Annotated in this window: 55 protein-coding genes, 2 pseudogenes and 1 riboswitch (2 of these 58 only partly in view); of the genes and pseudogenes, 23 read left to right on the top strand and 34 right to left on the bottom strand. The window is 59.1% G+C overall.

The window, feature by feature from the left end; translation table 11 throughout:
* Positions 1–235, bottom strand: partial view of a hypothetical protein gene (locus M5G26_RS13300; RefSeq protein ID WP_244295032.1) — the 5' portion only. The gene continues 152 nt to the left of window position 1, outside the view; only the first 235 of its 387 coding nucleotides appear in the window; its start codon is at positions 233–235; its stop codon lies beyond the left edge, outside the window.
* 437 nt (positions 236–672) lie between these two features.
* Here M5G26_RS13300 and M5G26_RS13295 point away from each other — a divergent pair, with 437 nt between their 5' ends.
* On the top strand, positions 673–1,035 hold the full coding sequence (locus M5G26_RS13295; protein WP_134177906.1) for a DUF6124 family protein: 363 nt from the start codon (positions 673–675) through the stop codon (positions 1,033–1,035).
* A 98-nt stretch (positions 1,036–1,133) separates the two neighbouring features.
* Here the strand turns inward: M5G26_RS13295 and M5G26_RS13290 are convergent, their stop codons facing one another.
* Entirely contained in the window at positions 1,134–1,601 is a 468-nt protein-coding gene (locus tag M5G26_RS13290) for a hypothetical protein (protein ID WP_134177905.1), read from the bottom strand.
* Positions 1,602–1,961: 360 nt separating this feature from the next.
* Here M5G26_RS13290 and M5G26_RS13285 point away from each other — a divergent pair, with 360 nt between their 5' ends.
* Complete coding sequence (locus M5G26_RS13285; protein WP_122599017.1) at positions 1,962–2,540, top strand: hypothetical protein; 579 nt, start codon at positions 1,962–1,964, stop codon at positions 2,538–2,540.
* 440 nt (positions 2,541–2,980) lie between these two features.
* Positions 2,981–3,382, top strand: a complete 402-nt coding sequence (locus tag M5G26_RS13280) for a hypothetical protein (protein ID WP_273915664.1) — start codon at positions 2,981–2,983, stop codon at positions 3,380–3,382.
* A gap of 186 nt (positions 3,383–3,568) precedes the next feature.
* Here M5G26_RS13280 and M5G26_RS13275 read toward each other — a convergent pair whose 3' ends face one another.
* Positions 3,569–3,838: a hypothetical protein gene (locus M5G26_RS13275; protein ID WP_273915663.1), complete on the bottom strand. Its 270-nt coding sequence runs from the start codon at positions 3,836–3,838 to the stop codon at positions 3,569–3,571.
* A gap of 269 nt (positions 3,839–4,107) precedes the next feature.
* On the opposite strand from M5G26_RS13275, the gene M5G26_RS13270 reads away from it, so the two are divergent.
* The 4 genes and pseudogenes from M5G26_RS13270 to M5G26_RS13255 all read left to right on the top strand — a co-directional run bounded on the left by M5G26_RS13270 (position 4,108) and on the right by M5G26_RS13255 (position 7,327).
* Positions 4,108–5,322, top strand: a complete 1,215-nt coding sequence (locus M5G26_RS13270) for an aldose 1-epimerase family protein (RefSeq protein ID WP_273915662.1) — start codon at positions 4,108–4,110, stop codon at positions 5,320–5,322.
* Positions 5,323–5,404: 82 nt separating this feature from the next.
* Positions 5,405–5,509 (top strand): annotated as a pseudogene (locus M5G26_RS29540) (nucleotidyltransferase family protein); the annotation flags it as partial.
* Positions 5,510–5,709: 200 nt separating this feature from the next.
* Positions 5,710–6,711 carry an acyltransferase family protein gene (locus M5G26_RS13260; RefSeq protein WP_273915661.1) on the top strand — a complete coding sequence of 334 codons (1,002 nt, stop codon included), beginning with the start codon at positions 5,710–5,712 and terminating at the stop codon, positions 6,709–6,711.
* Positions 6,712–6,859: 148 nt separating this feature from the next.
* Positions 6,860–7,327: a thiol-disulfide oxidoreductase DCC family protein gene (locus tag M5G26_RS13255; RefSeq protein WP_273915660.1), complete on the top strand. Its 468-nt coding sequence runs from the start codon at positions 6,860–6,862 to the stop codon at positions 7,325–7,327.
* On the opposite strand, the gene M5G26_RS13250 is transcribed toward M5G26_RS13255, so the two are convergent.
* The 6 genes from M5G26_RS13250 to M5G26_RS13225 form a co-directional block, all read right to left on the bottom strand.
* Positions 7,311–7,802, bottom strand: a complete 492-nt coding sequence (locus M5G26_RS13250; RefSeq protein WP_150692759.1) for a DUF2269 family protein — start codon at positions 7,800–7,802, stop codon at positions 7,311–7,313. The genes M5G26_RS13255 and M5G26_RS13250 overlap by 17 nt on opposite strands.
* Position 7,803: 1 nt before the next feature.
* Positions 7,804–8,931: a saccharopine dehydrogenase family protein gene (locus M5G26_RS13245; protein WP_273915659.1), complete on the bottom strand. Its 1,128-nt coding sequence runs from the start codon at positions 8,929–8,931 to the stop codon at positions 7,804–7,806.
* A 235-nt stretch (positions 8,932–9,166) separates the two neighbouring features.
* The gene (locus M5G26_RS13240; RefSeq protein ID WP_337993670.1) at positions 9,167–9,898 is read right to left on the bottom strand and encodes an autotransporter outer membrane beta-barrel domain-containing protein; all 732 of its coding nucleotides are present in this window, start codon (positions 9,896–9,898) and stop codon (positions 9,167–9,169) included.
* Positions 9,899–10,232: 334 nt separating this feature from the next.
* Entirely contained in the window at positions 10,233–12,710 is a 2,478-nt protein-coding gene (locus tag M5G26_RS13235) for a TonB-dependent siderophore receptor (protein ID WP_273915657.1), read from the bottom strand.
* A gap of 109 nt (positions 12,711–12,819) precedes the next feature.
* Positions 12,820–13,773 (bottom strand): FecR domain-containing protein, encoded by a 954-nt coding sequence (locus M5G26_RS13230; RefSeq protein WP_273915656.1) that lies wholly within the window; start codon positions 13,771–13,773, stop codon positions 12,820–12,822.
* A complete protein-coding gene (locus M5G26_RS13225) occupies positions 13,770–14,291 on the bottom strand; it encodes a sigma-70 family RNA polymerase sigma factor (protein WP_038365696.1) in 522 nt (173 codons plus the stop codon). The genes M5G26_RS13230 and M5G26_RS13225 overlap by 4 nt, the downstream gene beginning before the upstream one ends.
* Before the next feature lie 137 nt (positions 14,292–14,428).
* Positions 14,429–14,634, top strand: a riboswitch (cobalamin riboswitch).
* Positions 14,635–14,726: 92 nt separating this feature from the next.
* On the opposite strand from M5G26_RS13225, the gene M5G26_RS13220 reads away from it, so the two are divergent.
* From M5G26_RS13220 to M5G26_RS13190, 7 genes are all read left to right on the top strand, one after another.
* On the top strand, positions 14,727–16,664 hold the full coding sequence (locus M5G26_RS13220) for a TonB-dependent receptor plug domain-containing protein (protein ID WP_273915655.1): 1,938 nt from the start codon (positions 14,727–14,729) through the stop codon (positions 16,662–16,664).
* Positions 16,664–17,023, top strand: coding sequence for a (2Fe-2S) ferredoxin domain-containing protein (locus tag M5G26_RS13215; RefSeq protein ID WP_273915654.1), 360 nt, complete (start codon positions 16,664–16,666; stop codon positions 17,021–17,023). Before M5G26_RS13220 ends, M5G26_RS13215 begins: the two co-directional genes overlap by 1 nt.
* A complete protein-coding gene (locus M5G26_RS13210; RefSeq protein ID WP_273915653.1) occupies positions 17,020–17,940 on the top strand; it encodes an ABC transporter substrate-binding protein in 921 nt (306 codons plus the stop codon). The genes M5G26_RS13215 and M5G26_RS13210 overlap by 4 nt, the downstream gene beginning before the upstream one ends.
* A gap of 50 nt (positions 17,941–17,990) precedes the next feature.
* Positions 17,991–18,194 carry a PLD nuclease N-terminal domain-containing protein gene (locus M5G26_RS13205; protein ID WP_122598998.1) on the top strand — a complete coding sequence of 68 codons (204 nt, stop codon included), beginning with the start codon at positions 17,991–17,993 and terminating at the stop codon, positions 18,192–18,194.
* A 147-nt stretch (positions 18,195–18,341) separates the two neighbouring features.
* Positions 18,342–19,394, top strand: coding sequence for an NAD(P)/FAD-dependent oxidoreductase (locus M5G26_RS13200; RefSeq protein ID WP_273915652.1), 1,053 nt, complete (start codon positions 18,342–18,344; stop codon positions 19,392–19,394).
* 70 nt (positions 19,395–19,464) lie between these two features.
* Positions 19,465–19,785, top strand: coding sequence for an isochorismate lyase (locus M5G26_RS13195; RefSeq protein WP_134177889.1), 321 nt, complete (start codon positions 19,465–19,467; stop codon positions 19,783–19,785).
* Positions 19,786–19,841: 56 nt separating this feature from the next.
* A complete protein-coding gene (locus M5G26_RS13190) occupies positions 19,842–21,251 on the top strand; it encodes an aminotransferase-like domain-containing protein (RefSeq protein WP_273915651.1) in 1,410 nt (469 codons plus the stop codon).
* Here the strand turns inward: M5G26_RS13190 and panB are convergent.
* Positions 21,239–22,054, bottom strand: a complete 816-nt coding sequence (gene panB, locus M5G26_RS13185; RefSeq protein WP_273915650.1) for a 3-methyl-2-oxobutanoate hydroxymethyltransferase — start codon at positions 22,052–22,054, stop codon at positions 21,239–21,241. The genes M5G26_RS13190 and panB overlap by 13 nt on opposite strands.
* A 310-nt stretch (positions 22,055–22,364) precedes the next feature.
* Between panB and M5G26_RS13180 the strand changes: the two genes are divergently transcribed.
* Complete coding sequence (locus tag M5G26_RS13180; protein ID WP_273915648.1) at positions 22,365–22,874, top strand: GNAT family N-acetyltransferase; 510 nt, start codon at positions 22,365–22,367, stop codon at positions 22,872–22,874.
* 140 nt (positions 22,875–23,014) lie between these two features.
* On the top strand, positions 23,015–24,556 hold the full coding sequence (locus M5G26_RS13175) for a class I SAM-dependent methyltransferase (protein WP_273915646.1): 1,542 nt from the start codon (positions 23,015–23,017) through the stop codon (positions 24,554–24,556).
* 34 nt (positions 24,557–24,590) lie between these two features.
* Here M5G26_RS13175 and M5G26_RS13170 read toward each other — a convergent pair whose 3' ends face one another.
* Entirely contained in the window at positions 24,591–25,073 is a 483-nt protein-coding gene (locus tag M5G26_RS13170) for an anti-virulence regulator CigR family protein (protein ID WP_273915708.1), read from the bottom strand.
* A gap of 134 nt (positions 25,074–25,207) precedes the next feature.
* Between M5G26_RS13170 and M5G26_RS13165 the strand changes: the two genes are divergently transcribed.
* The 3 genes from M5G26_RS13165 (at position 25,208) to M5G26_RS13155 (ending at position 26,969) form a co-directional block, all read left to right on the top strand.
* Positions 25,208–25,669 (top strand): VOC family protein, encoded by a 462-nt coding sequence (locus M5G26_RS13165; protein ID WP_273915645.1) that lies wholly within the window; start codon positions 25,208–25,210, stop codon positions 25,667–25,669.
* Positions 25,670–25,735: 66 nt separating this feature from the next.
* Complete coding sequence (locus M5G26_RS13160; RefSeq protein ID WP_273915644.1) at positions 25,736–26,644, top strand: alpha/beta fold hydrolase; 909 nt, start codon at positions 25,736–25,738, stop codon at positions 26,642–26,644.
* A gap of 169 nt (positions 26,645–26,813) precedes the next feature.
* Positions 26,814–26,969 carry a DUF2986 domain-containing protein gene (locus M5G26_RS13155; protein ID WP_077572520.1) on the top strand — a complete coding sequence of 52 codons (156 nt, stop codon included), beginning with the start codon at positions 26,814–26,816 and terminating at the stop codon, positions 26,967–26,969.
* 12 nt (positions 26,970–26,981) lie between these two features.
* Here the strand turns inward: M5G26_RS13155 and M5G26_RS13150 are convergent.
* The 3 genes and pseudogenes from M5G26_RS13150 to M5G26_RS13135 form a co-directional block, all read right to left on the bottom strand.
* A pseudogene (locus M5G26_RS13150) lies at positions 26,982–27,227 on the bottom strand (Lrp/AsnC ligand binding domain-containing protein); the annotation flags it as partial.
* Positions 27,228–27,538: 311 nt separating this feature from the next.
* Positions 27,539–27,964 (bottom strand): hypothetical protein, encoded by a 426-nt coding sequence (locus tag M5G26_RS13140; RefSeq protein ID WP_273915642.1) that lies wholly within the window; start codon positions 27,962–27,964, stop codon positions 27,539–27,541.
* Between the two features lie 412 nt (positions 27,965–28,376).
* Positions 28,377–29,261, bottom strand: coding sequence for an EamA family transporter (locus M5G26_RS13135; protein WP_273915641.1), 885 nt, complete (start codon positions 29,259–29,261; stop codon positions 28,377–28,379).
* Between the two features lie 108 nt (positions 29,262–29,369).
* Between M5G26_RS13135 and M5G26_RS13130 the strand changes: the two genes are divergently transcribed.
* Positions 29,370–30,137, top strand: coding sequence for an AraC family transcriptional regulator (locus M5G26_RS13130; RefSeq protein WP_273915640.1), 768 nt, complete (start codon positions 29,370–29,372; stop codon positions 30,135–30,137).
* Here the strand turns inward: M5G26_RS13130 and M5G26_RS13125 are convergent.
* The gene (locus tag M5G26_RS13125; RefSeq protein WP_273915639.1) at positions 30,097–30,846 is read right to left on the bottom strand and encodes a class I SAM-dependent methyltransferase; all 750 of its coding nucleotides are present in this window, start codon (positions 30,844–30,846) and stop codon (positions 30,097–30,099) included. The two genes, M5G26_RS13130 and M5G26_RS13125, sit on opposite strands and share 41 nt — an antisense overlap.
* Positions 30,847–31,063: 217 nt before the next feature.
* Between M5G26_RS13125 and M5G26_RS13120 the strand changes: the two genes are divergently transcribed.
* The 3 genes from M5G26_RS13120 (at position 31,064) to M5G26_RS13110 (ending at position 34,550) form a co-directional block, all read left to right on the top strand.
* Positions 31,064–31,339 carry a hypothetical protein gene (locus M5G26_RS13120; protein ID WP_273915637.1) on the top strand — a complete coding sequence of 92 codons (276 nt, stop codon included), beginning with the start codon at positions 31,064–31,066 and terminating at the stop codon, positions 31,337–31,339.
* A gap of 167 nt (positions 31,340–31,506) precedes the next feature.
* Positions 31,507–33,891 carry a DUF3772 domain-containing protein gene (locus M5G26_RS13115; RefSeq protein ID WP_273915636.1) on the top strand — a complete coding sequence of 795 codons (2,385 nt, stop codon included), beginning with the start codon at positions 31,507–31,509 and terminating at the stop codon, positions 33,889–33,891.
* A 197-nt stretch (positions 33,892–34,088) separates the two neighbouring features.
* Positions 34,089–34,550 (top strand): DUF3574 domain-containing protein, encoded by a 462-nt coding sequence (locus M5G26_RS13110; RefSeq protein WP_273915635.1) that lies wholly within the window; start codon positions 34,089–34,091, stop codon positions 34,548–34,550.
* A gap of 227 nt (positions 34,551–34,777) precedes the next feature.
* Here the strand turns inward: M5G26_RS13110 and M5G26_RS13105 are convergent, their stop codons facing one another.
* The 19 genes from M5G26_RS13105 to M5G26_RS13015 all read right to left on the bottom strand — a co-directional run.
* A complete protein-coding gene (locus M5G26_RS13105) occupies positions 34,778–36,178 on the bottom strand; it encodes an APC family permease (RefSeq protein WP_273915634.1) in 1,401 nt (466 codons plus the stop codon).
* Positions 36,168–38,555: a TonB-dependent receptor plug domain-containing protein gene (locus M5G26_RS13100; RefSeq protein ID WP_273915632.1), complete on the bottom strand. Its 2,388-nt coding sequence runs from the start codon at positions 38,553–38,555 to the stop codon at positions 36,168–36,170. The genes M5G26_RS13105 and M5G26_RS13100 overlap by 11 nt, the downstream gene beginning before the upstream one ends.
* A 453-nt stretch (positions 38,556–39,008) precedes the next feature.
* A complete protein-coding gene (locus M5G26_RS13095; protein ID WP_273915631.1) occupies positions 39,009–39,674 on the bottom strand; it encodes a sulfite oxidase-like oxidoreductase in 666 nt (221 codons plus the stop codon).
* Between the two features lie 148 nt (positions 39,675–39,822).
* Positions 39,823–40,878 (bottom strand): substrate-binding domain-containing protein, encoded by a 1,056-nt coding sequence (locus tag M5G26_RS13090; RefSeq protein WP_273915629.1) that lies wholly within the window; start codon positions 40,876–40,878, stop codon positions 39,823–39,825.
* A 23-nt stretch (positions 40,879–40,901) separates the two neighbouring features.
* Positions 40,902–41,927: an ABC transporter permease gene (locus tag M5G26_RS13085; RefSeq protein ID WP_150729088.1), complete on the bottom strand. Its 1,026-nt coding sequence runs from the start codon at positions 41,925–41,927 to the stop codon at positions 40,902–40,904.
* Complete coding sequence (locus M5G26_RS13080; RefSeq protein WP_273915624.1) at positions 41,920–43,476, bottom strand: sugar ABC transporter ATP-binding protein; 1,557 nt, start codon at positions 43,474–43,476, stop codon at positions 41,920–41,922. Before M5G26_RS13080 ends, M5G26_RS13085 begins: the two co-directional genes overlap by 8 nt.
* 8 nt (positions 43,477–43,484) lie before the next feature.
* On the bottom strand, positions 43,485–44,156 hold the full coding sequence (locus tag M5G26_RS13075; RefSeq protein ID WP_122598975.1) for a methionine ABC transporter permease: 672 nt from the start codon (positions 44,154–44,156) through the stop codon (positions 43,485–43,487).
* Positions 44,153–44,953, bottom strand: a complete 801-nt coding sequence (locus M5G26_RS13070; protein WP_273915622.1) for a methionine ABC transporter ATP-binding protein — start codon at positions 44,951–44,953, stop codon at positions 44,153–44,155. The genes M5G26_RS13075 and M5G26_RS13070 overlap by 4 nt, the downstream gene beginning before the upstream one ends.
* On the bottom strand, positions 44,950–45,759 hold the full coding sequence (locus tag M5G26_RS13065) for a MetQ/NlpA family ABC transporter substrate-binding protein (protein WP_077572497.1): 810 nt from the start codon (positions 45,757–45,759) through the stop codon (positions 44,950–44,952). Before M5G26_RS13065 ends, M5G26_RS13070 begins: the two co-directional genes overlap by 4 nt.
* 27 nt (positions 45,760–45,786) lie before the next feature.
* Positions 45,787–46,833 carry an isopenicillin N synthase family dioxygenase gene (locus M5G26_RS13060; RefSeq protein WP_273915620.1) on the bottom strand — a complete coding sequence of 349 codons (1,047 nt, stop codon included), beginning with the start codon at positions 46,831–46,833 and terminating at the stop codon, positions 45,787–45,789.
* 500 nt (positions 46,834–47,333) lie between these two features.
* Positions 47,334–48,251: a catechol 1,2-dioxygenase gene (gene catA, locus M5G26_RS13055; protein ID WP_273915618.1), complete on the bottom strand. Its 918-nt coding sequence runs from the start codon at positions 48,249–48,251 to the stop codon at positions 47,334–47,336.
* 169 nt (positions 48,252–48,420) lie between these two features.
* Entirely contained in the window at positions 48,421–48,711 is a 291-nt protein-coding gene (catC, locus tag M5G26_RS13050; protein WP_273915617.1) for a muconolactone Delta-isomerase, read from the bottom strand.
* 15 nt (positions 48,712–48,726) lie between these two features.
* Positions 48,727–49,848, bottom strand: a complete 1,122-nt coding sequence (locus M5G26_RS13045) for a muconate cycloisomerase family protein (RefSeq protein ID WP_273915616.1) — start codon at positions 49,846–49,848, stop codon at positions 48,727–48,729.
* A 23-nt stretch (positions 49,849–49,871) separates the two neighbouring features.
* Complete coding sequence (locus M5G26_RS13040; RefSeq protein ID WP_273915615.1) at positions 49,872–50,633, bottom strand: 1,6-dihydroxycyclohexa-2,4-diene-1-carboxylate dehydrogenase; 762 nt, start codon at positions 50,631–50,633, stop codon at positions 49,872–49,874.
* Positions 50,634–50,653: 20 nt separating this feature from the next.
* Positions 50,654–51,667, bottom strand: a complete 1,014-nt coding sequence (benC, locus tag M5G26_RS13035) for a benzoate 1,2-dioxygenase electron transfer component BenC (protein WP_150692795.1) — start codon at positions 51,665–51,667, stop codon at positions 50,654–50,656.
* Between the two features lie 20 nt (positions 51,668–51,687).
* Positions 51,688–52,176, bottom strand: coding sequence for a benzoate 1,2-dioxygenase small subunit (gene benB / locus M5G26_RS13030; RefSeq protein WP_273915614.1), 489 nt, complete (start codon positions 52,174–52,176; stop codon positions 51,688–51,690).
* Positions 52,176–53,531 (bottom strand): benzoate 1,2-dioxygenase large subunit, encoded by a 1,356-nt coding sequence (gene benA, locus M5G26_RS13025; protein ID WP_273915613.1) that lies wholly within the window; start codon positions 53,529–53,531, stop codon positions 52,176–52,178. The genes benB and benA overlap by 1 nt, the downstream gene beginning before the upstream one ends.
* Positions 53,532–53,688: 157 nt before the next feature.
* Entirely contained in the window at positions 53,689–54,645 is a 957-nt protein-coding gene (locus M5G26_RS13020) for an AraC family transcriptional regulator (protein WP_273915612.1), read from the bottom strand.
* Between the two features lie 881 nt (positions 54,646–55,526).
* A protein-coding gene (locus M5G26_RS13015) for a bifunctional helix-turn-helix transcriptional regulator/GNAT family N-acetyltransferase (protein ID WP_273915610.1) crosses the window boundary here: on the bottom strand, positions 55,527–56,085 show its 3' portion. Its footprint extends 365 nt past the window's final position; the window shows 559 of its 924 coding nt (coding positions 366–924); its start codon lies beyond the right edge, outside the window; its stop codon occupies positions 55,527–55,529.

The following is a 56,085-nucleotide window of genomic DNA, read 5'->3' as shown; positions in this document are numbered from 1 at the left end:
TACTCAACCCCGTGAGCGCGGCGGCGCCCGCCGGGTGCACGAGGGCATGCCGGGTGTGCAACGGTAGCCCCTGGCGATCCTCGCCAAGCATTTCGATAAGGATCTCGGTCGACATCGGCCGACCCGCGCGCCGCGAAGAGCTGACCCCGCTGGCGAGATTGAACTGAACATTCGGCGCATCGGTGGTGGCCGCCAGCCCTGTGACGTCGATGGACGAGAAACCGCTGGCTTGCATCGGCGTACCGTCCACCGCGCGGAAGCTGACATTCGAATACGAATGTCATTTTGAACGGCGTGTTGATGAGGCGTGTTTAGGAATTTTTCGCGGTTGTTTAAAAGACATGTCGCGTTACCGGCTTGAGGCTACAACGCCTTGCGCCATTGCCTACGACTACGCCAGAATCCGCCGGCTTGTGCGTCTGGGGTTCGGGTTTTATCGTTTCCGGGTCACTGAAAAACAGTGATGGGGTTTGGTAGCCCGCTCTCATATGACGCATAACGTCACCTTGCGCAGATGCTTTTTCAGCATTTGTCTTATGGTGGCCATGCGCAGGGCGCCCTCGGGCGCGCCGGATTTTCCATATGGGCCGGTCTACCAACCTTCGTATGGCCACCACCTTTCGTTTGGTAGCGAAGGTGATGGCTCCTTTAGTCCCATATGGAGTTTCATCTATGTTCAAACCAACGCCGAATCCCCCAGAAACCGATCCAGTCTCACCCTACAAATTCCCAGACTCGCGAACACTCAACGACGCAGCCGAACGCGCCCTCGATTACTACCTCACGCCAGCCCAACGCATCATGGGCAGCGACCAGAAACACGCCCCCATGTTTCTGGCAAACGCCGACTACGACAGCGAGTCCCTGCTAGTTAACGCCAGCGAGTCACTCAGCTCAGCCACCGAAATGCTCTGCAACTTCGCCGCTATCCTTGACCCAGGCCACCGCAAAACTGCGCTGGGGATTGCGCAAGTGGTGATGCTGGGGGAATTGGCGGTGAATCAAGCGCTGGATAATGTTGTGCCGGTGGATTGAGGGGTGATCCCTTTGTGGCGGTCGTCAGGTATCCGTCACAGAGGGATTAATAACAACCTAATGCGCCTGGTAACGGCCAGAAGTAAACGCTTGTTCAGTCAATTCCAGACACCCATCGATAGTGCGCCGCAGTACATAGCGGTGGTACACACAATAACTTGGGCAATCATGAAACCGAAGCCGGCTCCCAGAAACGCAAAGCCCGCGACAATCCATGGCAACCTCGCATTTACACGGAACCTCAACAACCAAGCCGAAACACTTGTACCGACGACCATCCCCGGGACAGAAAATAAATGACCCAACCCAACTAGACCGCCATCACGACCCGAGCTGGACACGATCGCCATGTAGACCAGAAGAGTGACAACCGCTGCAGCTGTTGTTCCCGTTAGAAACAGGGCCCGAGAACGTAGAATCAAGCCTGGAAGCAACATGACCACTGGCACTCCGATGAGATACCAAAAGCCTAAGTAAAGCGTGTTGCCACCAGTGGATGCGTAACCGAGAACGAGAATAATCAAAACCATCGAACAGCTTAGATCATCCCTAAACCCCATTTTCATTCCCTTGCCTCGCTTTCAACGTCGTTATTGCTGAAATAGATTAGCTGACGGCGAGGTCTTCGTTCCGTTGCCGCAAGGGGTCGTAAGCAGCCGCTCCCGAACGTCTGCCGTTGGCCGATAGCGGTTATCAGTGGGCGGTAGCAATCGGCCAAAAGGAGCCCGTCGGATGCGTCCAGAAAATCAGAGACGATTTAGGTTCCAGACCCAAGGCCAGTACAAAACAAGAAACATAAATTATTGATTTAAATAAAAATCAACCCGATGGCAGCCCACAAAATTATTTTTTGCTCCGAACGCTATCGTTATGTACTAGAGTTACGAGTTGTACAATCACTATTTTTTGAAACTAGAGGGTAGCGCATGTCCTACGAAATTCGCATTATTCTCGGAACAATGGTTATTGAAAAGTTGATCGCCCAGGTCGGGGCTGTATCTGCAAATCGAGGGATCGCCAAAATCACAGATACAGTAGGTCTTAGCGATCACGCAACACCTGTTGCAGCCGTATACGCAGTTTTAAATCAGACCGGAGACTACGGTAGTGCGGTACTCCCAAGCGCGTCTTTCATCGCAGCAACCGTTGCGCACGAACACGGAAACTGTGACATGAAGGCAGAGTTGGTGTATCAGACAATTATGAACAAGCCTCAATTGCAAAACATGATCGCAGATACAACAGTTCACCGAGTTTTCATCGCAGGACACGCGTTCTGCATTCTATCTGACCTGGGATTGCCTGCCGGAGCAGGCCCATATGACATTGCGGATTTCGGTGATGACGCGGTGGTATGTGATCTGTGGCAGGAAGACTGTTGGACGCCAAATACATGGCTGCCGCATGGAACCATACCCGGGGTGGAGCGATTGTTCTGGCGCGGCAAAATAAAGACAAACCAAATCACCATTATTCGGAGTTTTGACTTTGCTTGCAGCGTGTGAAAGCTAAATATATCGCAAGTACAATGGAGTGTTATGAGTTTGATTCATTACTGGGCGCGCCCATCATTATTGGCAACAGCTATGGACTTTGGGTCAGCAATAGCATGAAAGATACTTTTTGCGAGGTTCTAACCGCTGTCGCGACCGTGGAAGGCAATATATGAGGAGGCACCAGGTGTTGCCGGCACCTATGGAGTTCCAGGCGTGGGTATCCTTCTCGACGAGTTCTATGTCTATATTGGCGGTTTTTTAGGCGTTCAACGCCACCTCGATGTTTGCCGAGTACGGCTAGACGAAGTCCTGCGGAACGTGTGCACGAATGGCAGTGAATCGCGCGCACGTTGTGCTAAATTCGGTCAATCTAATTCTTTGGAACCGGAACAGCGCACAGGCGCAGTACCGGTATGACGTGAGCAAAGTTGTATCAATGGAGACGCAGATTGCACGAGGTCTTTATCAGCAATGATGCTGAAGTTGAGATTGATGAGCTGCTCGCACTGCTCAAGGCCCACTGTATCGTGGTTCTGAATGCCGTTATGCGGACTCAAGCAAGGGATATCAGAAAGGTAGCCAGTGCAGCAATCAAGGATTTTCGAGGCGAAGGCCCACATGTCCATCTGTTCGAATTCGAAGTTCCTATCGACACCGAACGATGGAGCATGCCGACCTTCACCCACTCCACACGCAATCAGCTAGACATCACGCAGACACACCGCATCGTCGACAGAGCTACCCGAGCGTGGGTAGATCGAGGTATGGCGAATCACTTCCTCTATACCAATTGCGCAGAAGTTCAAAGCAAAAAGAGCAAAAAGGGAACTGATTTATTCCTCAAAAAATAAATCAGTCCCCTTTTCTACTGGGGGAGTTGGCGGTGAATCAAGCGCTGGATAATGTTGTGCCGGTGGATTGAGGGATGATCCCTTTGTGACGGTCGTCAGGTATCCGTCACAGGGGGATTACGAACACCTAATGCGTCTGCTTTAGGCCAATTGCAGTCATCTTGGCTTAGGATTATCTGGAGTGACTTAGGTTTCGATTTCAAACCTGCCCAATAGCGCGGCGCCGTCAGCGACACCTAAAACTTTATCGATCGCAGCGATTTTTTGGGATGCGCCATCGAGCGCAAAGTCAGCATTGTTGTAAACAGCTTCCGCCTCGTTATGAAGTGCATAGGCAATATGCGCCGCCACACGGACATTCGTCGGGGCGTCTACAACGCTACCCAGATAATCAACAAGTAAAATCTTGATTTCTAGCAATGCGAGGGCGAGTAGTCTGTTTTGGTCAGTCTGCATAACGGGATCCTGGATATCGCAACGCGGGGTTCGAAACGAATTTCCCGAGGTTATACAAAACGTTGGATAGGCAAAAGCAAATGCCCGCTCCAGGCTGAAACATTTAAGAGCTGGAGAAGTCAGCAGCGGATTTGCAACAGATGTCTACTCGATTTCCAGGTTATCCAGAATCCTCCTTGGCATACACCCGCATAGCGTCGCCATTTAAGCTTGCTGAAACGTTTCATCAAGTTTATAAAAAGCGCACAACTCCAAGAAAGGCTGCTGCCATGACCCCGCTCAAACTCGTTGTTGCCCTCAGCGCACTTTCCGCTGCCTCCCACGCCATGGCCTGGGATTACGTTCTGCTCGACACCGACAAAGCCGTCCAGAACTGGCAGATCACCAGCCAGCAACTCGGCATAAAAACCGACAAACCCTTCAGCGTTAGCCTGCGCACCTTGCATGGCGGTCGGCAGGAAGGTGTCAGCATTGTCGACATCGATAACGGTACGATGAAACTCTCGGTAGTGCCGACACGGGGAATGAATGTCTTGCAGGCCTCGGTCGGCAATGTGCGCATGGGCTGGGATTCGCCGGTCAAGGAAGTGGTCAACCCGTCCTTCATCGAACTGAATGGCCGGGGTGGTTTGGGCTGGCTGGAAGGTTTCAATGAGTTGGTCACCCGCTGCGGATACGAATGGGTCGGCCACCCCGGCGTCGACAACGGCGAACTGCTGACCCTGCACGGTCGAGCCGCCAACATTCCTGCGAACAAAGTCACCCTGCACATCGATGAAACACCACCGTACGCCATCACCCTGCGCGGCGAACTGAAAGAGCAGGCGTTCAAGAAGGTCGACTTCTCCGTCGCGACGGAACTGGTCACCGAACCCGGCAGCGTCGTGTTCGCCCTCAACGACACCCTGACCAACAACGGCGACTATCCGAAGGAATACCAGGCGCTGTATCACAGTAACTTCAGCACCCCGTTCCTGGAGCAAGGCGCTCGTTTCGCCGCGCCGGTGAAGCAAGTGTCACCGTTCAACGACAAGGCCAAGGGCGATCTGCTCGAATGGCAAACCTACCGCGCCCCGACCAAGGACTACGACGAAACGGTTTACAACGTGGTGCCGTACGCCGATGCCAAGGGCGATACGTTGACCGTGCTGCATAACAAGGCCGGCAGCCTGGGCGTTTCGGTCGGCTTCAATACGCAGACACTGCCGGTGTTTTCCCTGTGGAAGAACACCGATACCCAAGGCCAGGGATATGTCACGGGGCTGGAGCCGGGGACAAGTTTTTCCTACAACCGCCGTTACCAGCGGCCACTGAACCTGGTGCCGACAATCGGGCCGAAGGAACACAAGCAGTTCCGCATCAGCTACAGCTTGTTGGCGGATAAGGCGGCAGTGGACAAGGCCTTGAAGCAGGTGAGCGAAATTCAGGGTGGTCGCGAGACTGAGGTGCGACAGACGCCGTTGGTTGATCTGACCAAGGGGTGACGCCGGCCAGGGCATTGTCTGTTGCTGGGCTACTCGCAACAACAGAGACTGTCGGCTCTTGGCCGAAAGCAGGCAGCAGCCAATGCCCATGCTGGCTCGCGATCTAAACCGGCCTGACTGCTGGATTGCCGCCGGCTTCGTGCGCAGTCTGGTATGGGGTCACCTGCATCAACGCAAACCTTCAGCGCGGCCCGATCTAGCGTGGCGTGAGATCTGGCCTGAGCTGACATTCGTCACGCAACGATAAGGTCCATGGCGACTGGCCTCGTTTCCCAACCTGATCCATCGCCAAAATCCTTTAACCCCGAGCGCAGAGAAAAACCTGTTATCCACCCACGAAGCATCGTAATTTATCCGCCATAACTACAAGGTCGTTTGGGGATACACGTGGGAGCCTACCGTTTGCTGTTGGCCGTGCTGGTCGCTGTTTCGCATATGGGCAAGACGTTCATGGGATTCAACCCGGGTGTGGTGGCCGTGATTTCCTTCCTGCTCATCAGTGGTTTCGTGATGACTTCACTGATCGAACGCAACTACAAGGCGCCCGAGAAAGTCGGCCGGTTCTACCTGGACCGGGCCTTGCGCCTTTACCCGCAATTCCTGTTCTACTTTGTCGTCTCTTGTGTGGTGATCTACTTCCTGTTGCCCGGCACACCACAATGGGCCGAACTGACCGTCAGCAACATCGCCGCGAGCCTGGCCATCGTGCCCCTCGGTTTCTATATGTTTGGCGCGACCGGAACGTGGATTGTGCCACCGGCGTGGTCGCTCGGACTTGAGATGTGTTTCTACCTGGTGATCCCCTTCCTGATCATCTACAGAGTGCGGGGCATTGCCTTCGCCTTGTCCGTTGCGGTGTTCATCCCCGCATGCCTTGGCTTTATCAACACCGACTACTACGGCTATCGATTGCTGCCGGGCGTCCTGTTTATATTCCTGTGTGGCAGCTACCTCTACAAACCCCAAGTGAAGGGTTTAGCGATCGCCGCAGCGACCGCCGTGGCGGCAGCATTGATCTTTGTGGCGATCATGGCGGGCTGGATCGAGCGCCGACCGTCCAACGCCGAAGTCGCCGCTGGCATCGCGCTGGGCATCCCCGCCGTGTACTTGTTGACGAAGCTCAGGTTTCACCGAATTGACGAGTTTCTGGGGAACATCAGCTACGGCGTGTTCCTGAATCACTTCCTGGTGATTTACTTCCTGCACGGTCTCTGGCCGATCACTTCATTCGACTGGCAAAAGGTTGCGATGGTGCTGGTGCTGTCGTTCTTGCTGAGTGGTGTTTCGTATTACTGCGTCGAACGGCCGGCGCTGAAGCTTCGGCATGCACTTCGCGCGGGTGTGAAAGGTCGGGCCAGTGAAGTGCGTGGTGGTGAAACAGCGGTGTGACGGCAACAGGAGACAGATCACGCCTCTAAACGTGGTCTGTCCCTTGTCCACAGACACCCGCCCGGCTCTCGCCGAATACTGGCCATTCGCGGATCGTACTTTCTGAGGCTATGATCGCAGCACTCCAGCCTCTCCCGAATCCAACCCCATGCCAACCCCAAAAACCCGCCCTACCCCCGCCCCGCTACTGAACCCCGGCGAATCCGTGGTTCTGTTCGACGGCGTGTGCAAACTCTGCAACGGCTGGGCGCGGTTCCTCATTCGCCACGACCACCAGCACCGCGTGCGTCTGGCCGCCGTGCAATCCCCCGAGGGGCAGGCACTTCTGGCGTGGGCCGGGTTGCCGATGGATCAGTTCGACACCATGGCCGTCATTCGTGATCGTCACTACTGGGAGCGCTCAGACGCGTTCTTCGAAGTCATCAGCCAACTACCCGCCCGTTGGCAGCCATTGCGCCTGCTGCGCGTATTCCCTCGTGGCCTGCGCGACTGGGCTTACGACCGCATCGCGCTGAACCGCTACCGACTGTTCGGCAAATACGACACCTGCCTGCTGCCGAACCCTGATCATGAACAGCGCTTCCTCAAAGCAACCGCACCTACGTCAGCAAGCTGAACAACTGCAGCGGTGTCATCTTCGTCACCATCATCAGCACGATCACGAACATTCCGGCGAACCCGAGCACGCCCATCCAGAACCATTGGCGGTACACGGCTTGATATTGCTCATCAAGACTCGCGCCCGCCTCGCTCGCGTTCAATGCCATCACGCACAGTCGCTTCTGCAAGAGCAGCACCGGCAACCACAGCGAGCCGACGCAGAAGAAGATGATCAGCGACGTCAGCACCCACTCGGTGCTCATGGTCAGCCCCGACAGGCGCATCAGCAGGTAACCCGTGATGATCTGTACAAAACCCGCCGGCGTGGTAATCCACGTGTCGAAACTAACGACCATGCGCGCGACGTGGGCAATCACTTGCGGGTTGCGCGTGCGGCTGGCGGCGATCAGGTAGAGATAGGAGCCCATGCCGAAACCGAACAGGAAGATCGCAGCGATGATGTGCAGGTACTTCAGGCACAGATAGAGCATGTCAGCGCTGCCCGTCCGAGAAGTTCACGGCCAGGCTCAGGTTGGTCGGGTCGTTGATCGCGGCCATGTACTCGGCGACGCTGATTTCGCCCACGCAAGGTCGGGCGCCGGGTTGCGGCGCGTAGCCTTGGGCCATTTTCGTCGCCAGTGCTACTGCAGCGCAGCTGGGGATTTCCGGGCCTTTGTCATTCAGAGCGGTGAGTTGCGCGGTCATCGACAGTGGTTTGCCGTCAACGCCAAGACCCTGAATGTCGATGTACATCGCACTTTTGCCATCGCCGAAACGCTCGAAGCGCGTGCCGAGGCGATGCAATCTTGCCGCCCACAAGGCATGGTCGCGGACCAGTCCGACTTTCAATGCCTGAGCCAGCAAACCGTTGGCGATGCCGCCGAGTTTAAGCCCGGCGCCTGCCTTGAACTTCAGGGTCTGCGCGCCGTAACGACCGGCGAAGATGTCCATGTCCGGGACATCGACGTTGGCCAGCAGCCGCGTGCCCATCTGCGGCATTTTGCGCAAGGTCAGATCCAGCCAGCCCGACACTTCGTGCACCTTGCCATTCTTGAGTTGCTTGATCGGTTTGCCGGCGTAAGCGAGTACGCCTTCGATGGTCGACAGCCCCGGCATTTTCGCCGATGAGGAAATGCCATGCTCAATCGAGTCGATGCGGGAAAAGCGCTGGCGCTGCTCATCGATGATCGCCGACGACAGCGTCGGCACCGAGCTGCAACCGCTGAGAATCGCCACGCCGGCCTGCTTCGCCCGGGCGTCGAGCACGTCGACGCCGTTGACGAACGTGCGGCAGTCCGCCAGATCGCAGTAGTTCACGCCGGCGTCGATGCAACTCTGCGCAACGGCATAGGATTGCCCCTGAAACGGCCCGCCGGTGTGAACGACCAACTGAATGTTCAGCGCGCGCAAAGCGGCTTCGAACTCCGCGCCCATGGCGTCGCCGCACCAACCTTCGCAGACATTGCCCGATTGGCTGTTGAGCTCATCGAGTTTGCGCTGCAACTTGCGCGGGTCACGGCCCGAAAGCACCAGACCGATGTCCGGCATCAGCGCTAGATGCCGACACACGATGCTGCCGAAATTTCCGTAACCACCGACCACCATCACCCTGAACGGCATGCAATTCTTCCCTAAGTCATCCCATCAAACAGGCGTGCAGGATATAGGGCCGAACGTCGGCAAGCCATCCAAGAGTCTGGCGAAAAGGATGTACACGGGTTTTGTGCATACCACGAAACCTTGTGGGAGCTGGCTTGCCAGCGATGGAGTCAGATCAGCCAACAATGATGGTGGCTGAACCACCGCTATCGCTGGCAAGCCAGCTCCCACAGGGTTCTTTGGTGTATGCACGGGACTAGAAATTGATCTTGAACCCCAACATCGCGTCATACCCGTGGCTGTCGCCATCGAACCCCTGACGATAACCGGCCGAAGCGGTAAACGTGGTGCGCTGGTTAGCCTGGTAATCCACCCCCACATTGACCTCGCCCCACGTGCCCTGAATATCGGATTCGAACGGGATGTACCCCGACTCGGAGGAAAACTCGGTTTTCGGCTGCCCCTTGAATTCATGCCAGATGCTCGGCCGGATCCAGCCGTTGGTGCGCCGTGCGCTTTTGTCGACACCCTCGGTGTCCCAGTCCTTGGCGATGCGCACGCCGGCGCGGCCGATCAGTGAGTCGACGTCCTTGAAGCGAATCTTCGCGCCGACGTCATCACTGCTGTCCAGATCGACAGAGCTGTAGATCGCCTGCAGCTGCGGCTCGATGTACCAATCTTTGTCGACTTCAAACGGGTAGCCGTTTTCCAGCGACGCGGTGTAGCCCCAGCCTCGGGTTTTCAGTTTGGCCAGGTCGTTGGGTTTGGCTTCGATGTCAAAGCGGTTGACCTGCAATACCCCGTCCAGATACCAGCCAGAGGGGCCAAAGTGTGTCCAGTAGGCGCCAACACCGTAAGCGCGCAAAGTGTCTTCGCCGGCGGCGCGCCGGGTGTAGTGGCTGACGCCGGCATCGATAGTCCCGGCGGACAACGACAGCCCGAACAGGTTTGCGAAACGTTGTAAGCACCCGCGGCCAAGGGGCCGCAAGCGGCCTGAGTGTCTGCGAGCATCAGGGTGTTGGCCATGGCGAGCAGTAACGCTTTACGAATGAAATGCGGGGCGTGCCCGCCGTGAGAATGGCCGCTGGGACCTTGCATGAGAACCTCCCTGTTCAGCTATCTCCACCTCTGAGCGGCCACTGCCGGCAACAAACGAATGCGGCCTCGAGATTACAGTTATAGACCTTAGTAGCTATTTCAAAAGAAGGAGGAAAACACTGCAAAGCGGCCGGCACGCGCGTGCAGAGTGACCGGAAGGTGCTGAACCCTCAGGCACCTCTGCACTCAAGACGGACCGGCACTTGCAATCAGTTCAGGCTGAACTAGAAACTCGCCTTGACCGACACCATGAAGTTACGGGGATCGCCGTAGTAACTGCCGAACGTCTCGGTACCGATGGTCGAGTAGTAGCGCTTGTCGAACAGGTTGTTGCCGTTAAGCGCGACCGACCAGGTGTCATCGATGCGGTAACCGATGCGACCGTTCCAGATTGCATAACCCGATTGGCTGATTTTCTCGCCACTGGCGGGTGAGACGCGGAAGTTGTCGCTTTGCGCATTGACTCCGGCGCCGAGGGTAAAGCGCTCAAGCGCGCCGCTCAGCGCGTAATCGCCCCACATACGCAGCACGTGTCGCGGCACATACGTATTGAACGCGGCACCGGTCAGGCTACTGTCGATGTCGTCGAGGGTCTTGGTCTGCGTGTAGGTGTACCCCGCGAGCAGTTGCAGGCGCTCAATGACTTCACCGCTGATCTCGGCTTCAAAACCCTGCGCGCGAACCTTGCCGGCATTGAGGTAGCAATATCCATCGGACGACGGGCAGGACGAGTTGTAGTCGGTTTGCGCCTGGTCTTTCTGAATCGTGCGGAACAGGTTGAACGAGGCGTTGAGACGACCGTCGTACCAGGCGCCCTTGATCCCCAGTTCATAGCTCTGGCCCACCAGTGGCTTGAGCGCCGAACCGTCTCCGGAACGGTAGTTGCCTTGCGGGGTGAAAATGTCCGAATAGCTGGCGTATGCGGTCAGGTTTTCGTTCAAGTCCAGCAGCACACCGGCAAACGGCGTGACCTGACCGGTTTCCGTCGAACTGGAATGCTCCGAAGTGCCGCTGTTGATGAAGTCCGAATCGCTGTCAGAGCTGTACCAGCTGACCCGCCCACCGACGACCAGCGTCAACGGATCCGCGAGTTTCAGGCGCAGCGTCGAGTAGACGCCCTTCTGCTTGGTCAGCGAATTGACCGGGCCGCCACGCGAGGAGTTTTCGATGAAGTAACTGTCGTCCGGCTCAAGAATATGTTTGTCGGGATTGAACACGTTTTGCCGCTGCGGCAAAAACGCCACGGAGTAGAAGTCGTTCTTTTTCGAACGGCTGGCGTTGGCGCCGACGATCAGTTCATGTTGCTGACCGAATGCGTCGAACTTGCCATCGACGTACGCATCCAGGCCGTAATCGACCTGATCGTAGTCATACATGCTGCCCAGCATGCCGGTGGTGTTGACGCCCGGAGTCACCGCACCGGAAGCAAATGCGTATTTGATGTCCTGCGTGTTTTTTGTATAAACGCTGGCAACCTTCAGGCTCCAGTCGTCGTTGATCTGATGCTTGAGATCACTGAACACCGTCGTGCGCTGGCTGCGCCAGGTATTCCACGACGGATCGAGGCAAGTTGAGCGACTGAGTTTCAGATCGCTGCGATCCTTGTAGCGCGGCAGACCGCCCCAGCACGGATTGGCATCGACGTCTTCATAGGCGACACCCAGTCCGAGCGTGGTGTCGGGGCTGACGTCAAAGTCGAGCGCGCCGTAATACACCTGATCCTTGCGGCTGGCGTCGTCGACAAAGTAATGCCGGCTCTGCTCGGCGACCACGGCGCGGCCGCGTATCGTGCCAGCGTCGTTCAACGGGCCACCGGTGTCGACTTGTCCGCGATAGTTGTCCCAACTGCCGCCCGACAGGGTGATCTCGGTTTGCGCTGTGGCCTGTCCGCGCTTGCGCACAAAGTTAACCCCGCCGGCGGTGCCGCCCGAACCTTTCATCATCCCGGCCGCGCCGCGAAGAACCTCGACGCGGTCGTAATAGGCCATGTCGCCGCTGAAGCTGTCGGCCTGAACGTAGAGGTTGCCCATGTCCAGCGGCACGCCGTCGTACTGATATTGACCCGACATGCGAAAGCCACGGGAGTAGAAATATTTACCGCCCATGGTCGAGTCGTAGACGGTGATCCCCGGGGTCTTTTCCATGACCTGATCGATGGTGTTGAGGTTCTGGTCGTCGAGCATCTTGCGCGTCATCACCGTGACCGATTGCGGCGTCTCCCGCAGCGAGTGCTCGCCTTTGCCGATGGTCACCGCGCCGGTGGTGTATGAGCCACTGTTTTCGGTGGTTGCGCCGAGCATCTGGCCGTTGATGTTGGTGGCCCCCAGTTCCAGCGCCGAGCCGACTACCGGTGCCGGTCGCAGCACATAGGTGCCATTGGCCTGCGGTTCGGCTTGCAGGCCGCTGCCGCCGAGAATCCGCGCGAAGCCTTCGCTGGTGCCGAACACCCCTTTGAGCCCGGGGGATTTCAAGTCATCGGTCTGCTGCGCATCGAATGAAATCGCTGCCCCCGCCGCACTGGCGAAATGGCTGAGTACCTCGGTCAGGCTACCGGCAGCAATGTCGAAGGATTTAACCGAACTCTGTTGCGCCGACACTGGCGCGGCCAATGTCGTTGTCGACCAGACCCCGGCCGTCGTTGCCGCCAGTAGTCCGACCTTCACTGCGGTCGCCAGACGACCAGACTTGTACACCCGAGACATGCTTACCCTCCCCCAGAAACGCTGAATAAAAACTCATTGAGGGATGAGCCGAACGGTGTGCGTGAAAAGTGCAAACGCTGTAAAAAATATTTCCGGTTCACGGTGCCCATCACTGGGCAGGCGGCGACACATTGACCCAATAACGGCTGTAGCGCGTGATGCGCAAGGACAATCCACTCTCCAGCGCCGCCAGTGCGAGGTCGGTGTTGTCGATCGGAAATGCGCCGGAAACCTTCAGTTGGGCGATCCGCGCATCGCACCGCAGCACGCCGTGGCGGTAACGCGAAATATCCGCCAGCAGCTCGGCCAGAGGACGGTTGAGCGCGATGATGCTGCCTTGCTGCCAGGCACCGACCGACGCATCGTTGCGGCGAATCGCGCTGACCGAGCGGCTATTGAAATCCAGTGATTGTCCAGCCTCTAAACGCACGGTCGAGCCACCGCCCGCCGAGCTGACTTCGACAGCCTTCTCGATCACCGACACCTCGCCACCACCGTCCTGTGAGCGGACGATAAACCGCGTGCCCAACGCCAGCACTTGTCCATGCCGGGTCAGTACTTTGAACGGACGCTGCAACGGATCAACCGCGGTGCTCACCAGAATCTCGCCCCACAGTAATTCCAGGGTGCGCTGGCGACCGTCGAAGCGCAGATTGACTGAGGTGTCGGTGTTGAGCAGCAGGGAACTGCCATCGGCCAGACGAAACTCGCGTCGCTCGCCCACGCCGGTACGGAAATCGGCCAGCAGGTTTTGCGACGGCTCACTGCGCCAGCCCAGCCAGCCCAGCGAACCGGCCGAGGCCAGCAACACTACGCTGCGCAATACCTGCCGCCGGGATCGTTCGACCCCGCGCAACGCCGGTGCCGCCAAGGTGCCTGGCACGCTGGCCATTTGTTCGCCAACGGCCGCCATATGTTGCCAGGCTTGGTGATGGGCAGGGTCAGCGCGCAACCAGTCGTTCCAGGCTTCGCGATCAGCCTCGGTGGCGATGCCGGAATGCAGACGTGCGTACCAGCGCGCGGCGGCGCTGATCGCTTGTAGTTCGGCGGGCGACAGGCTCATGCCAGTTGCATCTGAATCTGCATCAGACAGCAATGCTCCATGGCTTTGGCCATGTAGTTGTTGACGCTGCGCACGCTGATGTTCAAGCGCTCGGCAATTTGCGGGTAGGTCAGACCATCGAATTGCGACAGGATAAACGTCTGCTTGACCTTCGGCCCCAGCCCTTGCAGAAGACGGTCGATTTCCACCAGCGCCTGTAACAGGATCGCCTGCTCTTCCAGCGAAGGCTGTTGCTCCTGTGGCATGGCCGCCAACGCTTCCAGCCAGGATTGCTCCAGCGAACGACGGCGGAACAGATCGACGAGCAAACCTTTGGCGATCATCGAGAGGTAAGGACGCGGCTCGCGAATATCCAGAGCGCTGCGGGCCTTGATGACCCGGACAAAGGTGTCCTGCGCCAGATCGGCCGCATCGAAAGAATTGCTCAGACGCTTGCGTAACCAGCCTTTCAACCACCCGTGATGGTCGCAATACAGGTCATTGACGGCGCTGCGCAGGGATAAATCGTCGGCGGACATGAGGCTGGAATAATTCGCGAGTGATAATGACTCTTATTGTCTGGCGCGCGACGGGTGCTTGGCAATAGGCAACACGGGCCATTTTCATCCCCATAACCCGGATCCCGAAAAGTTGACGAACGGTCTGTCGAATGTTCAGATGCCGCCCAGTTTCAGGTGTCCCATGCCGCCGTGCATGGGGTGAAACGGGAAACCGGTACGTTCTTTTCGAACAAGTCCGGTGCTGCCCCCGCAACGGTATGCGCGTGATGCTTTCGACAGACCACTGTGGCCACTGGGCCATGGGAAGGTGAAAGCCTCGATACGCGCGAGCCCGGAGACCGGCCTGGAATTTCGTTTGGCAAAATCCTGCGGTGGGCGGGCATGGGCCGGTATTGGCTGTGCGCGATGCCTTCTCCTGCATGCTCTTCTGCGAAGATCCTTTTCGAGAAGACAATGATTCGACCTTTCAACACTTCTGCTCCAACCCTGTTCCTTGGCTGCCTGTTCAGCCCGCTGCTGCTGGCCGACGACGCACCGCTGGAACTCCATCAGCAAATCGTTTCTGCACCGTCAGTGGAATCCACCACCGTCGCCGACATGGCGAAGTTCGGCAGCAAGGTCGAGATCGTCAGCCGCGAACAGATCGAACGTGCTGGCCCCAGCGCCGATGTCAGCCGCGTGATGCAGATGTTCATCCCCGGCCTGTATGTGGCGCCGAAAAACGGCCCGTTCGATTACGGCACTTATTCGCTGCTCGGCGGGCGCAACGACGACACGCTGATCCTGCTCGACGGCGTGCGCCTGAACAATCGCCTGTACGGCGGCCTCTATCTGGACACCCTGCCGGCCAACGCCATCGAACGCATCGAAGTGCTCAAGGGTGGCCAGAGCCTGTTGTTCGGCACCCAGGCCGTGTCTGGCGTGATCAACATCGTCACCCGCAGCCCGCAATCGCGCAAAGCCTCCGGCGAGGTGAATCTGGGCGTCGACAGCTTTGGCGGCACTACCGAGGATGCCCGCGTCGAGAATATCTTCACTAACGGTTTCGGCGATCTTGGTTTGCTGGCGTACGTCAGCCATAACGTCTCCGACGGCTATCAGCCGTACCGCAATCGCGACATGAAAAACGTCAGCGAGAAGAACCGCGCCTACGAAGTCACCACCTTCGGCGGCAAGGCGATTCAGTCGTTGGGCGATGATTCAAGGCTGGAACTGTTCTACCAATATGCCGACGCCAATCTCGACTTCGCCCGCCCGGTCGACAATCACAAGACCACCAACGATCGCGTGCAGCAGATCGCCACAGCGACGTTCGAACAGAACATCAACGAGCGACTGAGCTACTTCATCAAAGGTCATCTCAACGACTGGGACACGCGCTACACGCGGATCAACAATGTCGCCGGTGGCGGCACCAAAGTCATCAACCACAACGACTATTGGGGCTTCACCGACTGGGGTGTGCAGGCCGAAGGCAAGGCCGAGTTGCCCGGCGGCCATGTGCTGGTGTTCGGCAGCGACAACCAATGGTTCAAGGGCCAGGACGATGTACTGATCATCGATAACGACAAGGCCGAAGCCCACGCGATCTATACGCAATTGCGCCCGCAGATCGACGCCCTGCCCGACTGGCATCCGAGCATCGGTGTGCGCCACGAAGCCATGAGCGGCGGCGACGGTGCCACGGTCGGCATGCTCACTTCGCTGTATGACCTCAACGACAACTGGTCGGTGCGCGGACAATACGGCAGCGCCTACAAACTGCCGAACGCCGAGCAATTGTTCGTCAATGAACCGGGCGACGAGATCGGCAATCGCAACCTGAAACCGGAAAAAAGCCGCAACGCTGAACTCGGTGTCGACTACAAAGGCTTCTTGCTCGACCGTGAATTCAGCGCCAGCGTGACCCTGTTCAAACGCAAGATCGACGACCTGATCACCCTCGATGGTATCCAGTGGGTCAACGGTGAAGGCACGATCCAGATGCGCGGTTTCGAGGCCGACGCCAAACTGGCGCTCAACGATCAGTGGAGCCTGCAAGCGGACATGACGCGTAATCTCACCGAATCGCGCACGGGGGCGACCATCAACGACATTCCGAGCTTTTTCGCCCGTTCGCGCGTGGGTTATGAAGCGGAAAATCGCCTGTGGGGTGCCGGCGGCGCGATCCGCTACATCCGCGACATCACCAGTTCGAAACAGGTGGAATACGGCCATTATTCGGTGGTCGATGCCGACGCTTATCGCTACCTCGACAATGCCCACCAACACCGCGTGAGCCTGCTGGTGGAAAACCTCTTCGACCGCGATTACGTCACCAGCCGCTCGAGCAACGTCGACAACCTCGGCCGGCCGTTCACCTCCGAAGTGCGCTACACGTACCGCTTCTGATGAATGACATCACAACCATCGACGGCGTCGACACGCACCTGGACTGGTCGCATGTACCCGAGCATGCGCACCATGTGTTCCTCTGCACCGGCCCACGCTGCACTCAGCGTGGCGCCTTGCAGCTATGGAAAACCCTGCGCCGGCATTTGCTCGCGCACGATCGCATCGAGACCCCGGGCGGCGTCTTGCTGACCCGTTCGCACTGTCAGTTCCCGTGCAATCTGGGGCCGATCATCACGGTGTATCCGGAGCGCTGCTGGTATGGCGTACGCAGCAAGGAGGATGTGCAGCGACTGGTCGAGGGGCATCTGGTGGGCGGTGAAGTGGTCGCGGATTTACTGATCAAGGCGCGGACATGAGATCGATCCTGTATGCGCTTGGCGCCCTGCTCTGTGCAACGCCCGTGCTCGCCGACAGTTACCGCAACTGCGGCGAGCATTGGCACGCCGCTCAGCCATCACGCATCGTCGCGCTCAATCAGCATGCGGCTGATCTGGTCCTGGCGCTGGGCGCCGGGTCAGCGCTGGTCGGCGTGGCGTATCTGGATGACACCCATGCCGGGCAGCGGCCATCCGAGTATTTCGGCGTGCCGGTGATCGCCCGCCAGTACCCGGCCAGTGAAGTGCTTTACGCGCAGCAACCGGACCTGGTGATCGGCGGGTTTGCCACAGCGTTCGGCGACGGTGTGACCTCACGCTCGGGGCTTGCGCGCAATGGCGTGGGTTCGTATCTGCTGGAGTCGGCCTGCAACGGGCACTCGCTGGATTACTTCGCGCATGTGCGCAATGACTTGCTGACGCTCGGCAAACTGCTGCACAAACAGGCAAAGGCGCGGCAATTGAGTGAGGCCATGGACGCCGATCTCGCCAGCGCCCGAGCGTTGGCCGGTTCGGGTAAACCGCTGTCAGTGTTCTATCTCGACAGCGAAGTAAAAGGCCTCGACAGCGAAGGTCAACGCGGGTTTGTCACCCCGCTACTGGCCGCCGCCGGTGCGCGCAATGTGTTCGCCGACATCAATCTTTATCGGGTGACCGTCAACAGCGAAACCCTGCTGGCCAGCGACCCTGACGTAATCCTGCTGGCTGACGCCGAATGGTCCCCCGCCAGTCGCAAACGCTATCTGTTGACCCACGACCCGGTGCTGTCGCAACTGCGCGCCGTGCGCGAGAACCGAATGATCGAAATCCCCTTCACCCATCTGCTGCCGACCTTCAACAGCGGTCAAGTGGCACTGCAACTGGCCCGCCAACTCAATGCCCTGAACAAAAATAAATGAACCCGCCGCACCCCACGTCACCTAACGCACAGACCATCAGGAGGTAGCCAATGCAAATCGAAACCGTGTGGATCGTACTGGCGGCAGTTCTTCTGCTTATTGAACTCTGGGCCATCAATCGGGTGCGCAAGAGCGAGGGGAAATCGAGCAATAAAGGCGTGTGGATCGTGTTGATTGTGTTTGTGCCGTTGTTTGGTTTGATTGCCTGGGCGTTGGCGGGGCCCAAGCATGTCAGCCGGCATTCGGCGTCGTAACCTGACCCTTGATCCAAATGCCCGCCGGAGATATGCCCGCTTAACCCGTTGCGAGCGCACGAGCCCGGCTTTGGCCGGGCTTTTTTCTGGTTGCTCGCAGCGTCCCCCTGTTGCAGGATCGGCACCTCGACAACAGGGAATGTTGCAATGAAAAAGACGCGAATTGTGGTGGTGGGGGCAGGCATCGTTGGCGCCTCCCTTGCGTATCACCTGTCCGGCAAAGGTGCGCAGGTCACGTTGATCGAGGCCGGCGAGATCGCGAGTGGCGTGACGGCAAGCTCTTTCGCCTGGATCAATACCACGCACGCCGGCGCTGATCCGATTGCGCAGTTGCGTGATGCGGCCATCGCGGAGTACCGCAGACTCCAGACCGAACTCCCGGACTTGCAGATTTGCTGGACCGGCGCTCTGTCGTACAACGAATCGGCTGAACAGCCTGCTTCGGCGACGCTGCTATCAGCTGCCGAAGTGCTTGCCCGCGAGCCCAACCTGAAAAATCCCCCTCCCCGCGCGTTGTATCGCGCGGAAGAAGGCGCGCTAGACGCCGTGCAGGCTACCCACGCGTTGATTGCCGGCGCCCAGGCGCTGGGGGCGCAGTTGCTCACGCAAACCCGAGTGACCGGTTTCAAAACCTGCAACGCAGATGTTACCTGCGTTGAAACCACAGCCGGCACGTTTGATACCGACCTGGTGGTGCTTGCCGCGGGGACTGGCACCCGGCAGTTGACGCAGATGCTCAACGTCGCCCTGCCCATCGACGCCTCGCCTGCCATTTTCATCCGCTACAGGACCCAACCGGGCCTGGTCAAAGGCATCATCTCCAGCCCCTCAATGGAAATTCGGCAAAGTGCCGACGGCACGTTGCTGGCCGCTGAAGATTATCTGGGAGAGGCGTCGGGCAGCTCGCCGACAGACATCGCCGGGCAAACCGCCGAAGCCATACGCAAAGAACTTCACGGGGTAGTTTCCATTGCGCCGCAAACAGTCGCCGTCGGGCTGAGACCCATGCCCGTTGATGGCCTCCCCATTGTCGGTTTCCTGCCCGGTGTCGGCGGGGTTTATGTTTGCGCGATGCACCCAGGTGTGACGCTCGCGGCAATCGTCGGGCGCCTCGCCAGTGAAGAGCTGCTGGATCGCCAGTCATCTGCGGCCCTTGCACCCTGCCGCCCAGAGCGTTTTTTCAGAACTCCGGCAAAGTGACAAACAACGCTGCGCTTACCCGCTGAAACCCGCCGTACTATCAACAACAACTCGAGAGGCACAGACGCACATGGATGTCATCAACACGTTACAACCCGCCGACTGTGCGGGCATGCAAGATATTCGAAGTGAAATCGACCGACTCGATCAAGCGGTGATCAAACTGCTGGGCAAGCGCTTTCAGTACGTACTCGCTGCCTCGAAGTTCAAGACCTCGGCGACCTCAGTGCGGGCACCTGAGCGTTTTCAGGCGATGTTGGCGACGCGTCGCCACTGGGCCGAAAACGAAGGCTTGAATGCAGATGCCATTGAGAAAATGTACAGCGACCTGGTCAATCACTTCATTGCTGAAGAGATGAAGCACTGGGCGGCGGCGCAAACGGACACTTGAAGGCTTTGGCACAATCTTCCGTTTGCTCCGTAGGCTGACAATCAAGGAGAACTGCATTGACGCCCCCGAAGGACACCGCATTCGCCTATCAAGCGGTCTACCACTACCTCGTCGGCCTGATCGAGGCCGCCAGTGGCACGACTGAGCAGAAACTGCCGTCCCTGCGACAACTGGCCCTGCGCCTCGGTGTTTCAATATCGACAACCAAATACGCCTACGCCTTGCTCGAAGACGAGGGCCGGATTCACGCCAAAGCCAGGTTCGGCTATTTCACCCGATCAATGCCGGCGGCACCTGTAACGGCCAGCTCCGGCAACCTTCTGGACAGCGTCTTCGCCAATGCCCGTCAGCCAGCGATGTTGGCGTTGAGCAGCGATGCCCCGGCCATGCTGCTGTCGCTGCAGCGGCCGTTGTTGCTGATGGAGCGCGAACTGACCCGCCAATATCCGCACACCCACACGCCGCTCTATCAACCGCTCGGCGAGCCTGAATTGCGCGCGGCCCTGGCGGAGCGTTATACCCGTTCCGCGCACAGCCACTGGCAGGCCGAGCAGGTGTATATCGGTGCGGACCTGCGCAGCGTGCTGGAATTGTCACTCAGTGCCTTGAATCTCGGTGGCAGCGTGGCACTGGTGGAGTCGCCTTGCTCATGGGTAATTCTGTGCCAGTTGCAGGCGGCCAATATCCGCGTCATCGAAATGCCCCTCGGCGATGACGGCCGCTTCAGCCTGCCCGCGCTGAACGAATTGCTCACACGCGAACCGGTGCGCCTGGCGGTGCTCTCTTCCACGGTGAATGTTCCCCAAGGCCAGTTGATGCCGGTGCAGGATAAACAGCAGATCTGTGACTGGCTGGCCGAGCGCGATATCTGGTTGTTTGAAAACGATACGTGGGGCGAGTTGAGTTTCTCCGATTCACCCGCGCGCTATAGCGATTTTGCCGACCCGGACAAGCTGCTGGTGTTCTCGACATTCGACAAACTGATTGGCGGCGAAGCGCCGTACGGCTATGTGCTGTGCCGTCAGCCTGCATCGCAACTTCATCGATTATTCATGCAGCGTGGATTTCGCCTCTCACCGGTTAGGCAGAAAGCAATTGCCAGACTCTACAGTTCCAGGCGCATCGACCAACACCTGACCACCCTGCGAGCACTGTTGCGCAAGCGCATGCAACAGCTGCAAACCCTGCTGGAAGAACACGGCAACGGCCAGTGGCAGGTGGTCGTCCCGCAAGGTGGTGCGAGCTTCTGGCTCAAGGCTGTGCGGCCGATCGACATGCAACGGGTGTTCGAGCGCCTGCTGGCCGAACGAATCGTCATCGCCCCCGGCGAAATCTTCAGCCAGCAAGGCGCCTGGAAGCAGTACCTGCGCCTGAGTTACACCCTCGATTGGGACAAGGACATCGGCCACGCGGTGCAACGACTGGCGCAGGCGATCACCGAAGAAAACCGCGTCTACAGTCCATAACAATGCCGTGCTTCAGGAAACCGCCCATGGCGCACATCCTCGGCAAACTGCGCGCACGCTTCGCTGATCACCGCGCCGACATCGGCGTAGCGTTTGACGAAACGCGGCAGATGCTCACCGCTCAGGCCGAGCACATCTTCGGTGACCAGTACCTGGCCGTCGCAGGCCGGTGAGGCGCCAATGCCGATGGTGGGCATTTTCGAGTCCAGCGTGATCTGCCGTGCCACGCCTTCGGCCACACCTTCGAGCAACAGGCTGAAGGCGCCCGCATCGAGATTGGCCCGGGCATCTTCGGCAATCACTGCGCCGGTTTCAGTGGTCAGGCCCTGGGCCTTGAAACCGCCCATGATGTTGACGAATTGCGGCATCAGCCCCACGTGGGCCATCACCGGAATACCTCGTGCCACGAGAAACTCGACAGTAGACGCCAAAGCCTTGTTGGCCTCCAGCTTCACCGCGTCGCAACCGGTACGCGCCAATACCTGAGCGCAATTACGAAAGGCCTGCTCGTGGGATTCCTGATAACTGCCGAACGGCATATCGGCCACCACACAAGCCAGACGCGTGCTATCGACCACCGCCCGCGTGTGACCGATGATTTCTTCGAGCTGCATGCTCAGCGTTGAGGAGCGGCCATAACCGACCATGGCCGTGGAATCGCCGACCAGAATGAAGTCAACGATTGGGTCGATCAGTTTGGCGATACTGCTGGAGTACGCCGTCAGCGAGACGATTTTCTGTTGGCCTTTCATGGCAACCAACTGCGGCACGGTCAGGCGTTTGGTGCGGGTATGCAGGCTCATGGGCAACTCCTTGAGGCAGCCGTCCGCAAACGACAAATGTTGTCGAAATCAACGCAAAAATCTTCCATACAGTGCTCAATTCCAAAGGTTTCGAGCGGTCGATTATTCGCCTGACGTAAAAACATTCAATGCACAGATTTGCGTGAAAAAGCGACCCAGGGGCCCCCGCGTCAGTCTGCCCGGTTGAAATGCCGATAGGCATCGGGATGCTTTATTTCGTCGTTTAACGCAGGATGTGTTGCTCGTGCAGCGCCCGCCACGCCTTTCATCCAGCACGCCGAATTCCTCACGTCCTAAAGGAAAGCTATTCATGGAAGAAGTCATTACTTACCGAACCGCGACCGCCGAAGATGCTCTGGCGATGTGCGAGCTGGGTCAATTGCTCAATTCGGTCCACCACGCCGCCCGCCCCGATATCTACGCCGCCGCGACAGATGATTTTGCCCGCGACTTGCCGCACTGGTCCGGTGTTTTCGAAAAGTCCGGTCAGATCGTCTTCCTCGCCAGCGCCGGCGAACGGCCCGTCGCGTTCATTACCGCCAACCTGTCCGCCAGTTCCGGCCCGTTGATGCAGCCGCAGAATGTGGTGCGTATCGGTTCGGTGTGTGTCGCCGAGCCGTTCTGGGGCAAAGGTATCGGTCGTACGCTGATTCAACGCGTCAAGGACTGGGCCATCGCGCACGATGCGCAGGATTTACGCCTGACGGTATGGCCCTTCAACGAGCGCGCGGTGCGCATGTATGCCGAGTTCGGGTTCGAGACCCGTGCCTTTGAGATGGGTGTGCGTTTGTCAGGAGCGGCCAACTCCGATCATGAATAACCCCGGCAAAATATCAGCATGAACCCTATCGAATGGTCCCATCCTGCCGACAACATCCTGTGTGGACAGCGAGAGGTTTCAACGACGCAAGTCCGTCCCGTATAAAGCTACTTTCAATGACGATTCAAGAGGCTGCACCCATGAGCAATGCCTGGAACGAAGGTTATTTCACCGACGAAGGCTACACCTACAGCTATAGCCGGGAAATCAATCCGGTTTTCCAGCGTTACTGCCTGTTGTTGCGCGGCTTTGCCGGCCTGGACAATCCTGACGGTTATCACTGTGAACTCGGCTTTGGTCAGGGTGTATCGATCAATATCCACGCCACGGCCAACCCCGGCGGTTTTGTCGGTACGGACTTTCACCCCGGTCAGGCGGCCCATGCCATTGAGCTGGCGGAACTCAGCAACAACGGCGCAAGACTTTATGACGACAGCTTCGAGCAACTGCTGGCGCGCGAGGATTTGCCGCAGTTCGACAGCATCAGCCTGCACGGCATCTGGACCTGGGTCAGCCGCGACAACCAGAAACTGATCGTCGAATTCGCCCGGCGCCACCTCAAACCGGGTGGGCATCTGTACGTCAGCTATAACGCTTTCCCGGGCTGGTCGCCTTCAGCGCCGTTGCGCCAATTGTTCAGCCTGCACGACCGCTTCGCCAATCACTCTACGCGGCCGGATCAGCGCATCGATGCCGCGTTGCAGTTTTCCGAAGCGCTGCTGGCGGCCAACCCCAAGTACGCCTTGGCCGCGCCGAGCCTCGGCGCCCGACTGCAGACCATCAAAGGCCAGGACCGCCAATACGTCGCCCACGAATATTTCAATCGCGACTGGAACTGCATGTATTTCGCCGACATGGTTGATGCGCTGGCCCCGGCCAAACTCGATTACGTCACCACAGCGGTGCCGCTGGATTCGGTCGATGCACTCAACCTGAGCGGCGAAGGCCTGGCCTTTCTCGACGGTATCGAGCATCCGGTGATGCGCGAGCAGGCACGCGACTACTTCGTCAACCAGGCTTTCCGCCGCGATCTGTACGTGCGCGGTGCCAACCGACTGAGCGCCACCGAGCGCCGCTCGCGCATGCTCAATACGCGATTTGTCCTGATGCAACCGGCAGAAACCGTGGCGTCCAGCGTTACCGGCCCGGCTGGCGAAGCGTCACTGCAAGCGGAAATTTACGGTCCAGTCCTCAATGCCCTCGCGGGCCAGACGTATGAAGCCAGAACGATGCAGCAGTTGCTCGATGCGGTGTCGCCTATGGCCTATGACGATCTCGAACAGGCCATCGCCATCCTGATCGGCATGGGCGCGGTAGCCCCTTGCCAGAGCGAGGCCGCCGAGGCGCGGGTGTACGAGCGCTGCGCCGCGTTCAACTTGCAACTGTGCAAGCGCGCGCTGTTCAACGCCGACATTCAGGTGTTGAGCAGTCCGGTCACCGGGGGTGGCGTCACGGTCAGCCGCTTCCAGCAACTGTTCCTGATTGCCATCCGCCAAGGCAAACAGCACCCCGCAGAGTGGGCACAACTGGTGTGGAGTGTCATCGCCGAACAAAACGAAGTGTTGCTCAAGGACGGCAAACCGCTGACCACCGCCGAAGCCAACATTGCCGCGCTGACCGAACAGGCCCAGGCATTCGCCGAGCAATCGCTGATCGTGCTGAGTGCTTTGAAAATCGTTTGATCGCAGTGGGTGGTGCGCAGAGGGGCAGGAAATCTTAATCAAACGCCCCGTTGAGCACCTCATAAATCAGGCCGGTTGCCAGCGCCACGAGTATCAGGTCCGTGCCCACCTGCTGCCATTCATAGCCATCGTAATGCGGCAGATGACCGACCAAGCGTCCATCGAGCTTTTTGGCGATACCGGGCGGCAATGGCTTGCCGCGTGCAAGGTTCTTTTGAATCCCCGGTGGCAGCGAAGGACCCGGGCTCCAGTAGTCGCGGTAGCCGCCGACAATCCCGAGCACATTGCCGCGATCGATGCTTGGACCATGACTCCAGTCACCACCGGAGTTGTTGCCCTTGTTGCCGCCATTGCCTTTCTGGTTACCGTGCCCCTGCATGTTCTGCGGGTTGCCCTTGCCATTGCCCTGCCCCTGACCTTTTCCGTTACCGTTACCGGGATCGGCCAGTGCCATCGCCGAACTGAAAACCAGCGCCAGGGAAGAAACCGTTGCAATCAACGTACGTGACTTGATCATGCGGCGAGCCTTCATGGGGGGTTGCTCCTGTGTCAACTTGACGTTACACATCAGCTTAGTTTATTTCGCTTGAGCGCTCGTTGACTTCAGCGGAGCTGCGCGTGACTGACAACCCGCCTGACAGGAGCTGTATCATGGATTTGAAATTCAGCCACATCGACGTACTGGTAAAAGACCTCGAAGAAGCCTGCGCCTACTACGCGGACATCCTTAAGGCGCGGATCTCGACCACGCAGATCTGGGATCGTGGTGGCCTGCATGTGCGCTACGCGGTCGCGTTGATCGGCGAGGAACGCTTCATGCTGGTCCAGCCGCTGGTGGGGAATCTGAAGGAGCTGCTGGATTCAGTGGGTGAAGGCATGATTTACCGCCATTGCTACACGACCCCGGATATCGAGTTGGCCTACGACGAACTGGTCGCCAGCGGCGTTCAGCCGGAAGACGAAAACGGCCAGCCACTGACCCGCGAGAACCTGCAATCACCCTCCGGAACACGCATCATCTGGCTGCCGAAACGCTTCGGGCATTTCTCGATCGAGATTCTTGAGGAGAAGACGCTGGGGGCGTTTATCGAGGCGGCGTTCGCTTCCAAATGAAACTCCTCCGACGCTGATCGATACGTCTACGCTCTCTCCATCGCCACCACGCTTGGAGACTTCGCCATGATCCGTCCGCTACTGGTCGCCCTCGCCCTTCTCGCCCTGAGCTTCCACGCGCAGGCTGACGTGATGCCCTTCCCCACGACCTTCCACACTCAGGACATCAAGGTCGACGGCGCGACGATGCACGTGCGGGTCGGTGGCAAAGGCCCGGCCGTAGTGCTGTTGCATGGTTTTGGTGATACTGGCGATATGTGGGCGCCGCTGGCGGCGGATCTGGCACGTGATCACACCGTGGTGGTGCCGGATCTGCGTGGCATGGGGTTATCGTCGATCTCGGAGGGCGGCTACGACAAGAAGACCCAGGCCGGCGACATTCGGCAGGTGTTGAGCGCGCTGAAGATCGAGCATTCGGTGGTCATCGGGCATGACATCGGCACCATGGTCGCGTTCGCCTATGCCGCGCGCTACCCCGAGCTGACCGAGCGCCTGGTGGTGATGGACGCGCCCGTGCCCGGCATCACCCCGTGGAACGACATCGTTCGTTCGCCGCTGCTCTGGCACTTCGACTTCGGCGGTGCGGACATGGAACGCTTGGTCGCCGGGCGCGAACGCATCTACCTCGATCGCTTCTGGAATGAGTTTGCCGGAGACCCGGCCAAAGTCGATGAAGGCACTCGCCAGCACTACGCCAAGCTATACGCCCGCCCCGGCGCGATGCACGCCGCGTTCGCCCAGTTTCGCAGCATTCGTCAGGACGCCCTCGACAATGCCCCGGTTCTGCAGAAACACTTGAGCATGCCAGTGCTGGCCGTGGGCGGTGAAAAGTCCTTCGGCAACAACGAAGCGATCGTCATGCGCAATGCTGCAGACAACGTGACCGAGGTGGTCATTCCAGCAGCGGGACATTGGTTGATGGAGGAAGCCCCGGTGCCGACCATCAAGGCTGTACGCGACTTTATCGCCATGTGAGGAATTGGCATTGCCTTGGCCCGAGGCTTACGTCAGGATTCGCCCCTTTTCGAGGGCAAAGCGCAAACGTGGAGCTAATGGACCGGACGTCGACCGACGGCGCAGCCATTGATGCATACGTTTACGCCCTTCGCTAACCGATATTCAAACTTGCAGACCGGGTAGAAACATGAATCGCCAAAAGAAACTCAAGCAGTTGTTCAAGGAAAAGGCCAAAAAGGCCAGCGCCAAACTCGCGCCGAAAAAGCCTAAATACATCAGCAAGGCTGATCGGGCGAAACTGGAAGCTGAAGCTGCAGAGCCCGTCGAAACCAGCGAAAGCTGAAATCCCCCTCAGCTACAAAGGCAACGGCCGATCCTGCACCACTCTTTTCATCACCAGCGTCGAGGTCAGCCGCTGCACGCTGGGCAAGGTGGACAGGCTTTCGTCGTACAGGCGCTGGAAGGCTGGCAAATCCTCAGTGATAACGTGCAGCAAGTAATCCGGTTCGCCGAACAGCCTTTGCGCATCGACCACTTGCGCAATGTCCAGCGGCGCCGCTTCGAAGGCCTCGACTGCTCACCGATCACCCTCGCGCAAAGTGACAACGGCTATCGTCCGTACTAACCGTGGCCGGCGCGGTTTACTTGCTGTGGCTGGGCGCCAAAATGCTTGCTCGTCCCTCCCCGCCGCAAGCGGATGCCAGCCAGAGGAACGAGTCATGGGCACGCTGGGCGTTCAAGGGCTGAGGTCCACGTGGTGAACGAGGAAGGCGTGATCGTGCCGGAGGCGATGACGACCGGAGTGTTGCCGGGTGTGCGAGAGCGCGAGCTTTTGAAGCGGATGCTCGCTGAGGTGATTCTGCTAACGGCGTCTAGTGCTGGCCTCAAGACTGCCGACTATGCAACGCGTTGTCAGCGCGCAAATTTTCTGCAATCCAATAGCAACTCATCCAGGAATGGATAGATTTCTGTCAATTCCATCAGAGCCAGCAGTTCTGCGGCAAGCGTTCTGATTGGCATCCACTCGTCATGATCAAATATCAGACGATCATGGCAGCGAAATGCAGCCTCACTAAAGCCTTCGCATCGCTCCGAAATACTTCCCAGCCTCGTTTTTATGTCTTCCGGCAACGCACTGCCACAGATTGAAAGAACCTCTTTAACCGGATTAATCATCCCTGACCAGACCTCACAGGCGGGACAATCCGGGATTGTTCTCTGCTGCGTGTCCGAGACCTGGGCCAGAAATTCAAGGGCCTGAAACACCTCGCAAACCGCGAGAACTCGCGTGTATTCACTTTGGCCATACCATTCCCATACTGTCGCAGAGAACCCCATCATCGAACTCCAAAATCTACTGACTTGTTATCGTCAGTTGGTTTGACTCAATTCTACAAATCACTTTGTGTGAGCGAACGAGTGCAATCGGCTAACAGCAGGAATACTGCAATGAAATGTACGAAACGAGTTTCGCGAGGTTATATAAAAACCCGGATAGACAAAAGCCCGCTTCGACTCGGAAACGATCGCTCTGAGCGGCACATGTCCGAGAATCGCAATCTGCACACAGACCAACGTCAAACGCCTGCATACCCTTTCAAAGCAACAGATACACATTCGGCTCTAGTACCACTTCCGGACAAGACTCAGCCACTGGCTCCCTTATGATCGCCAAAGCTCCGGGAGCACCTGCCCAGTGCAAGTGCTACGGGTTATCCAGGGCGCAGTGGCTGGCATTCACTGCTGAACGTTAATGCCGTACCCGAAGGCGCAAAAGCATTTCGTGCACATGCCCTGATCCCAAGGGGATCGCCAGTAACACCAGCGAGATCGAAAGCCAGTCAAAGAGGCTTGGATACTGGCCGAAGATCGCCATCGAGCTGAAGATCCCGAACACAGGGATCAACAGCGACAACGGTGCCACTCGCGAAATCGGGTATTCGCGCAACAGCAGATTCCAGCCCCAATAGCTGAAGTGCGTCGCGGCATAGACCTGAAACGCCAGCGAAAACACCGTCATCGCATTGAGCTGCGACGGCAGCGCGGTGAACGCTGCCGAGCCATGGAGCAACCACGTCAGCAGCATAAGCGGGATGGGTGGGAACAGGCTGGCCCACACCACAAACGCGAAAATCTCACGCACTTTCGAGACCTTGATCACCACGTTGCCGATGCTCCACGCCAGGGCGCTGCCAATGACCAGTGCCAAACCCGCCACCGATGCGTCTCCGGGGCGACTCAGTACGATGCCCATCAGGCCGGCGGCGGCCAATAAAGTGCCAAGCCATTGCAGCCGTCCCAGACGTTCACCAAAAAAGACCACGCCCCAGGCCAAGGTGAAAAACGCACTGAACTGGATTAGCAACGATGCCGTTCCGGGAGGCACGCCCCAAGCGATACCGAGGTTGATCAACGCCCACATCGCCACGCCGAAAATCAGTCCGTAAGCAGCCAGCCAGTGGAGCGCCACGCGTGGACGTTGGACGAAAAACACCCAGGGCAATGCGGCCAACGTGAAACGCAGTGCGGTCAGCAACAACGGGTCGATAGCGGCCAGTCCGAGTTTGGTCACGGGGAAATTCAATCCCCAGACAGCCGTCACCAGAACGGCGAGTACAAGATGCTTCTTTTGCATGGTCAATCTTTCCCGGCGCCGAGCGGAAGTACTCGGGCGCGAGGAAATATGCCGGCAATCGGGCTGGCCTGCTTTCAGTCGCAGGCCAACTTTCATTAGAATCGGGCCATGCGAGAAATCAGCCGCCATCCTTACCAGAACACCCCGCGCGATGCCGTCGTGACCGCCATTGATTACGCGGACGGCACGCTGTTCCCGCTGCACGATCATCAGCGCGGCCAGTTCGCCTATGCCGCCAGCGGCGTCATTACCGTGTTTACCGACGACGGCAACTGGGTCGTACCGCCGCAACGCGGCATCTGGGTTCCCGCACGACTGCGCCATTCCATGCAAATGCGCGGGCCGGTCACGTTGCACAACACTTACATCCGCCAGCAAGCGGCGCAGCGCCTCGGACTATCGGGGCAATGCCAGGTGCTGGACGTGTCGCCGTTGCTGCGTCATCTGCTGTTGAAAGCCATCGATGTCCCGGCACGCTATTCCACTCAAGGGCATGACGGACATTTGATGGGCTTGCTGCTGCATGAAATCGCCAGCATGCCTGCGCTATCGCTCAATGCGCCGTTGCCGGCAGAGCCTCGATTGGAAATGGCGTGCCGTGCGTTTCTGCAAAAGCCTTCGCTGGACGTCAGTATCGACGACATGGCGCAACGTGCGGGCATGAGTCGACGCACCTTCACCCGACACTTTCGGCTGCACACCGGGATCAGCTATATCGAATGGCGGCAACAAGCTTGCCTGCTTGCGGCGGTTGTCATGCTGGGCAACGGTCAGTCGGTCACACAGGTCGCCATGGACTTGGGATACAGCAGCTCCAGTGCGTTTGCGACGGTGTTCAAGCAAGTGTTGGGGGAAGTGCCGAGTCGCTACTTTTAGCGGCGTCCGTTTTACACGTCAGCCACGCGCCCCAGAACAAACTGCTGAAGAACCGCGTCGCTTCACCAAATCCCGCCTCATGCAACAGCGCCTGAACTGCCGCCTCGGAATGCGGCGGATCGGCGCCTTGCAGAATCTTGCCAAGCTTGGCTTGCACCTCTTGCGCGCTGGCGCCCTGCTGCCGCCAACGCTGCCCCCACGCCTGGAGCAGTAACGGTTGGCTGGCATAGGCGTAATGGTTGCCCGCGACAATCAGCGGCGCGCCCGGTTTGAGACGAGCCTGAATAGATTGCAGGATCTGGCGCTTGGGTTCGTCACCGTTCAGATGGTGGAGCACGCCGATCAATGTTGCCGCGTCGAATGGCGCATCCGCCGGCAAGTCTTCGACATGCCCGATGTGCACCTGCGTTCGGTGCAACAAGTCGTGGGCTCGCAACTGTTCTTTCGCGGTTTCCAGCATCGGCACAGAAGGATCAACCGCGATGAAACGCCACTGCGGTTCCAGCGCCGCCATCGCAATGATTTCCTGCGCCGTACCGCCAGCGCCGACCACCAGTATCCTGGCCGCACGCGAATTGCCGAGGCTGGCCGCCAACATACAGGCCGCCAGATCGTGACAGGCGTCGTAACCGGCCAGGGCGATGCGGCTTTGTCGGGCGTATTCGCTGGCGCGAGAGGTATCAAATTTGGCTGCGGGATTCGGGTTCACGGCGAGGCTCCTTGTCTCTTTGACCTGAAGTTACGCCGTGAACCGGGATAAGAAAAATTCATTAATTTCATATGCTGCATTCCCATGTGGAATACGCCTTGAACGCTCACTCATTAATCGCGTCAATAACAGTCATTAACTCAATGAAGTTCTCTTATAAGGCTCGCGGCGTAAGATCGGCTCCAGACCCAACCACTACACCTCGGAGCACACACTGATGAAACGCCAAGCCCTTTTCAGCATCGCTTTCTCGCTCTTTGCCCTGAACGCTTTTGCCGCTGAACCTGCCACCCAGACTGATCCGCTGTTCAGCGACGCAGTAGCCGCCGCGACGCAGACCGACCCACTGTTCAGCGACGCAGTGGCCGCCGCGACCCAGACCGACCCACTGTTCAGCGACGCAGTGGCCGCCGCCACCGAAACCGATCCGCTGTTCAGCGATGCAATCGCCGAAGGCGGTTCAGACCGTCTTCTCGAACGCCGCGCCGTCTGAATGCAGCGCTTCACCGCAGTCACCGAAGAAAGGCCCGACCTCACCCGTCGGGCTTTTTCCGTCTGGCAGGCTGCATACCTGCCCCGCTCTGCCCGAAAGTTTTCCTCCCCAATCGGCTTGATCACCTAACCTCATAGACTGTGTGATCCACTCGAGCCGCCTCACCCATGCGCAACACATTGAAGTCGTTGTTTTTTGTCGTTTTCATCCTGCTGGTTGGCGGCAGTCCGCCACTGTGGGCAGCCGATTTGCCGGCGCCGGTAACCACCGCTGCCGCGCCGTTGCCGGTGATTTCGCAAAGCGATCTGCAGGCGCTGCAACAACGTCTCGATGGCCTGAAACAACAGATTTCTGCGGCGAACAACTACAACCAGCTCGAAGGGCCGCAGGATCGCGTGCAGGCGTTTATTCTGGATGTCGATCGGTTGTCCACGGCGTTGCTGCCGCAACAGGCACAGTTGGCCGTGCAGTTGGGGGTGTTGGGGGCGGCGCCGGATGCCGAAGTGGCGGCGGAGCAAGCGGATATCATCGCGCAGCGAGCCTCACTGGCCGAGCAGAAGAACAAAGTCGACGGGACACTGAAAAGCCTGGCGGCGTTGAAGCAGAGCGCGGCGGATCTGATTACGCAGATCGCGGGCATCCGCCGCACGTTGCTAGAGAGCGAACTGACGCTGGGCACTGACAGTGTTCTGAGTCCGCGTTTCTGGTCGCCGCTGGTGAGCCCGACCGAGGATGATCGTCAGCGCTTGCGCTTTTTCGTCGCTCAAGTGCGCGACACCTGGGCCACCGTGTGGGCGCCGGGTGAGCGGTTCTACACCAGTGTGTTGGTGTTGCTGGCGCTGATCATCTGGACATTTGGGCGCAGGCTGGCCGAACGGGGTCTGACCTGGGTGTGCATTTACCGCATGCCGGAGGGTCGCCTGCGCCGCAGTGCACTGGCGTTCGCCTCGGCGCTGGCGACCATCGTCACCACCGGCATTGCCTTGCAATTGCTGTTCTATGCCTGCACCCGCCACCAACCCTTGCCGCCGGTGCTGGAAACCTTCTCCGAAGAGTTCGAAAAGGTCGTGTATGCCTGCGTGCTACTCACCGGTTTGAGTCGCGCTTTGCTGTCGACTGAGCATCCCTCGTGGCGCTTGCCGGCGATTGCCGATCAGGTAGCGCTGGCGCTCAAACCTTACCCGCGCATTCTGTCCTGCACGTTACTGGTGCTGGTGACGCTGGTGCAGGTGAGCAATGCCACCGGCATGAGCAGCCAAATCGTAATTGCCGGGCGCGGGGTGATTTCCATCGTTGTGCTGGCAATCGTCACGATCCTGCTGTTGCGCGTCGGAAAAGTGCGCAAGGCGCTGGTCGCGGCCAATGACGCGGCGGCGGCGAACAGCACGTTTGCCGGGGTGATTTACACCCTGGCCAGCGTCTCGATGTTTGTCTCGGCGATTGCCCTGCTCGCCGGCTATGTATCGCTGGCACGGTTCATCAGCTATGAGCTGGTGTGGGCGTACATTGTCCTGTCAGGTTTTTACCTGCTGATCCAGTTGATCAAGGACGTCTGCGAGCACGTGTTTTCACCCCGGCACGCGAGCGGCAAAGCGCTCAAACAGTTACTGGGTATCGGTGACCGGCGGCTCGATCAGATCTCGATTCTGCTGTCCGGTTTCAGTCGTGCCGCGTTGTTGCTGCTGGCCGTCATCGCCCTGTTTGTCGGCGGCATCGGCACCACGCTCGGACAACTGGCGAGCAACATCATGGCGATCCTCGGCGGCGCCGGCTTACGCAAGCTGAACATCGTCCCCGGCCATCTGCTCAATGCCGTGCTGGCGCTGATGATCGGCATCTGGCTGATCCGCGCCCTGCGCCGCTGGCTCGACAATGAGTTTCTGCCCAAGACCGACATGGATCCGGGCATGTGCGCTTCGCTGAGCACGCTGTTTTCCAACATCGGTTATGCGTTCGTGATTCTACTGACGCTGTCGTCACTGGGCGTGCAGTGGACCAACCTGGCGTGGATCGTCAGTGCGCTGTCGGTGGGCATCGGCTTTGGTTTGCAGGAGATCGTCAAGAATTTCGTTTCGGGCCTGATTCTGTTGACTGAACGGCCGGTGAAGGTCGGCGACTTGATCAGCATCAGTGGCGTTGAAGGCGATATCCGTCGCATCAATGTGCGCGCCACGGAAATCCAGCTCAGCGACCGCTCGATCGTCATTGTGCCTAACTCGCAATTGATCTCGCAGAACCTGCGCAACGTGACATTGGGCGGCAGCGCGCAAGGCGTGGCGTCGCTGGAGTTGGTGTTCCCGCTGGACATTGATCCTGAAGAGGTCAAAGACCTGTTGCTCAACACTTACCGGGAGAACGAAACCATCCTCGATAAACCGGCACCGTTCGTGCGCTTCAGCAAGTTGTCGCCGGACGGGATTACTTTGACGGTCACAGGATATGTGGGCAGCCCGAGGATTGTCGGGGTGACCAAAAGTGATTTGCTGTTTGAAATTCTCAAGCGGCTGGGTGCAGCAGAGATTGCGTTGGCGAAACCACCGGCGAGTGAGTAATGAGTCGGTGAGGCTCTGGCATGGAATATTTTCGCTGTCTGAAAAATCGCTTTCGCGAACAGGCTCGCTCCGACATTTTTTGCGTGGTGAAGGGTTATTCCGGAAGCGCCTAAATGCCTGCTTTTTAGGTCTTTATTGGCGGTCAGACAGCAACCTTATACTCGAGCGGTTTACTCAATACTCAATAAGGATGTTCCATGCCTCAACGTCTTTTACTGGCGGCCTTGTTCCTCGCCGTCGCCGGTTGTGCCAGCCCTCCTCCTGCGTCCGTTCACACCCATGATCCCGCCAGTTCGACCCTGCAAGGCGATGCCTCGCGGCCGGCGCAGGCGCAGTGGATTCGCACCGAGTTGTACTTTTCGGTGGGTTCGATTGATGGCAATGACGGTGCGGTGAGCCCGGCGCGCTGGCGTGAGTTTCTTGATCAGGAAGTCACGTCACGCTTTCCTGATGGTTTCAGTGTGTTGGATGCTTATGGGCAGTGGCGGGATAAGGGCGCGAAGGAGCCTGAGCGCCTGAGTACCAAGGTGATTGTGATCTTGCATGAGAACAGTGCGAAGAATGTGGGCAACATTGAAGCGATTCGTTTGGCTTACAAGCGTATTACGGGGGACTTGTCGGTGCTGCGGTTGTCGCAGCCGGCGGAGGTGTCCTTCTAGAAGTAGAAGCCCCTCACCCTAGCCCTCTCCCAGAGGGAGAGGGAACCGATCCGGGGATATTGAAGAATTACGCCGACCTGAACGTGCTTCACTGAATCCGTAATCGATTTCGACCTGTATTTGCCTCACTGAATCCATAATCGATTTCGACCTGTATTTGCCTCACTGAATCCATAATCGACCTCGACCTGTATTTGCTTCACTGAATCCATAATCGACTCGGTCTTTCAGGTCGATGTATCCCCCAAGACACCTCGGTCGGCTCCCTCTCCCTCCGGGAGAGGGCTGGGGTGAGGGTCTGCCTTCAAACAACTCAATCCAGCCAAAAGCACAGCCCCCACCAACAACACCCCAATCCCCAAAAACGCCCCAACCCCCACCACAGTCAAACTGGAATACAGCATGTACAGGCACAACCCGAAAAACAGCAGCGGCAACAGCGGATACAACGGCACCTTCACCGGCCGCGACACTTCAGGAAAACGCCGCCGCAGAATGATCAGCGCCACGCTGCTCAAACTCAGAAACAGCCAATAAACCGGAGTCAGGTACTCAACCATGGTGTTGAAACCGCTCTGAGTGAAACTACCAAACAGCACCAGCAACAACGCCACCGCACCTTCCGCCAGTAACGCGTTGCGCGGTACACCATCGCGGTCGTCCCAGTCGCCGAAACTGCGCAGTTGCGGCACGTCGCGCGCAGCGGCGTAGGTGGTGCGGGCGCCCACCAGCAAGGTCGAGTTGATGGTCGCGATCGCGGCGATGCCAACCATCAGCAAAATCAGCAGAACACCCGGTGCACCGAATGCGCGGTTCAATAGCTCCACGGCCGGGGCATTGCTGGCGGCCAGACCAGCGAATCCCAAGCCCTGAACGAACGCCCAATTCAGCGCCAGATAGATCACCATCAACACGTTCAGCGCACCGAGCATGGCAATGAAAATCCCTCGTCGGCCATCACGCACTTCTGCCGATAACGTCGCCGCGTCGCTCCAGCCACCGAACGCCAGAAAAACAAAAATCATCGCCGTCGAGAAGCCGGCCATGCCAGTGTTTTGCGCAACAGGCGGGACACTCGGCGCAGGTGGTTCGATGCCTTGCCACGCCAAAAAAACGCCCGCGCTGGCTATGCTCAAAAAACCCAACGCCAACAAACCTACCAGCAAGGTCTGGGTGATAAAGCCGATGTGCTTGCCGGTGAGATTGAGCAGCACCAACGCTGTAATGATCGCCCCGGCAAACAGCCCCGAGCCGTATTGCCCCAGCGGCACCACCGCGTTGACGTAATCGGCAAACATGAACGCCGACAAGGCAATCCACCCGGTGTGCATCACCGAAAACCGCGACCAGGCGAACAAGAATCCCATACGCTCGCCATAAGCGGTGCGCAGAAAGTGATAGTCACCACCCGGGTGCGGAAACGCTGTGGCCATCTCGGCAAAACACAGCGCACCGATCATCGACGCGACACCACCAAGCACCCACACCAGGTAGAAATGCTCCGGTCCGACGTTGAGCGCCACGGTCGGCGCGGTTTTCAGGATGTCGGTGGTGATCACCATGCCCAGCGTGATCAGCAACGCCTGAAAAACCGGCAGATGGCGCCCCGGCCCCGCGTCAGAAACCATAGGTGGCGCGGGCGTAGTAGTAAGCGCCGTTGGTGCCGATTGGCGACAGTACGTCGTACGGCAGGTTGCCGCCGTAGTTGATCGCCGAGCCGGAACGTTCCGGGTAGTTGTCGGTGAGGTTGTTACCGCCCACCGCGATGTTGAATTTCGGCGTGAATTTGTAAGCCACCTCGGCGTCCAGTTGCCACACGGCACCGTAGGTTTGCTCCGGTTGCGAGTCGCCGAAATCGAACACGCGAGTGGTCTCGCCCTGGCGCGTCAAGCGTCCGAGCAGGCCCCAGTGTTCGCTGGCCCAGTTGGCGGAAAAGATGAAGCGATCCTTCGGCGCAGCGTCGGTCAGAGTGTTGGTTTCTTCGACGCCAACAAGGGCGTCATTGCCAATGCCCAGCGCCGTCAGTTGCGACGGTGTGCCTTTGGTGCTGGTGACTTTGGTGTGGTTGTAGGTGTACGCGGTGGTCAGGCCCAGTTGCCCTTCGTAGAACGGCTGATGGTAGTTGAGCACCAGTTCGGCGCCGTCGGTGCTGGTGTCGGCGGCGTTGGTGAAGAAGTTGACGTCGTGCACGCCAGCAACGCCGAAGTTGTCATTGATGTAGTTTTCCAGAGCATCGCTGCCAATGCGTTGCGACAGAGTGATGCGATCTTTGACGTCGATGCGGAATACATCCAGCGACGCGTCGAAGCGCTCGTTCAACTGAAAGGTCAGGCCGAGGCTGAAGTTCTTCGAGGTTTCCGGATCGAGCTTCTCGGCACCCAGCGCACGGGCGATCGGGTCGTTGACCGAGAGCACGCGGATATCGGTCAGCGTACCGCCATCGCCGAAGTTGCTGGTGGTGTTCTGGAAGCCGCTCTGGGCCAGCGACGGCGCACGGAAGTTGTTCGACACCGCGCCACGCACGGCCCATTGTTCGGTGAGCTTGTAGCGACCGCTGAGTTTGCCGGTGAGTTTGCTGCCGGCGTCGTCGTAATGCTCCCAGCGCGTGGCGGCGTCGACGAACAAGCGATCAGTGAGATCGCCGGACAACTCGGCATAGGTGCCGAACACGTTGCGATCCAGATCCGACTCCTCGCTCGGGCGCAGGCCATTGGCGCCGTCCGCCCCGGAGCCGATATACGAGGCCTCGTCACCGGCATAGGTCAGGTAGTTTTCGTAGCGGTATTCACCGCCCACCGCCAGTACGAACGAGCGCTCGCCGAAACGCAGTTCACGGCTGAAATCGAGGTTGCTGGTGGTCTGGCGCAGCTCGTAATCGCCGGTGTCGAACTTCGTCGGCGAGTCTTCGCCGAGGCTGACGTTAAGCGTGCGCCGGGTCGAACCCTCGAAGCGGTTGCGACCGTGGGTGACACTGCTGTCGAAGTCCCACTCGTCACCGATCAGGCCTTTGAACCCGGCGGTGGCGGAGACGTCCTTGTTGTCACCGAGCGATTGCGGCAAGTAGCCGTTGGGGTAGAACTGCGGCTGTTCATACGGATAACGATAGAACTCGGCACCGGTGGTGTGCCGCTGGTTAAAAGTGCCAAAGCTATAAGCCTTGCCGCCGGCCAGTGGCAGTTCGCTATTGAACCAGAGGTTGACGTCGCGCGCGACGCCGTCGCCCATCACATAGTTGCGCTGGCCGGGGGTATCGGCAAAACCATCGAAACCGGCGCGGTTGGTCGGGTTGCGATCCTTGTATTCGGTACCGCCACGAATAAACCCGCCCTCCTCGCCCAGGCGCGTGCCGATCTTCGCGGTGGTGACGCTGTTCTGGCCGTCGGTGGTGGTCTTGTCGATGGCGTCCTGACGGGTGTGATAGGCGCCATAACTGGTCGACACTTCGCCGCCCTCGGGCGCGTCGTCGAGAATGATGTTGATCACCCCGGCAATCGCATCGGAGCCGTACTGCGCACCGGCGCCGTCACGCAGCACTTCGATGCGTTTGATCGCGCTGAGCGGGATCGAGTTGAAATCCACGGGGGCGGTACCGCGCCCGATCTTCGAGGAGTCGTTGACCACCGCTGACGTGTGGCGACGCTTGCCATTGACCAGCACCAGCACCTGATCCGGGCTCATGCCGCGCAGTTGCGCCGCACGCACATGGTCGGCGCCACCGGAGTTGGATTGGCGCGGCAGGCTGAAGGATGGCAACAGCGTCTGCAACGCCGCGCCCAACTCGCCGTCAGCGGCGCCGGCGGATTTGAGGTCTTCGGCGGTGAGTACATCGACCGGCACCGGAGAGTCCAGCACCGTGCGCGAAGTGCCTCGGGTGCCGGTGACCAACACCGTGCCGAGTCGGGATTCGCTGTCGGCGCTGACGGAAGTTTCTTCGGCGTTAGCGGGAAGTTGCCAAATAGCGGACACAACGGCAGCCGCCAATAATGAACGGGAACGGTAATGCATATAACAGCTCCTTGAATCGCAGTTAATACCCGGCCGTTGCCGACAATAAAAGTGCGGCAAGCAATGCGCGGCAATGTCTGCTGTAGTTTTGGATTTCTGGAAGGCAGTGAAGGCTTTTTTACGGTGAGTTGCAGTTTCCCCAGCGTGAGTCGTTCCCCCTTGAAACTCGATGCTAGACGAGCGGCTGCGGGCCGTAAAAGAACCAATAACGCTTAGGTTAGATCGCTCTAAAAAGTTGTTCTTAGTTCAACAGAAGTGTTGCTGAGCCAACACCTGAAGCAACTAACCTACAACTAATCAAGGTGCGGAATACATCACCCTGTGGGAGCGAGCCTGCTCGCGAAAGCGCTGGATCAGTCACCAAAAAGGCAGCTGGCCCGGCCCCTTCGCGAGCAGGCTCGCTCCCACAGGTTGATCGTATTCCAATGTTTCAACAGGCTGCGCCCTGGAGACTTAATCGAACGCTTTCTCCAGCCAGGCATCCTCGGCAATATCCAGTTCATCTCCACTGAATCGCTGCTCGGCAAACGGATCAGCGTGCAGGTGAAAGCCGTTCTGCTCCCAGAACCCCGGTTGTTCCTGATCGACAAATTCAAGCCCGCGCAGCCACTTGGCGCTCTTCCAGAAATACCGCCCCGCCACCACCAGCCGCAGTGGCCAGCCATGTTGCGCGCTCAGAGGCTGGCCGGCGTAATGGGTGGCCAACAGACTGTCGGGGTGTAACAGATCATCGAGTCGCAAGTTGGTCTGGTAATCGGGATCGGCATGAGCCATGACGAACGCCGATGTCGGTTGGATATCGAGCGCCTGCAACAAATCCTGCAGATGCACCCCGCTCCATTCGGTGTCGAATTTCGACCAGCGCGTCACGCAATGGATGTCGCAGCGCAGATGCCGTTGCGGCAGCGCCTGCAGATCGGCGTAACGTAATTCCATTGGCTGTGCGAGTGTGCCGAACAGGCGCAGCGACCAGTTGGCGAGGTCATATTCCGGTACTGCGCCTTCGTGGAGAATTGGAAAACGCTCCGTCAGTACCTGCCCCGGGGGCAGTCGTTTACCGAATGCTGGATCGGCTTTCGGCGAACGGCTTTTGCGTAAGCGGTCAGCTTTGTTGTGCATAGTCACTCCATTTTCAAGGGTGCCCCCAATCTCCTGTAGGCCTTCGCCTGCTCGCGATAGCGGTGGATCAGCCGGCAACAATGTTGGATTCAAATCCGCTATCGCGAGCAGGCGAAGGCCTACAGGGGATCGTTGTCGGTAGGAGGATCTAGTTGGCCACGGGAATCCACGGGGCCCGCGCGACATTCGCGGTATCACCAAAGCTCGGGAGCTTCTGCGCCAGATCCCGAACGTTTTTCACATCCAGATCCAGCAACTGCTGACGGGTGATCAGCGTCGGCGGTACCAGTACCTGATGCCCCGGATTTTCCCCGGCAATCAACATCGCCAGACTGCGCACACTGATCGCCCCGGCCACTTGCGGGTTGACCGCCGCCGTCGCCGCCCAAGCGCTGTCCGGTTCTTTCATGATCTGAATATCGGCGGTGGAAATATCGGCGCTGTAGATCTTCACCTTGCTCGTCAGCCCTGCTTCGTCGACGGCGATTTTCGCGCCTTTGGCGAACTCATCGAACGGCGCAAAAATCACGCTGATGCCCGGGTTGGCGCGAAGTACGGCGCTGGCCTGATCCGCCACCGAGTTGGCGATCGGCGGATTCAGCGTGCCGAACCGCGCCTTCTCGACGATCCCCGGATTGGCCTTCTTCACCTGACTCCAGATTTCGTCGCGGCGCTCCATCGGCGTGAAGCCGCTGATGTAAACGTAGCCGGCATCGAACTGCGTGCCGTTGTCCTTGATGGCCTGATCCAGCGCCAGACGCGCCAGCGCATGGTGATCCTGCTCGACCTGGGTCACTTGCGGGGTGTTCAGATCGACATCGAAAGCGACGACTTTGATGCCTTTGGCAATTGCCCGATCAATCGGCGCTTTCAGGGTTTCGGCCAGGCCGAGCTGAACGATGATGCCGTCGACGCCGAGATCGATCGCCTGATCGATCATCTCGCCCTGGCTCGCCGCCTGCTGGCGGGCATCGAATACGCGCAGGTTGGCACCCAGCGCTTCGGTCTGTTTTTCCACGCCACGCAAGTACGCCTCGGGGAAGTCCCCGGAGAACAAGTAACCCACTAGCGCGATCTGCACCTGACCTTTGTCGAACGGCGCCGGCGCGCCGGGCAAGGCTTTGGCCTGAGCGCTCAGTGCCATCGCCGAAAATAACGCACCGGCGAGGCAATGACGGGCGAACTGAGTGATTGAACCGTGCATACAACTTCCTTGCATAAAGCGGCTCAACGCGCCCGATGCGCGAGGCCGAACGTGAACATCAGGGCCAGCACCAGCACCAGTCCCTTGACGAAATCCTGCGCGTAGTAAGGCGCGTTAAGCATGGTCAGACCATTGAGCAGCGCCGCCACCAGCAGCGCACCGACCAGGGTGCCAAAGGCATTGGGCTTCTTCGCGCCAAGTACGGCAAAACCGATCAGCGCCGCGCCGAGGGCATCCAGCACCAGACCGTTGCCCGAGCTGACGTCGCCACGACCCAAACGCGCCGCCAGCAACAATCCGCCGAGCGATGCGAGCAACGCCGAGAGCACGTAAGCCAACAACTTGAAGCGCTGCACCGGCGCACCGGCCAGTCGCGCCGCTTGCTCGTTGCCACCGATGGCATAGAACAAACGACCAATGCGCGTGCGCTCGAGAAACAGCCACACGGCTAAAGCGACTGCGGCGGTAATCAGCACGGGAATCGGCACCACCTCCCACAACCGCCCACGCCCCAGCGCAAGAAACGCGGCACTGAACGTGCCTTCGGTCTCTTCTCCGCTGGGCAGCGTCATGCCGACCGCAATCGAGCGCCCGCCAGTGGGTATTAGCTGCACGCCGATCACCAGAAACATGCTGCCCAGCGTCGCGAGAATGTCCGGCACCCGCAGTTTGACGATCAGCCAGCCATTGAGCAGGCCGACCAGCGCACCGCCCGCCAGACTGATCAACACCGCCGGCACCGCGCCCCAGCCGAGCACGACCATCACGTAACTGGCGATCATCAGGCTCATCGCCGCCACCGCGCCAATCGACAGATCGAGGCCGCCGACGGCCATGGTCAGCGTTACACCCAGCGCCAGCAGCGCAACAATCGACACCGATTGCAGGATGCTGAACAGATTGCCGACGCGCAGGAATGCCGGCTCGGCCACACTGAAAAACACCACAATCAGCGCCAGCAGCCATAACAGGCCATAACGGATCAACCCGTGCAGCAGACGTTCGGCGCGTGCCGGCTCGGTCGATAACAGTGAACTTGAATCAGGCACTCGCTCTGCTCCTTGGCGTGGCTTGAGGGGAATGTTCGGTCACATCGCTGCCGGCCAGTGCGGCCACCAGATCAGCACGATTGAGGCCGGCGCGCGGGTACTCGGCCACCACGGCGTGATCGCGCACCAGCAGGATGCGGTCGGCGATTTCCAGGGCTTCATCAACGTCGGCGCAAATCACCAGCGTCGCCCGGCCCTTGGCGCTGTCGCGCAGCCGTTGGCCGATGTCGCGGCGGGCACGCACGTCGACGCCTTGAAAAGGCTCGTCGAGAATCAACACCCGCCCTTCGCCGAGCAGCCAGCGGCCGAGCACGACTTTTTGTTGATTGCCGCCCGACAGCGCAGTCATCGGCACATCGATACCGGCAGTCTTGATCCCCAGCGCCGCCACTTGCGCCTCGACCGCCGTGGCCTCGGCGCGGTTGCGGATAAAACCGCCACGGGTGAAGCGCTCAAGAAACGGCAAGGTCAAGGTTCGACGCAGTGAGAAATCCGCCACCAGCGACTGACTGGCGCGATCTTCGGCGGCGAAGAAAACCCCGCTTTGAATGGCCTGTCGCGGTGAGTCCGCACGCCAGTCAGCGCCATCCAGTTGCACCCTGCCAGAGGCCGCTTTACGCAGGCCGAACAACACCTCGGCGATTTCACTTTTACCGGCGCCCAACAGGCCGGTGAGCACCACGACTTCGTTCTCGTGCAGGGTCAGATCGAACGTGGCGGAGCGCGGCAGGATTTGCATCGTGCTGAGTTTCAGCACCTCGCGCCCGGCCACGCGTGGCTGGTAGACATGCTCGGCCAGCGTAAGCCCGAGCATGGCGCTCACCGCTTCCGGTAATTGCCGCGCCGTGAACTCGCCCGCGAACTTGCCATCGCGCAGAACGATGGCGCGATCCGCCACCCGCTGCAGGTCGGAGAGTCGATGGGAGATGTACGCAATCGCCACTCCACGACTGCGCAAGGTGTCGATCAAACCAAACAACCGTTGCACCTCGGCATCGGAAAGCGCTGCCGTCGGCTCATCCAGAATCAGCAGACGCGGCTGCAAGGCCAAGGCGCGTGCGAGCACCACCAATTGCCGTTCGGCCTGACCGAGATGCTCGATCGGCTGCTCCAGCGGCAAGGTCAAACCCAGCCCGGCGGCGATGCTCGCGGCGCGCTCCAGCAGGCGTTGGCGATTGAGCCAGAAGTCCGCGTCCGGCTTGCACAGTTCATCGAGCAGGAGGTTTTCCGCGACGCTTAAACCCGGTGCGATGCCCTCGTTGATTTGCTGGTGCACCGCGACAATGCCAAAGCGCCGCGCCGACAGCGGCGAACTGAAATGCCGTGGCGCGCCCTCCAGCCAGATCTCGCCAGCGTCGGCGGTCTGGCTGCCGGCCAGGATCTTCACCAAGGTTGACTTGCCCGCGCCATTGGCACCGAGCAGCGCCACCACTTCAGCGGGATAGATGTCCAGGCTGACCGCGTCCAGCGCCCGGCTCGCACCAAATATTTTGCTCAACTCACGTACACGAATCAGCGGCTCACGGGCCACAGCGACCGGCACACTCATACAAATCCTTAGCGGCGATGCGCCAGCGAACGAACCAACCGATCGCCCAGGCTTTGCACGCCCTGAACGAGGATCACCAACACCACCACCGTGGCAACCATTACTTCATTGTTGAAACGCTGATAGCCGTAACGGATTGCTAGATCACCAAGCCCACCGCCACCGATCACCCCGGCCATCGAGGAAAACCCGATCAACATCACCAGCGTCAAGGTGATCCCGGCCAGCAACGCCGGCAGCGCTTCGGGCAACAGCACTTTGAAGATCACATGGCCGATGTCACCACCCATGGCGAGGATCGCTTCGATGCGGCCCTTGTCGACTTCATCCAGAGCGTTCTCGACGATGCGCGCGAAGAATGGAAACGCACCGATGGTGATCGGCACCACGGCGGCGGTGCTGCCCAGCGTTGTGCCGACCACCAGCCGCGTCAGCGGGATCAGGGCAATCAGCATCACCACGAAGGGCAGTGAGCGACCAAGGTTGACCACGCTACCCAGAGCAGCATTGAAGCGCGGCATCGGCAGCAGTCCGTCGCGGCGACTGATAAACAGCAACACGCCCAGCGGCAAGCCGATCAGCAGCGTGAACAGTCCTGCGAGCAGAACCATGTACAGGGTTTCACCGGTGGCGTTGAACACCAGTTGCAGGATTTCATCCCAATTGACCGTGCGGTTCATGAGTGCGCCGCCCGTACGCCGTATTGCTTGAGAAAACTCAGACCCGGCGCATCGTGGCCCAGTGGCAAGCCACAGGTCGGCCGCAGCGAAGCGCCCAGTTGCGATTGCGCATCGGCCAGCAGCCGTGGCACCGGCCCGGCCTCGACCAGACGCCCGTTGGCCATGAATGCGGCGTGATCGCAGATCGACTTGACCACCTCCAGTTCGTGGGTGATCAGCACGATGGTCACGCCCAGTTGCCGATTGATGTCGCGCAGCAGTTCGAGGATCGACGCGGTGGTTTCCGGGTCGAGCGCACTGGTGGCCTCGTCCGACAGCAGATAGGCGGGCTCCGCAGCCAGGGCGCGGGCAATGCCGACGCGCTGTTTCTGGCCGCCGGACAGTTGCGAGGGAAAGGCCTGCGCCTTGTCACTCAAACCGACCAGTTCGAGCAGTTCGCGAACCCGCACATGACGCCACGGCTTGCCGACCTTGGCGATCTCCAGCGGCACCGCGATGTTGTCGAACACCGTGCGCGAATGCAGCAGATTGAAGCCTTGAAAGATCATGCCGATGCGCTGGCGCTGCTGGCGCAGTTCGCTGACCGACAGCGTCGTCAGGTCGATGCCATCCAGCAGAATGCGTCCGCTGTCCGGTCGTTCGAGCAGATTGAGGCAGCGCAGCAGCGTCGACTTGCCCGCCCCGCTACGCCCGAGAATCCCGTAGACCGCGCCGTCGGGAATGCTCAGCGAGACCTGATCGAGTGCCGCTTGCGCGGCCGAAGGATAAGTCTTGCTCAACTGCTCGACGGCGATCATGGCTTGCCGCCCGCCACCGGAATTACCGAGCCGGCGAAGTTGTCGGTGATGTATTTGGCGACCTCGGGCGACGTCAGGTCCTTGGCCAGTTGCGCGATACGCGGATCGTGTTCGAGCTTGGGCGTGGTCACCAGAATATTGGCGTAAGGATTGTGCTCGGCTTTCTCCAGGCCCAAGGCATCCTTGGCCGGTACCAGGCCTGCGTCGAGCGCGTAGTTGCCGTTGATTACGGCCAGATCGACGTCGTCCAGCGAGCGCGGAATCTGCGGCGATTCGATCTCGAGAATCTTCAGCTGTTTCGGGTTTTCGGCGATGTCCTTGGGCGTTGCCTGATCCGCCGCCGGGTCGTTGAAGCCGGGTTTGAGCTTGATCAGGCCGTTGTCCTGCAACAGGTACAGCGCGCGGCTCAGGTTAGTGACGTTGTTGGGCACGGCAACGGTGCCTTTGACCGGCACGTCGGCGAAGCTTTTGTGCCGGTGCGAGTAAATACCCAAGGGTTCGATATGCACCGTGGCCGCCACCGCGAGCTTCTCGCCGAGGGCCTTTTCCTGGGATTTCAGGTACGGCAGGTGTTGGAAATAATTGGCGTCGACATCACCGTGTACCAGCAGCTCGTTGGAGTTCACGCCGTTGGGGATCTCGATGACTTTGAGATTGAGTTGCGGATCGATTTTCTGGATGTACGCGAGAATCTGCGCGTGGGGCACAGGGTCGGCGGCGACGCGTAACGGCTCCAACGCCTGCGCACCGAACGACGTCACCAGCGCGCCGAGCACGGCCAGGGTCAAACCTGCTTTCTTGATCATGTGCGGAGTCCTTGAGCGAGTGATGAGTCAGGCGGATTTACGAACGGGCGGTGGCGGCAGTAGCGCATCGGCGTAGAAGCGTTGCGCGACATCGGGATGCGAGCGCAAACGCCCCTTGAGGTAGTTCCAGCCGACATCGCGAAACAGCGGATTGAGCGGATCACTGGCCGGCCCGCGCGCCTCGCGCAACAGTGCGGTGGGCAGCGGATACAACGGCACCACGGCATCCAGTTGTGCGCCAAGGAAGAAGGCGATGGACAGGCGTTCGCTACCCGCCGGAGGTGAAACTACGCGATGCACCGTGGCCCGCAGATAACCGTTGCTGGCCAGTTCGAGCAGTTCGCCGATGTTCACCACCAGGGTGTTCTCACGCGGCAACGCGTCGATCCAGCGGCCCTCTTCGATTTCGACCTGCAGTCCGGCCTGTTGGTCTTGCAGGAGGAAGCTGAGGAACCCGGAATCCTTGTGCGCGCCGACGCCCTGGTGGCTCGACTCGCTGGACTGGCCGGGATAGCGCATCAGTTTGATGTGTTCGTTGGGTTTGTCGCCGTAGAGTTGATCGAACGCGTCGGCGCGCAGCGAGAGTGCCTGAGCGAAGGCGCGCAGCAGGCGCAACGACATCCGCGTCATCGCGTCCTGCCATTCCAGCAGCAAAGGTTTCAGTTCCGGCAGTGCCGCCGGCCATTGGTTGGGACCTTGCAGCCGCGCCCAGAACGGGCTGTCAGCCGTCAATGGCAACGCCTCGCGCTCGGCGCCCAGATCGAACTGTTCACGCAGATCGGGCTGGCCACGGGTGATCTCCGAGGCGGCCCGGTTGTAACCGCGAAAGTGTGGTGAATTGATCATGCCGACGGCGGTTTTCTCACTGTCGGGCAAGGCGAAGAACTGCCGGGCGTGGGCTTGTACTTGCTTGAGCAAGTCACTGTCGATGCCGTGGCCAGTCAGGTAGAAGAACCCGACGTCACGGGCGGCGTGGCGCAGGTTTTCAAGAAATTCGTAACGCTGTTGCGCCGTGCCTTCGAACAGCGACAGGTCCAGCGTCGGCAATGTGGAGATATCGAGGGTATGCGGCATGATTCACTCCCGTGTGAATCAAACCTGAAAAACCTGTGATCGATTCAGCGTGTGCCGTCATGGCAATCGGGGGTCTATCGGTTTGATGCGTTTTGATTCGTCGTTGCGACAAAACTAAACGATCTTAAAAATACTGAGCCAATATCTTTTTCGCATTACCTTAGGCCTGATTTCCCCTCACCCCAGCCCTCTCCCGGAGGGAGAGGGAGCCGACAGAGTTGCCTTGCGTTATGCGTCGACCTGAACGACCGGGTTGGATTCGGTACAAAACGTTCAGGTCGGAGCAACGCTCAAGATCACCTCGGTCAGTCCCCTCACCCCAGCCCTCTCCCGGGGGGAGAGGGAGCCGACCGCGTTGTCTTGCGGTATACGTCGACCTGAAAAAAACAGGGTTGGATTCGGTACAAAATGTTCAGGTCGGTGTAGCACTCAAGATCACCTCGGTCAGTCCCCTCTCCCTCTGGGAGAGGGCTAGGGTGAGGGAACCAGTCGACGCGGTATCAAGCGTCTTGCAACGCACGCGGCCGTTGGCTGCGTTGTTCGGCACTGGCGTCCGGCGCCGGTTGCAACTGGAAGTCGAACTTCAGCTCGGCATAGCGCCCCGACACCGCATCTTCACAGAACACCACCTCCCCGACCAACCCTTCACGGGTCGCATAAGCGAAGTCATCCCACAAATATTGATCACCCGACAGATTGATCTGCGTCGTCAGGTGCCGATGCCCGGGTGCGCTGATGAAGAAATGCACATGGGCCGGGCGCTGACCATGGCGGCCGAGCTGGTTCAGGCATTCCTGGGTAGGCCCTTGCGGGTCGCAGCCATAGCCGGATGGCACGATACTGCGAGCGCGGTAACGGCCTTCGGCGTCGGTAATGATGCGTCGGCGCAAGTTGTACTCGGACTGGCTCGGGTCGAAAAACGAGTACGTGCCCTTGGTGTTGGCGTGCCACAGATCAACCGTGGCACCGGCCAATGGCTGGCCATGCAGATCGAACACCTGACCTTCAAGAAGCATCACGGTGGCGACGCCCTCCTCGCTGCCGTCATCCATGCGGCACTCGCCTTCGCACAACGGCGCGCCGGCCACGTACAGCGGGCCTTCGATGGTGCGTGGCGTGCCGCCGGTCATGCCAATCTGTGCGTCCTTGGCGTCCTGTAGCAGGTCGAGGAAGTGCTCAAGGCCGAGGCCGGCGACCAGCAGTCCGGCTTCGGAACGAGCGCCCAAACGGTTGAGATAATCGACCGCTTTCCAGAACTCACCGTCAGTGACTTCCAGGTCTTCGATGATGTTGGCGCTGTCCTGCAAGATACGCAGGACGATGGTTTTCAGCCGGGAGTTACCGTCGTCGTTGGCAAAACCGGCGGCTTCCTTGAAGAATTTCTGCAGCTCGGCGGTGTGGGCAATTTTCACGGTCATGGTGGTTACCTCATCTTGTTGTTGTGTCGACGCAGTTCTTGGCTCCCCCATTCACCTGTGGGAGCGAGCCTGCTCGCGAATTCGGTGGATCAGTCGCTATTGATGCCGAATGACATATCGCTTTCGCGAGCAGGCTCGCTCCCACAAGGTTTTCGGGGCAGACCGGGATTTAGCGATCGTCGTTGTGGATCGACGACGGATGCCGGCAGAGGCCATCAACCTCGATGTCCATATAGGGAAACAGCGGCAAGCGCATCAGCGTGTCGTGCAGGGCCTCGACGCTCGGCACATCGAACACGCTGTAGTTGGCGTAATGCCCGGCGATGCGCCACAGGTGTCGCCATACGCCGTCGCGTTGCAGCCGTTGCGCCAGTTCCTTTTCGTCGGCCTTGAGCCGGGTGGCCAGTGGCGGGTCCATATCGACGGGCAATTTCACGGTCATTTTTACGTGGAACAGCATGGTGATTCCCCTGATTCAGTGGCGACGAAAACGCGCCAGACGCTCTTCATCCAGCGTCAGGCCAAGGCCCGGGGTTCGCGGGATGTGCAGATGGAAATCGCGGTACTGCGGCGTTTCAGTGACGATGTCTTCGGTCAGCAACAACGGCCCGAACAATTCGGTGTCCCAGGTCAGCTGCTTGAGCGTGAGGAAGGCATGCGCCGAGGCCAGCGTGCCGATGGAGCCTTCGAGCATGGTGCCGCCGTACAGCGCGATGCCGGCGGCTTCGGCGATCTGCGCGGTTCTGAGCACGGCACGCGGGCCGCCGTTCTTGGCGATTTTCAGGGCGAACACACTGGCGGCACCGTCGGCGGCGAGGCTGAAAGCATCCTCGACGCTTTCGATCGACTCGTCGGCCATGATCGGCGCCGGACTGCGCTGATTCAGGCGAATCTGCCCGGAACGGTTGACCCGTGAAATCGGTTGTTCAATCAGGTCGATGCCGTTGTCACCGAGCACCTGGCAGCCGCGAATCGCCTGGGATTCGTCCCAAAACTGGTTAACGTCAACCCGCACACTGGCGCGCTCGCCCAAGGCTTTTTTGATCGCCACGACATGCTTGAGATCTTGCTCCAGCGGATTGGCACCGATCTTCAATTTGAAGATGCGATGGCGACGCGCTTCAAGCATCTGCTCGGCTTCGGCGATATCGCGGGCGGTGTCGCCGCTGGCCAGGGTCCAGGCCACTTCGAGACAGTCCCGCACACGGCCGCCGAGCAGCTCGCTGACCGGCAGACCGAGGCGCTTGCCTTGGGCGTCGAGCAATGCGCTTTCGATGCCGGACTTGGCGAAGGTATTGCCCTTGGCGATCTTGTCGAGCCGCTGCATCGCCGCGTTGATGTTGTTGGCGTCCATGCCCACTAACGCCGGCGCCAAGTGCGCGTCGATATTGGCCTTGATGCTTTCCGGGCTTTCATAACCGTAAGCGAGGCCACCGATGGTGGTCGCTTCACCGATGCCTTCAATACCGTCGCTGCAGCGCAGACGAAGAATCACCAGGATCTGTTTTTGCATCGTGTGCATCGCCAGTTTGTGCGGGCGAATGGTCGGCAGATCGACGATGATCGTCGATACGCTTTCAATCGGAATTCTCTGCATGTCTGTGTCCCTTGAAAACGTGATCAACCGAGGTCGCCGCCACCGACCGGCAAAGTCACGCCGGTGATGTACGAGGCGTCATCGGAGGCCAAAAAGAGGATCGCGCCGACCTGTTCGTCGAGGCTGCCGTAGCGTTTCATCAGGCTGCTGTCGAGGGTTTGCGCGACGATCTCCTGATACCAGGCCTGCTCTTGCGCCGACGGTTCGGCGGCATTGCGCGGAATGCGCCGGGGCGGCGCTTCGGTGCCGCCAGGAGCTGTGGCGTTGACGCGAATGCCGCGCTCGGCGTTCTCGAACGCCAGGCACGCGGTCAGCGCATTGATGCCGCCCTTGGCCGCGCCGTAAGGCACGCGATTGATGCTACGGGTGGCAATCGACGAGACATTGACGATGGCGCCGCGTCCTTGCTTGAGCATGTACGGCAGCGCGGCGTGGCAGCACCACAGGGTCGGGAACAGCGAGCGGCGCACTTCCGCTTCAATCTTTTCGACTTCGTAATGCTCGAACGGCTTGGCCCAGATCGTGCCGCCGACGTTGTTGATCAGGATGTCGAGACGGCCGAAGGTGTTGATCGCCTCGGCCATGACCCGTGCGCAATCGGCGTATTGCTCAAGGTCGGCGGTCAGCGCGAGAACGCCCTCGCCTTGCAGTTCGTGAACCAGTTCAGAGCGATCGACGGCGACGACTTGTGCGCCTTCGTTCAGCAGGCGTTCGCAGACGCGGCGGCCGATACCCTGCGCCGCGCCGGTGACCAGCGCGATTTTGTTGGAGAATCTGTTGTTCATGACAACCTCGAAAAAGGATTTCAGGCAGCCGCAGCGGCAAATTTTTCGTAGTAGAAATTCGCAGGGGTGATGCCCTGTTCACGAATGTATTGGCTGACCGCTTCAACCATCGGTGGCGGGCCACATAGGTAGACGTCGACGTCGCCTTCATTGAGATGGCGCGGCTCGATGTGCTGGGTGACATAGCCCTTGAGTGGATGCGCACTCAGCGGGTTGGCCACACAGGCGCCAAAACTGAAGTTCGGAATGCGGGCGGCGAAGGCCTCTAGACGATCAAGTTCAACCAGATCGAAGTCATTGGTCACGCCGTAGATCAAATGCACGGGATGATCACTGCCCTGCTCGGCGATCTTTTCCAGCATCGCGGTGAACGGAGCCAGGCCCGTGCCGCCCGCCAACAACAGCAGCGGCCGCTTGATCTCGCGCAGGTAGAAACTGCCCAAAGGCCCCGCCAGGTTCACGCTGTCGCCGGCCTTGGCCAACCCGGTGAGGAAGCTGCTCATCAGGCCACCGGGCACGTTGCGAATCAGGAAGCTGACCTCACCGTTTTTCTGCAACGAGCTGAAGGAATAAGCGCGGCTTTGCTCACTGCCGGGCACTTGCAGATTGACGTACTGGCCCGGCAGAAACGCCAGTTTGCTCAGCGCTTCGCCCTTGATCGATAGGGCTATGGTGCTCTCGGACAACTGCCGGACAGCGCTGATCGAAGCCTGGAAACTGGCCTGTTCGGTCTTGCACACCTGCGAGCCTGCCGGCACTCGCACGACGCAATCACTTGCGGCGCGCATCTGGCAGGTCAGCACATAACCTTGCGCGAGTTCATCGGCGCTCAAGGCGTCTTCGATAAAATTGTCGCCCATGTCGTAACGCCCGGCCTCGGCGAAACATTTGCAGGTGCCGCAGGCGCCGTCGCGGCAGTCCAGCGGGATGTTGATGCCTTGGCGATACGCCGCATCGGCCACGGTTTCATGGACGCCAGCCTCAATGAAACGGGTGACGCCGTCTTCAAAATTAAGCGCAATCTGGAAATTCATGGTGCACCTCGTCGTGTCGACTAGATGTGATAAATGTCGATGACCTGACGGACGTAATCGTTTTTCAGCACGACCTTCTTGGCCTTGATCAGCGGCTGTTCGCCACGCAGATCGAGGGTGTAGAAACTGCTACCGAAGTAGCTGTCGGTGACCTGATAGCGAAAGCTCAGGGTGTGCCAGTTGAAGCGCACCAGGCACTGGTCCGCGCTCTGCTCGACGATTTCGATGTTGCTCAGGTTGTGCGAAGTGCGGGTGTCGGGAATGGTCGCGCTGGAGCGCTCGGTCTTGATCCGGAAAATGCGGTCTTCGAGGCCGCCACGGTTGCCGTACCAGATCAGCGAGATTTCGCTTTGCGGGTCTTCGGTGAGGGTGTCGTTGTCGTCCCAGGCCGGCATCCAGAAGGTGGCGTCGGCGGCGTACAGATCCAGCCATTGATCCCACTGACCGTCATCGAGATAGCGCGCTTCGCGGAAGAGAAAATCGCGCACGGTGTCGTAGAGGTTGCTCATCACACGGCCTCCACGGGGATCAACTGTGGGTCGGCGGCAGCGGCCTTGAGCATGGTTTCCTGCCAGTACTTGTGTTGCAGCACAAACAGGCCTTCGTCTTCGGTACGCATGCCGGAGAGCAGTGGTTTGAGGTCGATTTCTTCGGCGGCTGCGTCGGCACCTTCGACCCAGTGGGTCGCGCCTCGGGACATGTCGTTCCAGCCGCGACCCGCGCCATAACCGGTCTGGCACGAACGAAACTCTTCCAGATCATCCGGCGTGGCCATGCCGCTGACGTTGAAGAAGTCTTCGTACTGCCGAATGCGTTTGGCGCGCGCCTCGGCGCTCTCGCCTTTGGGGGCGATGCAGTAAATGGTGATTTCGGTCTTGTCGACCGAGATCGGCCGGGCGATACGGATCTGCGAACTGAACTGATCCATCAAGTAAACGTTGGGGTACAGGCACAGATTGCGCGAGTTTTCGATCATCCAGTCGGCACGGGCCTGACCGAAATCCCGGGCGAGTTCGTCGCGGCGCTCGTAAGCGGGACGGTCCTCGGGGTTGGCCCAGCGGGTCCAGAGCAGCAGATGGCCGTGATCGAACGAGTAGAAACCGCCGCCTTTCTTCGCCCAACTGCCGGCGCTCATGGTCTTGATCGCTTCGCGCGCTTCGCGCTGTTGGCGCTGATTCTGGGTGGCGGCGTAGTTCCAGTGCACCGAGCTGACGTGGTAGCCGTCGGCGCCGTTTTCAGCGGTGAGTTTCCAGTTGCCTTCGTAGATGTAGGAACTGGAACCGCGCAGCACTTCCAAGCCTTCTGGCGACTGATCGACGATCATGTCGATGATCTTCGCTGACTCGCCCAGATGTTCAGCGAGGGATTTCACATCGGCATTCAGGCTGCCGAACAGGAAGCCGCGATAGGACTCGAAACGCGCAACCTTGGTCAGGTCATGCGAGCCTTCGCAGTTGAAACCTTGCGGGTAGCCGGCTTCGCTCGGGTCTTTGACCTTGAGCAGTTTGCCGCTGTTGTTGAAGGTCCAGCCGTGGAATGGGCAGGTGTAACTGGAGCGGTTACCGGACTTGTGCCGACAGAGCATGGCGCCACGATGGCTGCAGGCATTGAGGAACGCGTTGAGCACACCGTCCTTGTTGCGCGCGATGAAGATCGGCTGGCGCCCCATGGTGGTGGTGAGAAAATCGTTGTTGTTGGGGATCTGGCTTTCGTGGGCGAGGTAAATCCAGTTGCCTTCGAAGATGTGCGCCATCTCCAGTTCAAACAGACGCGGATCAGTGAACATCTCCCGCTTGCAGCGGTAGGCGCCCTTCTCCTTGTCTTCTTCAAGCATGGCATTGAGGTAGTCGATTCCCAGGGACATGGCCGGGGCCTCCATTGTTATTGTTCAGTTCAGGCCAGATCAGGTTAGGGAGGCGATGCACGGGGCAATAGCCGAATCCTGCAGATCGCTATCCGTTTTGTGCAGGATGGCGCGGCAGATGATTCGGCGTGTTTCGGAAAGGGCTTAGCGCGGTGTTTCAGTGGCGGCGTTTGAAGGTTTGCGACGGTAATTCGCCGAACTGTTGGCGATAGCTTTCGGAGAAGCGGCCGAGGTGCAGGAAACCGTAGTCCAGGGCCAGTTCGGTGAGGTTACGTACCGGGCAGCTCGGATCGCTGAGGCAGGTGTGGATGCGCGCAAGTTTGCGCTGGCGGATGTATTGCATCGGTGTGACGCCGAGCTGGCGTTCGAACAAAGCGTACAGCGAGCGCGGGCTCATGCTCGCCTGTGCGGCCAGATGTTCGGCCGGCAGATCCTGTTTCAGATTGCGCTCGATGTAATCGAGGATGCGCTCGAAACTGACGCTCGGCGCATTCAGGCACTCACGTTTGACGTTGGTGTTCATCAGCGAGATCAGTTTGCTGCCGATGATCTGCGCGTAATGCTCCTGTACCCGTAACAACGGATCGCTGGCCTCGGCTTCCTGGCAGATCATCGCGAGCAGGTTGGTGAAGCCTTCCAGCTCTTCCAGCCGATAGTGATTGCGCAGGAAACGGATACCGCTGGAGGGGTGCTGCCAGCGCTGCTCGTTGCACACCGATTCGAGCACGCTGACCGGCACCTTGAGGATGAATTTCTCGCAGTCTTCCGAGTACGTCAGATCAACCGGATCATCCGGGTTGATCAACAACAACTCGCCGGGCACCAGATGCTGTTCGTGCTTGTGCCCGCGCCACAGGCAATTGCCTTGCAAGAGCACTTGCAGGTGGTAAACGGTCTCCAGCGCCACGGAGGTCACGCGCACGCTGCCGCCATAGCTGATGCGGGCCAGATCGAGATTGGCGAGTTTGCGATGGTTGAGGCTGGCTTGCGGATGGGTGGTTCTGGACAGGCCGATGAAGTGCTGGCCGACGTGCTGATTGACGTAGTCGGAGACGGCATAAGGGTCAGCGTGACGGAACACGCTGCTGCGATCGCTCAGCAGATGGCTGTCCATGGGGCATTGCTCGTTGTTGTCGTTATTTTGGGATCACGGGGTTTCAGGCATCACGACTCACAGTACGCCGGAGTGTCACGGTGGACAATTGGACGAAGGTTTGGGCGCTCGATAATCGAACACTTTTTGCGGACTACAGAGTGTTTTGAACAACGCCTACACTTGCCGAAGAAATGCCTTACATGCCAGAAAAACTTATTACAGAAAAATCCTACTTATGACAGTTTTAAGAACTAAAAAAAGCCCGTTCCAGTCGAAACTGAAACGGGCTTCTCCCACCTCAACGGCCGTTACTTCAGGTCGTCAAAGTGGTCTCGCAGGAACTCGTAAAAGCGAAAAGCTTTAAACAATCTCCATACAAGGCTCAGCGTACGCAGCAAAAGCTTCATACGTTTTGGCCTCCAGGGCTGGGGGCCAAACCTCCGGCAAACTTACCGGATCATGCTTGCCTTCAGCCTGCACGTTAAAGCAGCTAGTGAGGCGGCCGGTTGAAATCCCTCCGAAACATCATTCCGGCACGGGTGCAAAACCGTGTCAAAGGGCATGAAACCGTTGAGTCACCAGCCTGGCCTCATCGCTGCTTGAACAAGTGAGCGCCCGCATCATAACCTTCATTCAAAGGCTTTCAGGAAAAGTAATTTTCTGTTTTGTTAACCATTATTTCTGCCAGCTTTTTTCTGGAAATGAAATAGCGTAAACAACCAGTTTCATACGCACTTTAACCTTGCAAGGGGGCACAAAGACTCTTACCATGAGCGAACGTTAAAGCAGCTAGTGAAGCAACAAACCTCGGTCGCAAACCAAGGTTTACAAAAGAACCGCCCCGCAAAGGCGGTTTTTTTTCGTCTGCCTTTTCAATGCACCCACCGATGAAAATCAGATCACAGCGCCCGCGCCCACGTCTGACTCACCAGATCCTTGCCAAAGCTGTGAACCGCTTCTTCCTCCACCAGTTCAAACCCGGCCTGCTGATAAATCTTGCGTGCAGCCGTCAGGTTGCTGGTCGTCCACAGGGTCATTTTCTGGTAGCCAATCTGCCGGGCAAAGCGCAGGCACTCCTCGACCAGACGACTGCCAATGCCCAAGCCCCGCGCGCTGGCGTCGACATAAAGCATGCGCAGTTTGGCGGTCGTTTCATCCTGGCGGACGATGAACACGGAGCCGATGACCTTGCCGTCCTTTTCCGCAATCCAGCAGCGCTCGCTCGTAGGGTCGTAATCACGCAGGTACTTGGCGACCACCTCGGCCACCAGTGTTTCGAACTCTGAATTCCAGCCGTATTCGCGGCTATACAGCGCGGCTTGCTGTTGCATCACCGTGCCCATGTCGCCGGGCTGCGGATCGCGTAACAGGTAAGTCGAGTCCTTGCTGCCTTCCAACAGGTTCTGGATCAGCGTCATGGCGCCGATCAGTTGCTTCTGCTGCGGCTCGGGCAGACGC

This window comes from Pseudomonas sp. TNT2022 ID642 (assembly GCF_028656995.1).
In the GTDB taxonomy this organism is placed as follows: domain Bacteria; phylum Pseudomonadota; class Gammaproteobacteria; order Pseudomonadales; family Pseudomonadaceae; genus Aquipseudomonas.
The sequence above is the reverse complement of the archived record's forward strand: the minus strand, read 5'-3'. Positions and strand labels throughout refer to the sequence as shown.

Coding starts and splice junctions, on each gene's coding strand:
- M5G26_RS13220 (WP_273915655.1), top strand. CDS start 14,727: ATGATTCGACCTTTCAACACTTCTGCTCCAACCCTGTTCCTTGGCTGC.
- M5G26_RS13210 (WP_273915653.1), top strand. CDS start 17,020: ATGAGATCGATCCTGTATGCGCTTGGCGCCCTGCTCTGTGCAACGCCC.
- benB (WP_273915614.1), bottom strand. CDS start 52,176: ATGAGCAACCTCTACGACACCGTGCGCGATTTTCTCTTCCGCGAAGCG.
- M5G26_RS13155 (WP_077572520.1), top strand. CDS start 26,814: ATGAATCGCCAAAAGAAACTCAAGCAGTTGTTCAAGGAAAAGGCCAAA.
- M5G26_RS13290 (WP_134177905.1), bottom strand. CDS start 1,601: ATGAAAATGGGGTTTAGGGATGATCTAAGCTGTTCGATGGTTTTGATT.
- M5G26_RS13200 (WP_273915652.1), top strand. CDS start 18,342: ATGAAAAAGACGCGAATTGTGGTGGTGGGGGCAGGCATCGTTGGCGCC.
- M5G26_RS13205 (WP_122598998.1), top strand. CDS start 17,991: ATGCAAATCGAAACCGTGTGGATCGTACTGGCGGCAGTTCTTCTGCTT.
- M5G26_RS13180 (WP_273915648.1), top strand. CDS start 22,365: ATGGAAGAAGTCATTACTTACCGAACCGCGACCGCCGAAGATGCTCTG.
- M5G26_RS13215 (WP_273915654.1), top strand. CDS start 16,664: ATGAATGACATCACAACCATCGACGGCGTCGACACGCACCTGGACTGG.
- M5G26_RS13040 (WP_273915615.1), bottom strand. CDS start 50,633: ATGAACAACAGATTCTCCAACAAAATCGCGCTGGTCACCGGCGCGGCG.
- M5G26_RS13275 (WP_273915663.1), bottom strand. CDS start 3,838: ATGCAGACTGACCAAAACAGACTACTCGCCCTCGCATTGCTAGAAATC.
- M5G26_RS13175 (WP_273915646.1), top strand. CDS start 23,015: ATGAGCAATGCCTGGAACGAAGGTTATTTCACCGACGAAGGCTACACC.
- M5G26_RS13090 (WP_273915629.1), bottom strand. CDS start 40,878: ATGCACGGTTCAATCACTCAGTTCGCCCGTCATTGCCTCGCCGGTGCG.
- M5G26_RS13080 (WP_273915624.1), bottom strand. CDS start 43,476: ATGAGTGTGCCGGTCGCTGTGGCCCGTGAGCCGCTGATTCGTGTACGT.
- M5G26_RS13170 (WP_273915708.1), bottom strand. CDS start 25,073: ATGATCAAGTCACGTACGTTGATTGCAACGGTTTCTTCCCTGGCGCTG.
- benA (WP_273915613.1), bottom strand. CDS start 53,531: ATGTCCCTGGGAATCGACTACCTCAATGCCATGCTTGAAGAAGACAAG.
- panB (WP_273915650.1), bottom strand. CDS start 22,054: ATGAGCCTGCATACCCGCACCAAACGCCTGACCGTGCCGCAGTTGGTT.
- M5G26_RS13270 (WP_273915662.1), top strand. CDS start 4,108: ATGACCCCGCTCAAACTCGTTGTTGCCCTCAGCGCACTTTCCGCTGCC.
- M5G26_RS13045 (WP_273915616.1), bottom strand. CDS start 49,848: ATGCAGAGAATTCCGATTGAAAGCGTATCGACGATCATCGTCGATCTG.
- M5G26_RS13250 (WP_150692759.1), bottom strand. CDS start 7,802: ATGCTCTATCTGTGCCTGAAGTACCTGCACATCATCGCTGCGATCTTC.
- M5G26_RS13165 (WP_273915645.1), top strand. CDS start 25,208: ATGGATTTGAAATTCAGCCACATCGACGTACTGGTAAAAGACCTCGAA.
- benC (WP_150692795.1), bottom strand. CDS start 51,667: ATGAATTTCCAGATTGCGCTTAATTTTGAAGACGGCGTCACCCGTTTC.
- M5G26_RS13130 (WP_273915640.1), top strand. CDS start 29,370: ATGCGAGAAATCAGCCGCCATCCTTACCAGAACACCCCGCGCGATGCC.
- M5G26_RS13060 (WP_273915620.1), bottom strand. CDS start 46,833: ATGCCGCATACCCTCGATATCTCCACATTGCCGACGCTGGACCTGTCG.
- M5G26_RS13105 (WP_273915634.1), bottom strand. CDS start 36,178: ATGGTTTCTGACGCGGGGCCGGGGCGCCATCTGCCGGTTTTTCAGGCG.
- M5G26_RS13120 (WP_273915637.1), top strand. CDS start 31,064: ATGAAACGCCAAGCCCTTTTCAGCATCGCTTTCTCGCTCTTTGCCCTG.
- M5G26_RS13135 (WP_273915641.1), bottom strand. CDS start 29,261: ATGCAAAAGAAGCATCTTGTACTCGCCGTTCTGGTGACGGCTGTCTGG.
- M5G26_RS13020 (WP_273915612.1), bottom strand. CDS start 54,645: ATGGACAGCCATCTGCTGAGCGATCGCAGCAGCGTGTTCCGTCACGCT.
- M5G26_RS13255 (WP_273915660.1), top strand. CDS start 6,860: ATGCCAACCCCAAAAACCCGCCCTACCCCCGCCCCGCTACTGAACCCC.
- M5G26_RS13295 (WP_134177906.1), top strand. CDS start 673: ATGTTCAAACCAACGCCGAATCCCCCAGAAACCGATCCAGTCTCACCC.
- catA (WP_273915618.1), bottom strand. CDS start 48,251: ATGACCGTGAAAATTGCCCACACCGCCGAGCTGCAGAAATTCTTCAAG.
- M5G26_RS13065 (WP_077572497.1), bottom strand. CDS start 45,759: ATGATCAAGAAAGCAGGTTTGACCCTGGCCGTGCTCGGCGCGCTGGTG.
- M5G26_RS13070 (WP_273915622.1), bottom strand. CDS start 44,953: ATGATCGCCGTCGAGCAGTTGAGCAAGACTTATCCTTCGGCCGCGCAA.
- M5G26_RS13285 (WP_122599017.1), top strand. CDS start 1,962: ATGTCCTACGAAATTCGCATTATTCTCGGAACAATGGTTATTGAAAAG.
- M5G26_RS13075 (WP_122598975.1), bottom strand. CDS start 44,156: ATGAACCGCACGGTCAATTGGGATGAAATCCTGCAACTGGTGTTCAAC.
- M5G26_RS13235 (WP_273915657.1), bottom strand. CDS start 12,710: ATGTCTCGGGTGTACAAGTCTGGTCGTCTGGCGACCGCAGTGAAGGTC.
- M5G26_RS13110 (WP_273915635.1), top strand. CDS start 34,089: ATGCCTCAACGTCTTTTACTGGCGGCCTTGTTCCTCGCCGTCGCCGGT.
- M5G26_RS13195 (WP_134177889.1), top strand. CDS start 19,465: ATGGATGTCATCAACACGTTACAACCCGCCGACTGTGCGGGCATGCAA.
- M5G26_RS13160 (WP_273915644.1), top strand. CDS start 25,736: ATGATCCGTCCGCTACTGGTCGCCCTCGCCCTTCTCGCCCTGAGCTTC.
- M5G26_RS13140 (WP_273915642.1), bottom strand. CDS start 27,964: ATGGGGTTCTCTGCGACAGTATGGGAATGGTATGGCCAAAGTGAATAC.
- M5G26_RS13115 (WP_273915636.1), top strand. CDS start 31,507: ATGCGCAACACATTGAAGTCGTTGTTTTTTGTCGTTTTCATCCTGCTG.
- M5G26_RS13225 (WP_038365696.1), bottom strand. CDS start 14,291: ATGTCCGCCGACGATTTATCCCTGCGCAGCGCCGTCAATGACCTGTAT.
- M5G26_RS13230 (WP_273915656.1), bottom strand. CDS start 13,773: ATGAGCCTGTCGCCCGCCGAACTACAAGCGATCAGCGCCGCCGCGCGC.
- M5G26_RS13245 (WP_273915659.1), bottom strand. CDS start 8,931: ATGCCGTTCAGGGTGATGGTGGTCGGTGGTTACGGAAATTTCGGCAGC.
- catC (WP_273915617.1), bottom strand. CDS start 48,711: ATGCTGTTCCACGTAAAAATGACCGTGAAATTGCCCGTCGATATGGAC.
- M5G26_RS13100 (WP_273915632.1), bottom strand. CDS start 38,555: ATGCATTACCGTTCCCGTTCATTATTGGCGGCTGCCGTTGTGTCCGCT.
- M5G26_RS13095 (WP_273915631.1), bottom strand. CDS start 39,674: ATGCACAACAAAGCTGACCGCTTACGCAAAAGCCGTTCGCCGAAAGCC.